Raw genomic sequence first — 55,291 nt, forward strand, 5'->3', positions numbered from 1 at the left:
GGCAGCACGCTCGGCATGGGCCGCACGCCGATCCGCGAAGCGCTGAAACGCCTCGAGTCCGAGTCCTGGCTGATCAGGTCCGCCGCCCAGCCGTTCATCGAGCCGTACCCGGTCGCGTAGACGACGAGGTCGGCCTCCAGCTCGGTGCCGTCGTCGAGCTTCACGGAGTTCTCCGTCAGCTCGACGACCTGGCCGTGGGCGAGCTTGACGTCGCCGTTCGCCACCAGGTCCGCCGCGCCGACGTCGATGTAGTAGCCCGAGCCGCGGCGCAGGTACTTCATGAAGAGGCCGGAGTCGTCGTCACCCCAGTCGTGCCGGAAACCCGCGCCTTCGAGCCGGTCGTAGAACTCCTGGTCGCGCTCCTTGATCGCCGCGTACACCGGCTGCTGGAAGGTGTGCATGATCCGGTAGGGGAGCGACGCGAACGTCAGGTCCGCCTTCTGCGTCGTCATCCCGGCGGCCAGCGCGCGTTCCGAGTAGAGGTCGCCGAGCCCGAGGTCCATCAGGGAGTCCGACCTGACGATGTGCGTCGAGCTGCGCTGGATCATCGTGACGTCGGCGCCGGCTTCCCACAGCGCGCCGCAGATGTCGAACGCCGAGTTGTTGGAGCCGATGATCACGGCTTTCTTGCCGCGGTAGGCGTCCGGGCCGGGGTGCTGCGAGCTGTGGTGCTGCTCGCCGCGGAAGAGATCCTGTCCCGGCAACGAAGGAACATTCGGCTTGCCCGACATGCCGGTCGCCAATACCAGCTGCTTCGGCTTGAGGACGACTTCTTCGCCGTCGCGGTCCAGGACGACCGTCCATTCCTTCGCTTCTTCGTCGTAGGAGGCGCTCTTGCAGGTCGTCGACGACCAGTAGTTCACCTCCATGACCTTCGTGTACATCTCGAGCCAGTCGGCGATCTTGTCCTTCGGCGCGAACACCGGCCAGGTGCGCGGGAAGTCGAGGTAGGGCAGGTGGTCGTACCAGACGGGGTCGTGCAGGCACAGTGACTTGTACCGGCCGCGCCACTGGTCGCCGGGCCGCGCGTACCGGTCGACGACGACGTGGTCCACGCCGAGCTGGCGCAGCCGGGCCCCGAGCGCGATCCCGCCCTGCCCGCCGCCGATCACGACGACGTACGGCTGGCGCGTCGTGCCCAGTTCGTCCGCTTCCGCCTGCCGTGCTTCGGACCACGTGACGCGTTCGCGGTTGACGCCGTGCTCCGCGCCCTTCGGCCGGGTCGTGCCGAGCGGCTCCTCGTGGCCCTTCAGCTCGTAGAGCGTCGTGAGGAACGTGAACGCGCCTTCGTCGTTGAGCCGCAGGTGTCCGCGGCCGCGGCCGGCCGCCGTCTCGAACCCGATCCACGCCTCGACGATCCCGTTCGCTTCGGTCGGCTCCTCGCTGGCGTGGAAGCCGTGGGCGTCGGCGGTGTCCATGGTGCCCAGGAGGAGATCCTTGACGCCGTCACGGTTTTCGACGGTCTTGAGGTTCCAGGTGAAGGCGATGAGGTCGCGCCAGAACGACGTCGTGGCGAACAGGGCCGCGGCCCGGTCGGCGTCCCGGGCCGCGAGCGCGGCCTCGAAGCCGGCGAGCCAGTCTTCGACGCGCTGCCGGGCACCGACGGCCGCGGCCGGTTCGAGGGTCTGGGTCATGAGCGGACCTCCCGTCGGGCACCGTCTTCGTCGGCGGCGCGTTCAGAGCAGCCAACCCCGGCGGGCCGGGTCCGCGAAAGGGTTGCCCTAGGGTTGCATCAGCACGACTTCGACGCCGGGCGCGATCCGGTACGGCCGGGCGAGCAGCAGGCTGCCGACCAGCTTGCGCAGCCGCGACAGCTCCGCGCGGACGGTCACCAGGTGCGTGCGGTCGCCGTAGAGCGTCTCCGACAGCTGCGCCGCCGACACCCCGGCCGGGCCGGCGGTCGCGATCAGCCGCAGCAGGTCCGCCTGCCGCCGGCCCAGCGGGTGCGTCCACCGGGCCGAGCCTTCGACGATGGCGCGCGGCGGGTCGAGTTCGAGGGTGAGCCGCAGGATTTCGCGGCGGCTCGGCCGCAGCAGCCACCCGCCGGGCACCGGCTCGGGCTCGCACGCGCCGACCCCGCGGACCGCGACGGGGACACCGTGCCGGGGTGCGGCGACGCGGTCGATGCCGGAGACGCCGCGCTGGGCGGCGACCCAGCCGTGGTCGTCGACGACGAGGCCGGTGGTGCTCAACAGGGGGCCGGACAGTCGGCGCAGCGCCTCGAGCCGGACCTCGTGCCGCTGACGCAGGACGGCCTCGGCCAGCCGCACCGACGTCCCGACCAGGGCGACGGTCATCGGGTGGACGGTCTCGGCCGGGCCGCTGACGTCGACGATCCCGAGCAGCTCGCCGGTCCGCGGGTCGTGCACCGGGTAGGCGGTGCAGGCCCACGAGTGGTGGGAGCGCACGAAGTGCTCGGCGGCGAACATCTGCACCGGGGCGGCCTCGGCCAGCGCCGTCCCGATCGCGTTGCTGCCGATGGCGGGCTCCGACCAGGTGGCGCCTTCGGTGAAGCCGAGCGAGTCGGCGCGGTGGCGCACCCCGCGCGCGCCTTCGCGCCAGAGGACGACGCCGTCGGCGTCGGTGACGACCATCAGGTGGTGCGCGTCTTCGGCGACCGACGTCAGCGCGCCCCGGAGTTCGGGGAGGACTTCGCGGAGCCGGGAGCCGGTCCGCCGCCGTTCGACCTCGGCGGCGCCGACCGGATCGGGCGCGGGCGGCCGATCGGGATCGACACCCTGCGCGGCGACCCGGCGCCACGAGCGTTCGACCAGCCGTCGCGGAGCGGTCCGAGGCGCCCGCCCGGCCAGGACGGCGTCATGGATACCGGCGAGCAGCCGGGCGTGCCCGGCGACATCGGTGCCGGGCCGGACCGCGCAGACTTCGTCGTCCACCGCCACCTCCTGGGCCGGCTTTACGGTAACCCGGGGGAGTGGGGGCAGGGCAACCTTCACGCAACCTCCGGAGGACCCGAGTACCCGGGCGGACGACTCGCGTGCCTGGATGGACGACACGCGTACCCAGGCGGACGACACGTGTGCCTGGATGGACGACACGTGCTTGGGCGGACGACACGTGTGTCTGGGCGGACGACACGTGTGCCTGGATGGACGACACGGCGGGCGATCCCGCCTGCGGGTCAGCCGGTGAGGCGGGCCGCGGAGCCCGGGAGTTCGCGGTTCGCCTCGTCCAGGCCCGTGGCCACCTTCCGGCACGAGCCGCAGCCCGCGATGTGGTCCGCCACCACGCTCGCGCGGCGCGGGGACAACGCTCCCCGGACCCACGCGCCCATGCGACGGCGTGGTTCGCGGCAGACCGGCTCCTCCGCATCGGGCACCTGGACCTGCAGGTACGCCTGGCGCAGCCCCTCCCGCGCCCGCATCGCCAGCGCCGACACGCTGTTCGGCGTCAGGCCCAGCAGCGGCGCGGCCTCCGTCGGCGTGTCGCCCTCGGCCTCGGTCCGCCAGAGCACCGTCCGCCACCGGCCCGGCAGCGTGCAGTACGCCGACCACACGAGCTTCTCGTTCGACCGGTGCAGGGCCAGCTCGTCGGCACCGCTCGACGGCGTCTCGGGGACCGTTTCGCACAGGTCGACCCGGCTGCGCTGCCGGCTCCACCGCGACACCAGGTTCCGCAGCGTCACGACGAGGTAGGGCCGCAGGTCGCCGGCCGGGCCGCCACCGGCGTGGACGACGGCGAGCACCCGCACGAACGTCTCGGCCACCAGGTCGTCGCGCTCCGCGGGCTGCTTCGCCCACGCCGCCGCGGTCCGGCGCAGCGGTTCGGCGTGCCGGCGGAACAGCGCGCCGCCGGCGTCGAGGTCACCGGCGCGGAGGGCGGCGAGCAGCACCGCGTCCGGCGGCTCCTCGTCGGCGTTGCTCATCGACACTCTCCGTGGCCGGGTGGCACCCAAAGTTAGCGGTACGGCAGTGTATGCCACACGGCCCGCCGCGACACTCCACCACTAGAATCCCGCCGATGACATCGACGGACACACCGCGACCGCCCGACGGCCGGGCCGCGCGGTGGGCCGGCCAGCGCGACCGCCGTCGCCGCGAGTTCGTCGAAGCGGGCCTGCGCGCGATCGCGCGGCACGGACCCGAGGTGTCCACCGAGCAGATCGCCGACGAAGCCGGCGTCGCCCGCACGCGGCTGTACCGCCACTTCGACGGCGCCGCCGACCTGCAGCACGCGATCGCCGTCCGGGTCGCGGAGCTGGTCACCGCGGAGTTCGCGCCGCTGCGGAACCCGAGCGGCACGCCGATGGAGCTGATCCGCGCGGCGATCGGCGCGCACACCCGCTGGCTGGCCGAGCACGGAGCCCTCTACCGCTACCTGACCAAGCACGCGCTGTCGGGCACCCGCGACGTCTTCGCCGACGGCAAGTCCGCGATCGCGCGGCAGCTGACCGTGGTGTTCGAGCACTACCTCGGACTGTTCGGAGTGGACACCCGCGTCTGTGAAGCGGTCGCCTACGGGCTGGTCGGCCTGGTGGAGTCGAGCACCTCGCGCTGGCTGGAGAACCCGCGCGGCGTCGACCGCGCCGAGCTGGCCGCGCTGCTGGCGCACTGGGTCTGGCGGATCGTCGACGACACCCTGCGCGCCGGCGGCCTCGAGCTCGACCCGCACACCGAGCTGGCGGCGGCGCACCTCGGCTGATCCGTCCACTGTGGACTTCTGGTGCGCGTTCGCGGCCCGCGCCCTACGATCGCGGCAGGCACGGGAGCGGGGGAGCGGATGGGCGTCGGCACCTGGGTGGTCACCATCGGCGTCGTGCTGGCGCTGCTCGCGGTCGACCTCGTCGTCGCCGCGCTCCGGCCGCACCGGGTCGGGTTCGGCGAGGCCGTCGCCTGGTCGGTGGGCTACATCCTGGTCGCGGTCGCCTTCGGCGTCTGGCTGACGCTGGCCCACGGCGGTGAGCTCGGCACCGAGTACTTCGCCGGCTACATCGTCGAGAAGAGCCTGTCGGTCGACAACCTGTTCGTGTTCGTGATCATCATGACGACGTTCGCCGTTCCCGAGGAGCACCAGCACAAGGTGCTCACGTTCGGGATCATCCTCGCGCTCGTGATGCGGGCGATCTTCATCCTGGTGGGCGCGACGCTCCTCTCGCTGTTCTCGTTCATGTTCCTGCTCTTCGGGCTGCTGCTGATCTACACCGGCGTGCAGCTGTTCCGGCACCGCGACGCCGACCCCGACATCGAGCACAACGTCGTGGTCCGGACGGCCCGCCGCCTGCTGCCGGTGTCCGACGCCTACGACGGCGGCCGGCTGCTCACCCGGGTCTCCGGCCGCCGGATGGTGACGCCGCTGGTGGTCGTCCTGGTCGCGATCGGCGGCGTCGACCTGCTGTTCGCCCTGGACTCGATCCCGGCGGTCTTCGGCGTCACCGACGAGCCGTACGTCGTGTTCGCCGCGAACGCGTTCGCGCTGCTCGGCCTGCGGGCCCTGTACTTCCTGGTGAAGGGCCTGCTCGACCGGCTGGTGTACCTCTCCGCCGGGCTCGCGGTCATCCTCGCGTTCATCGGGGTGAAGCTGATCCTGCACTGGGCGCACGTCGACATCGACGCGCGCGTCCCGGAGATCGCCACGCCGGTGAGCCTCGCGGTGATCATCGGCGTCCTGGCCGTCGTGACGGTCGCCAGCCTGGTCAAGACCCGGCGCGACCCGGCCGCGAAGGCGCACCCGGGATCGTTGCGGGGATCGTCAGACCGCGAAGACCTGTGAGTCGTCGGCGAAGGCCTTGAACTCCAGCGCGTTGCCGGCGGGGTCGAGCAGGAACATCGTCCACTGCTCGCCGGGCTGACCCTCGAAGCGGACGTACGGCTCGATCACGAACTCGGTCCCGGCCGCCCGCAACCGCTCGGCGAGCGCCTTGAACTCGTCGACCTCGAGGATCAGGCCGAAGTGCGGGACCGGCACGTCGTGGCCGTCGACGGGGTTGTGGACGCGCTGGGGCCGTCCGGGCGCCAGGTGCGTCACGAACTGGTGGCCGTGGAGGTTCCAGTCGACCCAGGTGTCGGCGCTGCGGCCCTGGGCGAGGCCGAGGACTTCGCCGTAGAAGCGACGGGCGGCGGCCAGGTCGTCGACCGGCATGGCGAGGTGGAAGCGGGGGATCGTCATGTCTGAATGTTAACATTAGGACATGAGTGCTCAAGTGGCTCCGGCACGCCGGCGCGGGCTCGCCGACGAGGTGGCCGACCGCATCCGCGACGCAATCTTCGACGGGACGTACGCGCCGGGAAGCCAGCTGCGCGAGGTGGAGCTGGCGGAAGCGCTGGGCGTCAGCCGCGGGCCGGTGCGGGAGGCGCTGCTCAGGCTGGAGCGCGAGGGGCTCGTGCGCGGCGAATGGCACCGGGGCACCACGGTGACGTCACTGTCCGAAGTGGACGTCGCCGAGCTGGACAGCCTGAGGGCCGCGCTGGAGCAGCTCGCCGTCGGGCTGGTGATCGACCGCGCACCGCACCTGGACGCGGTCGACGCCGCCGTGGCGCGCATGGAACGGGCGGCGGACGCGCACGAGATGGTCCGCTGCGACCTCGCGTTCCACGACGCGATCTACGCGGCCGCGGGACACCGGCGCCTGGGCGAGGCGTGGGAGGCGATCCGTTCGCAGGTCCACCTGTTCCTGCTGACCCGGATCGGCGTCGACACGGACGGCTATCTGGCGGGCATCCCGGCCGAACACCGGCAGCTCGCCGACGCCCTGCGGGCCGGCGACCGGGAAGCGGCGCTGGAACGCTTCGCGACCCACCGGCAGCACGCGTTCGACATCCTCACCAGGCGGAATCCGGGGTGACGGATGGCCAACCCCGCGCGGCTCCGGCCTGACCGGCGAGCCGCGGCGCTGCTCGCGATCCGGCGCCGCCCGGTCCGGCGGTGATGCGGCCCAGCCGGCCCGGCTGGCGGTGGTGCGGCTCAGCCGGCCCGGCTGGCGGTGGTGCGGCCTATCCCGGCCAGCCCAGCGCAGCCGGAGGTGGTGCGGCCCGGCCCAGCGGCCGCCGCTCGCGGCCGGGGCGCGGTGCGGTTGGCGGTGGGGCGTCGCGGTCACCCGGCAGGTGAAGCGGCTTGCGGGTGGTGGTGCGTCGGCCCGCGTGGAGACGGCGCGGCCGCCGGCGTTCCCGGGCCAGCGGCTGGCGGTGCTGGTCCGGCCGGACGCGTATCTGGCGTGGGCTTCGGTCGGCGAGCTGGACGAGAACGACCTTCGCGAGGCGATGACGACCCGGCTCGGCCCGGCCGGGTAAGACCACCGCGCACGGCGCGGGCGGGTGTTGACGGCACCGCCCGCCGGCGCGGATCGTGGGATCCATGGCGACACGCATGGGCGCTCGGTTCACCGGTGACCTGGCCGAACTGCGGTACGAACCGGTGGCCAAGCGCGTCCGCGCCGTCGCGGGTGGACGGACGTTCGCCGACTCGCGGCGGGCCGTGCTGGTCTGGGAACCGAAGAGGGTCGTCCCGTCCTACGCCTTCCCCCTGCCGGACCTCCGCGCGACGCCGACCCCGTCGGACGACGCGCCGGCGCCGGAACACCCGGTCCAGCTCGCCGAAGGCGGCCCGCCGGTTCTCGACCCGCGGACCGCCTTCGCCGTGCACACCTGCCCGGGCGAGCCGCTGACCCTCGACAGCGACGGCGTGACGCTGCCGGGCGCGGGCTTCCGGCCCGCCGACGACGACCTGGCGCAGCACGTCGTCCTCGACTTCGCGGCCTTCGACGAGTGGCTCGAGGAGGCCGAACCGATCGTCGGCCACCCGCGGGACCCGTTCGCGCGCATCGACGTCCGGCGCAGTGACAGCCGGGTGCGGATCGAGGTGGACGGCGTCGTCGTGGCCGACTCGGCCGCGCCCCGCCTGCTGTTCGAAACCGGCATCACCACCCGCTACTACCTGCCGCGCGAAGACGTCCGGATGGACCTGCTCACGCCGTCGGACACGCGCACCACCTGCGCCTACAAGGGCCACGCGAGCTACTGGTCGGTCGGCGCGCACCGCGATCTCGCCTGGACCTACGACGAGCCGCTGTCCGACGCGCGGGACGTCGCCGGGTACATCGCCTTCCTCACCGAACGCGTGGACGTCGTCCTGGACGGCGAGCGCCTGCCGCGTCCGGTGACGCCGTGGTCATAGCAGCAGGTCGTCGACGTCCCCGATCTCCCGCACCGGGCCGGTCGATTCCAGGCGCTCCAACGGATCGGCGTCGGTGAGCGCGCCGAACGACAGGCCGGTGAGGTCGGCGATCCGGCGCACCGGCACCTGGTACGTGCGGTAGGCGCCGTAGTCGAACTCGCCCGCGACCTCCAGGCCGTGGATGAGCTCTTCCTGGCTCAGCAGGTACGCGGTCGCCGAGAGCGTGCCGTCGGCCCTGACCATCGCGACGACCTTCCAGAACTGCCGCGGCAGCTGGACGCCGCGGTACCGGTCGTCGTCCTCGGCGAGCACCGGGCCGGTCACCACGCTGACCTTCAGATCGTGGTTGTCCGCGTTGTTCAGCACGTAGTCCTCGAGCCCGGCCCACGTGGTCTTGTTCTGGTTGAAGTCCTCGTGCTGCGGTGAGCAGTTCGTGAAGTGGAACGTGTCGTCGTTGCCGAGCTGCGCGATCGCGGCCGTCGCGCCCCACGCCGGGTCCAGGCGGCGGACCAGGTGCCCGCGGTCGAGCGGGTTGGCCCGGTAGATCTCCTCGCCGACCTGCTCGCCGGCGTCGACGCGCGGGTCGAGCGACCACCGGTCCGCCTCGCGCCGCAGCGGCTGGCTGGTGCGGCCGTCGATGTTGACGGCGGTGAAGAAGGCCAGGCGCCGCACCTTGTTCAGGACGACGCTGAAGTGGTGGTAGGGCAGGACGTACCGCGGTTCGCCCGCCGCCTGCCGGTTGGTCGCGGCCAGCGCGGCGAGCGCGTCGGACAGGCCGGGCAGCGGCACGGTGTGCCCGGGCAGGAAGTCCGGGTCGTAGCCTTCGCGGTTCGAGTAGTCGGGGTCGATCCGGATGGACTCCGGCGCCGCGGGCGGTTCGGCGCGCAGCCGGATGTCGACCGGTAGCGTCAAAGTGAGCGGCTGCGCGGCGCCGTCGGGGACCGGCCGGGCCGGTGTGCCGCGCTCGGGCCGGGTGGCGAGCCGGTCGAGCAGGGCCTGCCGGTCCGGGGTGAACCGCTGCCCGCGCAGGAACTCCAGCAGCCGGCTGACGCGGATCCCCTCGTTGAGGAAACCGCCGTACTCCGCGTGTCCTTCGGCCGGGACGCTGGCGTGGTGCAGCGCCACGACCTCCCACTGGTCGTTGAACACCGGCGAGCCCGACGACCCGGGTTCGGTGTCGGTTTCGTAGTGCAGGAACTTTTCCAGGACGTCGACGATCCGGTTTTCCCGCAGCGCCACCTGCTTCTTGCCGCCGCGCGGGTGCTGGATGATGGTGACGAAGTCGCCGACGATCGCCTTGCCCTCGCTGCCGATCAGCCGGTTGAACCCGAACGGCCGCAGCTCGTCCGCGGACGCTTTCACGGCGACGAGCGCGAAGTCGAGAGTCTCGTCGGCGACGAAGAAGCGGTCCGGGTCGAGCCCGAACGCGCGCACCGGCCGGGGCAGGCCGTCGACGCCGTCCTGGTAGTCGAACTCGATGACGCTCGACCCGGCCGTCGCGGCGTCCGGCAGCACGTGGTGGTTGGTGAGCAGCAGGTCCGGGGAGATCATCGACCCGGTGCCGTACCCGGTGAGCCGGCCGCGGCCGTCGCGGATGTTGACCCGCCCGATCGCGGCCGACGCCGTGACACCGCCTTCGAGGTAGCCCACGCCGAGGAGGTCGTCGGTGAGCACGATCCGTTCGAGGATCACGCCGGCGTCCGCCATCGCCTTCGGGTCGCCGGCCGCGATCGCCGCCGGGTTCACCGGCCGCACGTCGGGGTAGTAGCGGCCGAGCCGGTCGATCCGGGTGGCGACGCGGCTGGGCTCGTCGGCCTCGGCGATGCCGCCGGGCTTGCGCAGCAAGGCGATCTTCGCCCGCCGGGCCCCGGTGCGCTCGGCGGCGCGCGCGGCCGCGGCTCGCTCCTGTTCGGACTGTCGGTCCGTCTGCACGTCCACAATGCCTCCCCGGCGGCCGGAAACATCGCGTAAGTCGGGTTTTCCCGGAACGCGTTACAGGATTCGCGGGGTGTCGCCGTAAATTGTTTTTCAGGCCATCGTGCGTTGTTTTCGCTGTGTAACGGGAAATCGGGAAAATAACCGCCCGCGGCTCAGGAGCGCACCGGGAGCACGATCGCCGACGCGTGGGCCGGGTCGTGGTGGACCTCCTGGTCCGCGGCGCGCAGCGTCGTCGCGGTGGCGTGGGACTCGCCGGTGCCGGGATTGCGGGCGAAGCGGGGGAACGCGCCGCTCGACACCTGGACGCGGATGCGGTGCCCGCGCCGGAACCGGTGCGCTGTCGGCCACATCCGCACGGTCACCGCGGCGAGTTCGTCGGCGCCGGTCAGGCTGGTGAGGCCGTCGCAGATGTTGACCGACCGACCGGCGGGATCGACGTCGCAGAGCCGGACGAACACGTCGGCGAACGGCAGGCTGCTGCGGAACCAGATCTCCGCGGTCACTTCGCCGATGACTTCGACGTCGTCGTCGAGGACGGCCGTGGTGTGGGTGAGAACGTCGGCGCGGGCTTCCAGGGCCGCGTTGTCGACCCGGCCGGCGTCCGGGGCCATCCGCACGCCGCCGGCCGCGGGCGTCGGGTCCGCCGGGTCGTAGCGGTAGCGGCCGGGCTCCGACTCGGCGGGCGCTTCCGTCGCCAGCGCGCCGCCGGGCTGGAGGTGGAACCGTTGGGGCGCATAGCCTTCCGGCGGCCAGGAGGCGAAGTCGCGCCAGGCTTCCTCGCCCATGACGAACAGCCGGACGGGTGCGCGCTCCGGCGGCTCCTCGCCCCGGGAATGCGCGAGCCCGAACTCGACGGCCTCCCGGATGGTGAGGCTCGCGCCGGCGAGCAGGTCGGGCCGGCCGGCGTGGGTCCACGGCCCGACGGTCAGCCGGGGATGCCGTCCGGCGTCCTGCAGCGTCCGGAAGTCGCGCAGCTGGCCGGGCAGGAAGATGTCGTACCAGCCGCCGATCGAGCTCACGGGCACGGTGACGTCGGCGACGCGCGGCCGGTGGTCGATCGCCGCCCAGCGAGGGTGGTTTTCGGTGTGCGCCAGGATGTCCTGGATGTAGTCCGAGCGGTGGCCGATGGCGACGACGTCGGCCTGGGCGAGCGGGAGCGTGGTCAGTGCCCGCTCGAGCTTCTTCGCCTGGCCGCGTTGCCGGAGCAGCCCGAACCGGCGCTCCTGGACGGCGACCTGGACACCCCAGCCGAACGGCGTCTCCAGGGAAAAGCCGTCCTCTCGCAGGAACTCCAGCGTCAGGCCGGACTCGGTGACGTGCGGGATCATCGCCTTGACCTGCGGTGGCAGGCGATCGGCGACCGCCCACTGGACGAAGCCGAGGTAGCTGGGGCCGAGGAGCACCATCGCGTCGCCGAACCACGGCTGCCGCACGACCCAGTCGAGCGTCGCGAGGCCGTCTTCGCGCTCCTGCCGCAGCGGGTCGAAGACGCCGCCGGAACCGAAGCCGCCGCGGGTGCTCTGGATCAGCACCTGGAAGCCGCGTTCCGCCAGCGGCCGGGCGAAGAGCGCGCCGAACGCGCCCTTGCGGCCGTAGGGACTGCGCAGCAGCGCGGTGGGCAGGCCGTCCCCGCCCGCACGCGGCGCCCACCGGTCGGCGAGCAGCTCGGCGCTGTCGGGCATCGGGACCCGCAGGTCGCGCTGGACGACCAGGCGCCGGGTCGCCGGGGCGGGCAGCTTCAGCAGACGCTCGAAGAGACGGCTGATCACCGGCCGGCCTCCTTCGTGATCATCGAGGTGACGACCGAGCGGATCCGCGTCAGCCGGTCGGCGAAGTCGTTCGCGTCGAGGGGATCCGGCCCGTCGACGACCCAGGCGTTGACGACGGCGCCGGCCCCGCCGGTCAGGAACGTGGCCAGGTCTTCGATCCCGCGCGGGTCGAGGACGTCGCCGAACGCGCGGCCGAGGTGCCGCCGGTTGAGCGGGAGGAACACGCCGGTCATCGCCTCGGTGAACGCGAACGCGGAGGCCCCGGTCAGCAAGGCCCGGTAGAAGCGCCGGTGCGCGGCGAAGTGCCGCGCCAGCGCGAGGAGCGACGCCCGTTCGTCATCGGGGGCCGGGAGGTCGTCGATCAGCTCCCGGCGGACGAGGTCGAGCGCGGCTTCCAGCAGGAGCGAGTCGCGGTCGCCGAACTGCTGGTAGAGCACCTGCCGGCTGACGTCGGCCGCCTCGGCGATCTCCGAGACCGCGACGCCGGCGGAGTCCCGTTCGGACACGAGGTCGACGACGGCCCGCATCAACGCGGTACGCGATCGGCGCACCCGCCGGTCCTTGACGGGGGCTTCGGTCGTCCAGTCGGGCCGCATGCCCTCGATAATGGACAGATGTCAAGAAAATAGCAAGTGTTCGGTAACGGCCTTCGGCGGCTCGGTCGCGGCGGGAGTGCGAGCATGCAGCCATGTCTTCGACGATGCGGGCCTTCGTGCTCACCGGCCCCCGGCGAGGGGCCGTCCAGGAGGTCCCCGCCCCGCGCGCCGAACCGGGCGAAGTCGTCGTCGACGTCGAACGGGCCGGGGTCTGCGGCACCGACGTCGAGTTCTTCACCGGCGAGATGGCCTACCTGCACCAGGGACACTCCGCCTACCCGATGCGGCTGGGCCACGAGTGGGCGGGCACGGTTTCCGCCGTGGGGGACGGCGTCGACGCGGCCTGGCTCGGGCGGCGCGTCATGGGCGACACGATGCTCGGCGACCGGACCTGCCGCCGCTGCCGGCGGGGCCACCAGCACACCTGCGAGAACCGCCAGGAAGTCGGGATCCGCGGCGGCCGGCCCGGCGCGCTGGCCGAACGGCTCGCCGTCCCCGCGTGGTCGCTGCACGTCCTGCCCGGCGAGGTCGACGCCGTGCTCGGCGCGCTCGTCGAACCCGGCGGCAACGCGCTGCGCGCGGCGCGAGCGGCCGGCGCGGGTGCGGGCGACCGGGCGCTCGTGCTCGGCCCGGGCACGATCGGGTTGCTGACGGCGATGTTCCTGCGAGCCGCGGGCGCCGAGGTGCACGTCATGGGTGTGGGCGAGGGCGACTTCGCGCGTGGCCTCGGCTTCGAGCACGTCTGGACCCGCGCCACCCTGCCGGACCTGCCGTTCGACGCGGTCGTGGACGCGACCGGCGCCGCGGACCTGCCCGCGCTGGCCGTGGACCTCGTCGAACCGGCCGGCCGGGTCGTCTACATCGGACTGTCCGGTCGCCCGAGCACGCTCGACACCCGCGCGCTGGTGCTGAAGGACGTGACGGCGGTCGGAGTCCTGTCGGCGTCTCCGGGCTTGGCCGACACGATCGCGGCGTACGCCGGCGGAGCGGTCGACCCACGGCCGCTGGTCGCCGCCACGGTCGGGCTCGACGAGGTGGGTGCGGTGCTGGCGGGGGAGCGGGTGCCGGGACCGGGCCCGAAAGTTCACGTGGACCCGCGGCGTTAGCCGGCTGGTCGTGAGTGGGAAACAGGGTTCTAACGCTGTTTCTCACTCACGACCGTCTGGGACTCGGGAGCCGGCTCATCCCGGACCTCCTGCCGGGGCGATGCCAGAGTCGTCGGGCGGCTGCGGCCGCGCAGGGTGACGTCCTCGGTCGCCCGCCACCGGTCCGCTTCCTCCGCCGCCGCGGCCTCGACCGCCGTCCACGACGCCAGCAGGCGGCCCGGGGCGTTCTTCGCCAGCTCGGTCAGCCGGGCGGCTTCGTTGACCGGGTCGCCGATCACCGTGTACTCGAACCGGCGCGGGTCGCCGACGTTGCCCGCGACCGCGTCGCCGGTCGCGATGCCGATGCCGGCCGGGCCGTCCGGTACCTCGAGCGCCAGCCGGCGGGCGATCGCGCGGCCGGCGGCCAGCGCGCACGTCGCGTGGTCGGCGAGCGCCACCGGTGCCCCGAAGACGGCCAGCGCGGCGTCGCCGACGAACTTGTTGACCAGCCCGTGGTGCCGGTCGACCTCGTCGACCACCACCGCGAAGAACCGGTTGAGCAGGCCGACCACCTCCTCGGGCGGCCGGCTCGCGGCCAGCGCCGTCGAGCCGACCAGGTCGACGAAGAGCACCGACACCGTGCGCACCGTGCCGCCGAGCTCGGTGCTGTCCCCGGACATGCGCATGGCCTCGACGGCGACCTCGTGCCCGACGTGCCTGCCGAACAGGTCGCGCATCCGTTCCCGCTCGGCCAGCCCGGCCGTCATGTCGTTGAACCCGGCCTGCAGCAGGCCCAGCTCGGTGCCGTCGTACACCGGGATGGCCACGTCGAAGTCGCCGGCCCGGACGCGGCCCAGCGCGTCGCGGACCGACGTGATCGGGTTGACGACCGCGCGGGCGGTGAACACGGTGACCAGCAGGCCGAAACACAGCACGACCAGGCCGAGCGCGATCACCGACACCGCGAGCTTCGTCGTCGAGACGTCGCCGCGCACCCAGGCCAGCACCGCCGTGACGACCAGGCCGGCCACCGGCACCCCGGTGCCCAGGCACCAGAACAACAGCATCCGCAGGTTGACTCCGCCGCTGAGCGGGCGCGGGGGCGCGGTCCCGTCCAGGGCGCGCGCCGCGTACGGGCGCAGGGCGAACTCGCCGAAGAGGTAGGCGATCGCGCACACCACGACGCTCGCGAACGCGACGACGAGGAACACGGTCAGCGCGACGGCGGGCTGCTCGACCACGGCCAGCGCGGCGAACACCACCGTCGCCACGCCCCACAGAACGGCTTGCATGAGCGTGAGACGCAGGGGGACGCGCAGGCTGGCGACGCGTTCGGCGTCGGTCGGGTGGCGCCCTTCGGCGGCCCAGCGCAGAGTCCGCAGCGCCCCGCGGGTACCCCAGAGGGTGCCGACGACGACCGCCGCCGCGACGTAGGCGGGCACCGCGACCGCCATGACCCGCACGAGGGCGCCGGACATGCCCGGGGCGGGCATGAGCAGCGCCGCGAGCCCGACGACCACCAGCGCGCCGATGACGTTCGTGCTGATCAGGGTGGCGGTCAGCAGGCGCTGGACGCGCCGCCGCAGTACGGTGACGTCCTGGTCGAGGGGCCCGAGCAGCCCGGAGCCGAACGGCCCGGACCGGGTGGGGATGTCGCTTCGTGAATGCACCGGTTCCCGCCGTTCGACGCGATTGAGTGAACGAATGTACACCGAGCCTCGGACGGCAGGCGAGCCGGTTCACGCGGGCGAGTGGTTCAAAGCGGGACGGTGACGAGCGCCGGGCCCCGATCCTGGTCGTCGAGCCGACGGGTGTGCACTGGAACGAGTATGTGTTACGGTTGGTAACAGTGAACTCGGGTAACACCTGTCGAGGAGGTCGGCGATGACCAGCATCAGCGAACGCGAAGCGGGAACTGCGGAGCTTTCGGACCGCGAGACCACCGCGCGCCGGCTGCTGGACTCGTCGGAGCAGCTCTCCTACGACCCCGTCAAGGAGGTCGACTGGGAGACTCCGCTGGACACGGCCTTCCACGGCGCGAGTCCCGAGTGGAGCACGCTCTACGGCACGTCCTACTGGGCCGAGATGACCCCGGAGCAGCAGCGTGAGCTGACCCGCCAGGAGGCGGCGTCGGTGGCCAGCACCGGCATCTGGTTCGAGATGATCCTGCAGCAGATGATCCTGCGGGACTTCTACGCGAAGGACCCGACCGACCCGGCCTTCCAGTGGGCACTGACGGAGATCGCCGACGAATGCCGGCACTCGATCATGTTCGCCCGCGGCGCGGCGAAACTGCGCGCGCCCGCTTACCGGCCACGCCGGTTCGTCGTCGAGGCCGGCCGGATCTTCAAGGCGACCGCGACCGGCGAGGCGGCCTACGCGGCGATCCTCGTGGCCGAAGAGGTGCTCGACGTGATGCAGCGCGACTGGATGCGCGACGAGCGCGTCGTCCCGTTCGTGCGCACCATCAACAACATCCACGTCGTCGAAGAGTCGCGTCACATGAAGTTCGCGCGCGAGGAAACCCGCCAGCGGCTCGAGGGCGCCGGCTGGGTGCGGCGGCAGGTCAACGCGCTGGTCGTCGCGACCGCGTCCTACGTCATCGTCGGCAGCATGGTCAACGGCAAGGTCTACGAGAACGCCGGGCTCGACGGCAAGCGCGGCCGGCGCGAGGCGAAGGCCAACGAGCACCACAAGTCGATGCTGCGCTCGAGCTGCTCCGGGCTGATGGAGTTCCTGCACTCCGCCGGGCTGCTCACCAAGCCGGCGCTGTGGTTCTACAAGCGCGCCAACCTGATCTGACATGGCGTTCGCGATCACCCAGACCTGCTGCGCCGACGCGTCCTGCGTGACGGTGTGCCCGGTCAACTGCATCCACCCGACGCCGGACGAGCCGGATTTCGGCACGACCGACATGCTCTACGTCGACCCGGCGACCTGCATCGACTGCGGGGCGTGCGCCGACGCCTGCCCGGTCGACGCGATCTTCCCGGCCGGTGACCTGACCGGGCCGCTGAAGGTCTACGAGGAGATCAACGCGGAGTTCTACGCGGGCCGCGACGTGCTCGCCGAAGCGACCGTCGCCCCGAACTTCCACCGCTGGTCCCCGCCGGAGTTCGGCCGCGTCCTGCCGAGCGACTTCGCGGCCTTGGACGTCGCGGTCGTCGGCACCGGCCCGGCGGGCATGTACGCGGTCGAAGACCTGTTGCTGCACACGAATTCCCGGGTCACGCTGATCGACCGGCTGGCGACGCCCGGCGGGCTGATCCGCTACGGCGTCGCGCCCGACCACCCGTCGACGAAGAAGATCGCCGAGACGTTCGCCCGCTTCCACGACCACCCGCGCCTGCGGTTGCGGCTGGGCACCGAGGCCGGCCCCGAACTGGCCGGACGGCACGACGCGGTCATCTACGCGGTCGGCGCCACCGAGGCACGCCGCCTGGACGTCCCCGGTGAGGACCTGCCCGGCAGCCTGGCCGCGGCCACGGTCGTGAACTGGTACAACGGCCACCCCGACGTGCGGCCGGACGCCGTCGACCTCTCCGCCGAGCGGGTGGTCGTGGTGGGGACCGGCAACGTCGCCCTGGACATCGCCCGCATCCTCACCGCCGCGCCGGATTCGCTGAAAGGCACGTCCATCGCGCCGGCCGCGCTCGCCCGGCTGCGGTCGAGCAAGGTGCGCGAGGTCGTGCTGCTGGCCCGCCGCGGCCCCGCGGACGCCGCCTACACCCGGCCGGAGCTGCTGGCCCTCGCCGCGCGCGGCGACCTCGTCGTCGACGCGCACGATCCGCGCGTCGCGGCGGAGATCGACGCCGCGGTCCCGGGGGAGAAAGCCGCGCTGCTGCACGGGGTTCCGCGCGAAGAAGTGGACTGGTCGACGGCGCCGCCGGACGGCGCGCGCCGGATCGTCCTGCGCTTCCACTCGGCCCCGCTCGCGTTCACCGGCGACACGGAGGTCCGCGGCGTCCGCGTGACCGGCGACGTCGAGATCACCGCCGGCCGCGTGGTGCGGGCGGCCGGGTTCCGGGGCGTCCCGGTGCCGGGCCTGCCGTTCGACGAGAACACCGGGACGGTCCCGAACACGGCCGGCCGCGTCGAGCCGGGCACCTACGTGGCCGGCTGGATCAAGCGCGGCCCGTCGGGCGGCATCGGCGCGAACAAGGCGTGCGCCCGCGAGACGGTCGGCGCCCTGCTGGAGGACGCGGTCGGCGGCCGGCTGCGGACCCGGCGGCGCGGGCTGCTCCGCCGCGGCTGATCCGGCCTGATCCGGCTTGGTCAGGGCCGGTGGCTGGTGTGGGTGAACTCCACAGTGGACAGCATGGAGGCGTCCGTGGCCGAGCGGCGACGGCCGAAGGCCAGGACCTTCGCCGGCTCGACCGCGAAGACCAGCGCGTCGTGCCCGCCCTGCCGGAAACCCTCGTCCGTCGCCTCGTAGACCCAGCTGCCGTCCCACTTGGCCAACCAGGCTTCGGCGAGCCGCTCCAGCTTCGCCCGGTCGGTGACGCGCCGGGCGGCGCCTTCGACCGTCACGTCCAGGGCGTCGTCCCAGGAGTCGCGGCCCGTGGTCAGCACGACGTTCGGGTTCGCGGTCAGGTTGAGGTACTTCTGCTCGGTCTCGCCGGTCGCGAAGTGCAGGGCGCCGTCGAGCCAGATCGCGACCAGCGGGGTCACGTGCGGCCGTCCGTCGGCGCGCACCGTCGTGAGCCAGCTGATCTGGGCCGCTTCCAGGGCTTTCACCGTCTCGGCCCAGCCGGTGGCCTCGGTGCCGGGGTCGCTGAACCGTTCGTCGAGCCGGGTTTCCATGGTCACTCCGTTCGTCGGCCGGTGCCGAGGTGGGTTTCGCGCAGTTCGTCCATGAAGGCTTCCCACAGCGGGGGACCGCCCGCGGTGAGCACCTCGGCGCGCGCGGCGTACTCGTCGGTCACCGGCAGGTGCCGGACGCCCCACGCGCTGAGCTGGACGAGCACCGGGACCAGGTCGATCGCGCGCTCGGTCAGGCTGTAGGTGACCTTCTGCTTGTGCGACGGATCGCCGGCCCGGGTCAGCAGGCCGTGCTCGACGAGCACCGCCAGCCGGTCGGCGAGGACGTTCGACGAAATCCGCTCTTCGCCGCCGAGCAGCTCGCGGAAGTGCCGCGCCCCGCCGAAGACGACGTCCCGCAGCACGAGCAGCGTCCACCGGTCACCGAAGATTTCCAGCGACAGGTTGATCGGGCACCCCGACCGCGCTTCCCGCACTGCTCCCACCTCACAACTGGTTGCGTTACGAGAGCAGTACTACCCGGCGGCGGCCGGTGGTAAACCCGTCAGCCGGCGAGCCGGTGCAGGACGGCGGCGGCCAGCGCCGTCCGTTCGAGCATCCCCTCGACGCTGATGTGCTCGTGGCGGGTGTGCGCGCCGTCGCCGACCGCGCCGAAGCCGTCCAGGACCGGGTGGCCCAGTGCCGCCACGAAGTTGCCGTCGCTGGCGCCGCCGACCGAACACTCCCGCAGCGTGACGCCCAGTTCCGCCGCTTGCTCCCGGGCCAGTTCGCAGAGCCGCGCGATCGCGTCCGACCGCTCCATCACCGGCCGGTTCCAGCCGCCGGTCACCTCGACCGTCGCGCGGGAGTCGTGCGCCGTCAAAGCGGCGAGGCCCGCGTCGATGCGGGCCGCCTCGGCCGCGCTGGACACGCGGACGTCGATCTCGCCGGAGGCCGCGCCCGCAATCACGTTCTGCCGGGTGCCGCCGGAGATCACGCCGACGTTCACCGTGGTGCCGGCGTCCGGATCGGACAGGCCGTGCAGGGCGAGCACCGCCCGCGCCAGCTCGTCGACCGCGCTCGCGCCCTTGGCCGGGTCGAGCCCGGCGTGCGCCTCGACGCCCGTCGTGCGCACCCGGAACAGGCCGACGCCCTTGCGCGCGGTCTTGACCGCGCCGTCGGCGCTCGCCTCGAACACCAGCGTCGCGCGCGTCCCCAAGGCGGCTTCCTCGATCACCGGGCGGGACGCCGGGCTGCCGATCTCCTCGTCGCCGTTGAGGACCAGCCGCACGGCCGGGCGCGCCAGCCCGGCCGCGTCGAGCGCGCGCAGCGCCCACACCGCGTGCACCAGGCCGGACTTCATGTCGAAGATCCCGGGTCCGGTCGCGCGGTCACCGTCCACGGTGAACGGCCACTCGGCGAGCGTCCCGAGCGGCCACACCGTGTCGTAGTGGCATAGCAGGAGCACCGGCTCACCGGCGCCGGGGAAGTCGTAGACCTTGATGTCGCCGTACGGCCCGCCGTCGACGTCGCGGACGGTGTCCGGCGAACCCAGGCGTTCGCGCAGCCAGCCGTCCACCCAGGACAGTCCGCGGTCCAAAGCGAGTTTGTCGTCACTGGGGGTCTCGATGCCGACGTAGGTCGCGACGTCGTCCAGGAGGTCGTCGCGGTGCGTGCGCACCCACTCGTGCAGTTCGCGGATCACAGCGCTCGCTCCAGTTCGGTCAGGTGGTCTTCGGACATCGGGGTGGCGCCGGTCTCGACGTCGCGCAGCCGGGTCAGCATCGCCCGCAGCAGGGGCACCTCCGCCGCCGCGAGCACGGGCGCGTAGTGGTGGTGGACCTCGACCGGGCGGTGCCGGACGGCGATGTCGCGCCAGATGCCGCTGCGGTCCTTGGGCTGGGTCCGCAGCCACGCGACCAGGCGGTCGGTGGCCGCCTCGCGCCCGGGCGCACCCGGCAGGTACGCCGCCGGGTCGAACCGGTCGAACGGCTCCAGGACGCGGTCGCCGGCCGCGGCGAACACCTCCGCGGTGAGCGCGTGCATCAGCGGCCGGTGCCGGTCGATCAGGTCGGCCATGGGCGCGTCGGCCAGCGCGGTCGTCGTCAGCATCGCGCCGAAGCCGAGCTTCGCCCACAGGTAGCCTTCGACGTTGGCGGTCGCCTTCGCCGGACCCCAAGCCTGCAGGTCCGCGACGACCTCCTCGACGCGGTCGCTGATCCGTCCGTCGGGCTCGCCGACGACCAGCGCGCCGAGGCCGCCGTCGCGCACGACCCCGGGCTCGACGACGTCGGCGAACAGGTTCACGAACGCTCCCACCGTCCTTTCCGGACCGACGTGCGACGCGATCAGCGCTTCGTTGAGCCCGTTCTGCAGCGAGACGACGAAACCGTCCGGCGCGAGCCGCGGGGTCAGCCACGGCAGCACCGTCTCGGTGGCCTGCGCCTTGACGGCCAGCAGGACCCGGCCGAACACCGGCGGGGCCGCTTCGGGCGTGAAGGCGGGCAGCTCGACGGTTTCGTCGCCGTCGGGGCGGCGCAGCGTGAGGCCGCGGTCCGCGATCGCGGCCACGTGCGCCGGGTCGGCGTCCACGATGGACACCGGGTGCCCGGCCCGCGCGAGGTGGAACGCCAGCGTCCCGCCGATCGCGCCGCCCCCGACCACGGTGTACGAGCGCCGGTCAGACATGTGTTTCCTCTCCTTGTTGCACGGGTGTTCGCCCGGCCCAGTGCAGCGGCAACCCGGCCGCGCCCGCGGTCGACCCGCCGTCGACGCGCAGGACGGCGCCGGTGATCCAGCCGGCCTCGGGGCCGGCGAGCCAGAACACCGCGTCGGCGATCTCACGCGGTTCACCGCGCCGGCCGAGCGGGTTCACCGACACCGCCGCCGCGTAGGCCTCGGTGACCGGGTTCGCGTCGCTGTCGACGGTGACGAAGCCCGGGCTCACGGCGTTCACGCGGATGCCGTGCGGGCCCAGCTCGACCGCGCAGGCCTTGGTGACCATCTCCAGTGCGGCCTTCGACGTCGCGTAGTGCGCGGCGCCGGGACGTGCCCGGGTGGCCGCGCCCGAGGAGATGTTGACGACCGCCCCGGCGGTCCCGGCTTCGGCGTGCGCGCGTCCGAAGGCGACAGTGGTGAGCAGAGCGGCCCGCACGTTGACGTCCTGCACGCGGTCCCAGATCGCCGCGGTCAGGTCGAGCAGGGGAGTGGCGGGGTAGATCCCGGCGGCGTTGACCAGGACGTCGACCGGACCGGCCCGCTCGACCAGCCCTTCGGCGTACTCCGCGTCGGCGAGGTCCCCGGGCAGCTCGACGACCTCGGTGGGCAGCTGACCGGCCACTGTGGACAGTTCCGCCGCGCGGAGGTCGGACAGGACCAGCCGGTCGCCCGCGGCGGCGAACCGCCGCGCAATCGCGGCGCCGATGCCGCCGCCGGCCCCGGTGACGAGCACGGTCCGCACTACAGCTCCTTGCCCTTGGTCTCCGGCATGGTGAGGTAGACCGCGACGCCGATGAGCGCGGCCGCCGCGACGTACACCCACACGAGGTTGCCGAGGTGGTTCGCGTTCAGCCACGTCGTGACGTACGGCGCGGTACCGCCGAAGATCGCCACGGAGAGCGCGTACGGCAGGCCGATGCCGGTGGTGCGGACCTCCGGCGGGAACTGCTCGGCCATGATCACCGCGCAGTTCGCCGAGTACCCAACGATCAGGACCAGCCCGATCAGCTCGATGACGAACACGCTCCAGAAGCTGTTGCCCAGGAAGTGGAACGCGGGCCAGGCGAACACCACGAACCCGGCGGCGAACGCCGTCATCGTCACCTTGCGCCCGATCCGGTCGGACAGCAGCCCGCCGAACGGGAGCAGCGCGATGAACACGACCATGGCGAGGGTGTTCGCCAGCAGCGCCGTCTTGAGCGGGATGCCGGTGGACAGGTGCGCGTAGGCCGGCATGTAGGAGACCCACACGTAGTAGATCAGCGTCCCGGCGATGGTCACGCCCGCCACGCGGAGTGCGGCTTTCGGGTGGTCGCGCAGCATCGCGACCACCGGGTTGCGCCGCGGCTTCGCGGCGATCTTGGTGAACGCCTCGGTCTCCTGCACCGAGACCCGCAGCCACAGTCCGACCAGGCCGAGCAGCCCGGCGAGGCCGAAGGCGAGCCGCCAGCCCCAGCCGCGCAGGTCGGCGTCGGAGAGCGTCGAGTTGAGGATCGTGCCCATCAGCGCGGCCAGCAGCGAGCCCAGGCCGACCGAAACCTGCTGCCAGGAACCGGCGAACGCACGCCGTGCGGGTGCGGCCGATTCGATCAGGAACGCCGACGACGAACCGAACTCGCCGCCCGCGGAGAAGCCCTGGACGAGCCGGGCCAGCAGCAGCACGATCGGGGCCAGCACGCCGATCGCCGCGTACGTCGGGCACAGCGCGATGACGATCGACGCCCCGGCCATCAGCGAGATGGTGAGCGTGAGGCCCTTCTTGCGGCCCTTGCGGTCGGCGTACGCACCGAGCACCGCGCCGCCGATCGGGCGCATGACGAACCCGACGGCGAAGACGGCCAAAGTGGACAGCAGCGCCGTGGTTTGGTTGCCACCGGCGAAGAACTGGCCGGCGAAGACCGGGGCGAACGTGGCGTAGACGGCCCAGTCGACCCATTCGACGGTGTTGCCGACGGCGCCGGCGATGATCGCTTTGCGTTGCCGGGCCGTCAGGCGGTGGCTGACGACGGTGTCCACAGTGGTCATGGCTGCTCCCGCAGGACGTGGTCGACGATCTGGGCGTGCGTGGCGAACCAGACGCCGTCGTGGCCGGAGATGTGGTCGAGGAGCTCGGCCAGGATCGCGATCCGCGAGCGGTGGCCGATGATGTGCGGGTGCATGGTGAGCTGGAAGATGCCGCCGTCGGCGTAGGCGGCGTCGAACTCGTCGCGCCAGATCGAAAGCACACCGCGCGGCGGGGTGTAGGGCCGCAGCGAGGCGAACCGGTCCATCATGAAGTACGGCGCGTCGTCGCGGATCCATTCCACCGGCAGCTCGACGACGCCGGTGGGCTCGCCGTGTTCGATCAGCTCGTAGCAGTCGTCGTCGGCCATCAGCGACGAGTCGTACCGCAGGCCCAGCTCGCGCGTGATGGCGAGGGTGTGGGCGGAGAAGTCCCAGGACGGCGTCCGGATGCCGACCGGGCGGGTGCCCGCCAGGCGCTCGAGGACGTCCGCGGCGCGGAAGGCGAGGTCGCGCTCCTCGGCCTCGGTGAGCGCGGTGTTGCGTTCGTGGATCCAGCCGTGCAGGGCCACTTCGTGTCCCGCGTCCACATAGGATTTGACTTCGCCGTCGTGCAGCAGGGCCGACACGGCGGGCATGAAGAACGACGCGGGCGCGTTGTGCTGGCGCAGGAGTTTCAGGATGCGCGGCACGCCGACGCGGGCGCCGTACTCGCCCTGCGCCATCTTGCCGGGCAGGACGTCGCCGTCGCGCAGGGCGGGCGTCTCGTGGTCGGAGTCGAAGGACAGGGCCACGGCGACCTTCGCGCCGCCGGGCCACGACGCCGGGCGCAGCGCGCGTCCGGCGCGGACGTGCTCTACGTGCCCTCGCCACGTCGCTTCGTCCCACTGCCACGGTTGTTCCGTCATGCGTCCTCCAAGCTGGCGGCGGGGGTCGGGACCCACGCGCGCTTGAGCGTCGAAACCTGCAGGGTCACGTCGGCCTCCCGGAGCCCGGGCAGCGCGCCGACGACGTCGGTGGTGTGGCGGTAGAGCTCGCCGTAGTGGCGCAGCACGATCTGGCCGACGAGGTTGAACCGGCCGGTGGTCGCGCTGAGGTACTTCGTGCCGGGGTGGGCGGCGAGCTGCTGTCCCGCGCGGTCCAGCTCGCCGGGGACGACCGAGAGCCAGAGCATGAACTCCAGCGCGTAGCCGAACATCGCGGGCTCGGCCAGCGTCCGGAACCGCAGGCAGCCCCGGCGCACGAGCGAGTCGACGCGGCGGGCCACGGTGGACTCGCTGGTGGCGACCTGTTTGGACACTTCCTTGAAGGGCAGGCGGCCGTCTTCGCCGAGTGCGGCGCAGATCGCGAGGTCGAGTTCGTCGAGCTGTTCGGGCGGACGCTCCCAGTGCTGCTCCTCGAACGGCCGGACGTCGCCGCCGCGCAGCTCTTTCGCGGCCTCGGGGCTCAGCTCGCCGGAGTTCCAGTCGTGGTTGGAGGTGAAGGTCCGCATGACGGCGAAGGTCTCGGCGTCCCGGATGGCCTCGGCGGCGGGGAAGCCGTTTTCCTGCAGGCCGGCGATGTCGGCGTAGGAGGGGAGGACGAATTCGGCGGAGCAGTCGGCGCTGCCGGCGAGCACGGTGGCGTACCGGACGTCGGGCCGGGCGGCGAGGGCTTCGGCGACGGTGCCGGCCGCGCCGGGGCGGCACTTCAGCCGGGCGATGACGGGCACGCCGAGACCGCACCGGAGCACGTCGACGACACCGATGACCCGGAGCCGGCCGCTTTCGGTGAGCTTTTCGGCGCGCCGGAGGACGGTGGACTCGCTGGCCCCGACGTGGCGCGCGACGGCGCCCCAGGACGCCCGGCCGTTGAGCTGGAGGGCGGCGACGATCCGCCGGTCCAGCTCGGCCGCTTTGCCTTCGTTCTGCACAAGAGGCATCTTGAATGCGGGAAAACGTCAAGTCAAGGGGTGGCGATGCGCGAAAACTGCAGTCGTCGCGCTATGGGCGCGGGTCAGGGCGTCGGGAGGACCGGCGTCGAAGCCGCGAAGGCGTCGGCCGCCGCCAGGTCGAAGTCGCCGTGGTCGCTGCCCAGTCCTTGGGCGACCAGGCCCGCCGCCGCGCAACCCAGCACGGCCGCCTCACGCAGCGATCGGCCCAGACCGACACCTCGCAGGAACCCCGCCGAAAACGCGTCGCCGCAGCCCGTCGTGTCGACGACCGGGACCGCGAAGGCCGGCACCGCGATCGTCTCCTCCGCGGTGACGACCAACGCCCCGCGCGCGCCCCGCGTGACCGCGACGCACCCGACCCCGCGCTCCAGCAGCGCGCGGGCGCCGTCCTCCGGCGAGACCGCGCTCGTCAACCCCAGCAGCTGCTCTTCGTTCGGCAGCAGGTAGTCCAAAGAGGACAGAGCGGGATCGAGCCAGGCGAGCACCCCCGGGTCCCCGGGGGCCAGCAGGTCGGCCGACGTCACGACGCCGGACAGTCGCGCCGGCACCAGGATCGCCGCGGCCGCGGCACCGCCCATCAGCTCCGGCCCGCCCAGGTGCAGGTGCGTCGCGCGGGCGATTTCGGCGACGGGAGCCTCCGACGGCTCGTACCCCAGGTTCGCGCCCGGCACGTGGAACGCGGGCCGGCTGCCGTCCGCGCGGATCGGGAGCACCGACGCCGACGTCTGCACGCCCGATCGGCGAAGCACCAGCGACGTGTCGATGCCGTACTGCGCCAGCAGCGAAAGCAGCAGGTCACCGATGGGATCGTCGCCGACCGCGCCGGCCGACCGGACCCAGGCACCGAGCTTCGCCAGCGTCACCGCCGTGCCCGCGGCCGTCCCCGCCGGGCCGAACCGGATCTGCTCCACCAGCGCCGCGCCCTGGCCCTCCGGGATGGCCTCGACCGGCCGGACCTGCACGTCGAACACGTGCGCGCCCAGCGTCACGACGGTCTGCGTCATCGGTCCTCGATTCGCCGGGGCCGGCCGTACCCGCTTCGCACGGCCGCGGTCACGACGGCTTCCTGTTGCCACTCGTCCAGTGCCCGCGGCGCGCCGAGCGCCGCCGCCCGGACGTACAGGCCGCACGCCCACTCCAGCAGCAGTGCGTTGTCCATCGCCGCGTCGAGCGTCGGCCCGTGGGCGATCGCTCCGTGGTTGGCCAGCAGCGCCGCCGCCTTGCCCTCGAGCGCCGCGAGCGTGCCGGCGGCCAGCTCCGCGGACCCGAACACGGCGAACGGCGCGACCCGGACCGAGCCGCCCAGCGCGAGCTGCTGGTAGTGCACGCAGGGCAGCTCGTCGAGCACCAGCGACACCGCCGTGGCCTGCGGCGAGTGCGTGTGCACGACCGCGCCCACGTCGTAGCGCCGGTAGATCCCCAGGTGCAGCTCGAGTTCCGACGTCGGCGCGAGCTCTCCGGCGACGACCGTGCCGTCGAGGTCGACGCCCGTCACGTCGTCCGGCGTGGCCGCACCCAGCACGATTCCCGTCGCGGTCACCGCCACGTGCTCGCCGGCCCGGACGCTGACGTTGCCCGCCGTGCCGATCAGCAGGCCCTCGCCGGCCAGGCCGTTGCTGGCGCGGGCGACCGCCCGCCGCGCGTCGTCGAGCTCGGAACTTCCCACTGCCATCGCCCGAGGCTAGAATAAATGCGAAACAAAGTCACGTTCAGGTTTGGAGCGAGCGATGCTGCGGCGCGTACCGCGTCAGGCCCGGGCCCGCGAAAAGCTGGCGCGGGTGCTCGAGGCCGCCGACCGGCTGCTCGCCGAGGAGGGCGTCGAGGCCCTGACGACGACCCGGGTCGCCGCCGCGGCCGGCGTCTCCGTCGGGACGCTGTACCAGTACCTGCCGGACCGCGACGCCATCACCGAGGCACTGGCCGACGGCTACCTCACCCGGCTGGAAGACCTCATGGCGGCGTTCGCGGACCAGGCGGCGAAGGAGACCTGGGACGACCCCGTCGGCCTGCTCGTCGACGCGTTCGCCGCGCTCTACCGCGCCGAGCCCGGGTTCCGTGCCCTCTGGCTGGGCCGTGGGCTCACCGAGGCGACGCGGGAAGCCGACGTCGCCCACAAGCGCGTGATGGCCACCGGAGTGCACCGCGTGCTCGTCGCCCAGGGCGTCCTCCGCGACGACGAGGAAGCCGCGACGGCGTGCCGCACCGCCTTCCTCGCCGCCGACGCCGTCATCCAGGAGGCGTTCCGCGCCGACCCCGAGGGCGCCGCCGGACTTCTCGACCAGCTCAAGGCGATGCTCCGGGCCTACCTGGAGCGGCTCGTCTAGGCTCCCGGGCATGCCCGACACGCAGTACGAAGACCTCCTCCGTCATGTTCTCGACTCCGGCGCCCGCAAGGCGGACCGGACCGGCACGGGCACGCGGTCGATCTTCGGGCACCAGCTGCGCTACCGCCTGGCCGACGGGTTCCCGCTGGTCACGACCAAGAAGGTGCACTTCCGCTCGGTCGCGTACGAGCTGTTGTGGTTCCTGCGCGGCGACGGCAACGTCGAGTGGCTCCAGGAGAACGGCGTCACGATCTGGGACGAGTGGGCGGCACCGGACGGCGACCTCGGCCCGGTCTACGGCGTCCAGTGGCGGTCGTGGCCGACCCCGGACGGCGGGCACGTCGACCAGATCGCCGAGGTGCTGCGCACGCTGCGCGAGAACCCGGACTCGCGGCGGATCATCGTCTCGGCGTGGAACGTCGCCGACATCCCGCGGATGGCGCTGCCGCCGTGCCACGCGTTCTTCCAGTTCTACGTCGCCGACGGCGAGCTGTCCTGTCAGCTGTACCAGCGCAGCGCGGACCTGTTCCTCGGCGTGCCGTTCAACATCGCGAGTTACGCGCTGCTGACGCACATGATCGCCGAGCAGGTCGGCCTGCGCCCCGGCGACTTCGTGTGGACCGGCGGCGACTGTCACATCTACGACAACCACGAAGAGCAGGTCCGCAAGCAGCTCGCCCGGGACGCGCGGCCGTTCCCCACGCTGAGCCTCAAGCAGGCGGACAGCCTCTTCGACTACACCTACGACGACATCGCGCTCGACGGCTACGACCCGCACCCCGGCATCAAGGCGCCGGTGGCGGTGTGATCGGGCTGGTCTGGGCGCAGTCGGCGAACGGCGTCATCGGCCGCGACGGCGCGCTGCCGTGGCACCTCCCGGAGGACCTGAAACACTTCCGCGCGCTGACGTCGGGCGCGACCGTCCTCATGGGACGACGTACGTGGGAGTCGCTGCCGCCGCGGTTCCGCCCGCTGCCGGGCCGGCGCAACCTCGTGCTGTCGACGGCGCCGCAGGAGGGTGCCGAGACGTTCGCCGACCTGGCACCGGCACTGGCCGCGGTGTCCGGCGACGGCTGGGTGATCGGCGGGGCGGCGGTGTACCGGGCGGCGCTGCCGTTCGCGGACCGGATCGTGGTGACGGAGATCCGGGAGACCTTCGAGGGCGACACCCGGGCGCCGGAGGTCGGGCGGGCGCCGGACTCCGCGGGGGAGTGGCAGGAGTCGTCGACCGGACTGCACTACCGGTTCCTGACTTGGGGCTAGTTCGCGACTTTCCGCCGGTTGAAGCGGAAAGCGCCGAAGGTCAACTGGGAGCCGGGACCGCGAGCGCCGCCGAAACCGCGGTTCCCCCACCCGTCATGGGCTTGGGCGTCGTGGAACTCCTTGATTTCGTCCCGGTCAGGGTCGGCGTCGCCGCGTCAGGGCGAAGAAGACCGCGGACGCGGCCGCCAGTACCGCCGACAGGCAGATCAGGAAGATCGTGGCCCCGGCGAACTCCGGCGGGTCGCGGACGTCCCACAGCGTGACGTCCGGCCGGTCGGGGTCGTAGCGGATGGTGAGCCGGTCGCCGATTCCCGGCTGCGGATCCCGGGGGAAGTCGTCGAGTTCGGTGCTGACTTCGCGGCCGGTCGCGGTGGTGAAGCCGACGCTCAGCTTGTAGCCGCCGCGGATCGCCAGGACCTCCTGGACGGTCGCGACCGTCTCCACCCCGGAAGCACGCATGTGGGCCTGGTAGCGCTGCACGGCGAAGGCCCCGCACCCGACGGCCAGCGCCAGCACGAGCCCGGCGGCGGTGACCCAGAGCCGGGCCCGCCCGCGCAGTCCGCGCTCGCGCGGCCGGCGTCTGCGCGGTTTCCGGACCCAGGCGACCCGCACCGGCTCGTTCACGCCCCCATTATGGGCGACGCGAAGCGGCCCCGGGGAAAGATCGTCCCCGGGGCCGCAGCCAGCTTCGGATCAGTAGCCGTAGATCGTCTCGTAGATCTGCTGGCCGGCCTGGTTCGTCGCCGCGAGGCCGTTGGCCCACAGCGAGTTGACCCGGCTGCGCTCGGCGGAGTTCGGCACCGCGTTGGTGCAGGACGGGCCGGGGCCGCCGCCGGACATCAGTTCCGAGCACGGGCCCGAGTAGTGGTCGGGCAGCCCGAGGGCGTGCCCGGTCTCGTGTGCCGCGATGCGGGTCGGGTTGTACTGGCGGGCCTGGGTGTAGTCGATGAAGATGGTGCCGCTGCCGTGCCCGTTGGTCGAGGCGTAGGACCCGCGGGGGTCGTTGCCCTCGGTGTAGCGCAGGCTCGCGCCGGAGTTGCGCTCGACCAGTCTGACGTTGGTCACGCTGCGGTTCCAGTTGGCGGCACCGGCGTTGATCACCGAGCGGAACGACGGTGCGCTGGCGGTGCTGTAGTAGACCGTGGTGACGGCCGCTTCCTGCTGGGTGCCGGCCGGAGCGGCGGACGCGGTGCCCGCGGCGATCGGCGTCACGGCCAGGGCCAGCGCGACAGCGCCGGCCAGGGCGAACTTCCTCGACATCGGAAGACTCCTCGTAGGGGACGGGGATTTGCCGGATTTGCGCGCGCTGTCGAAAATTTACCTGGTGTTAGCGTCCACGGGAGCCGACTTCCGTAGGGCGGTGCGAGTGGTGATTTCCCAACACTAATTGCGGGTTGACAGGCCGTCCGTGGTGTCGGACGTCAGGTCGAGCAGCTGCTGTTCCAGCCTCCGCGCCGCGGCCACCGCGAGGCCGACCCCCCAGAGCGGGGCCGTGCTCGCTCCGTCCGCCGCCGCGACCACCAGGGTGACCACGTGGTCGGGGAGGCCGTCGTCGTGGAGGTCGCGGTCCCAGCGTTCGGCGTCCGCGCGGGCGAGTGCCGCGATTTCGGGGATCGAAATCAACTGGGCGATCAGCGCGATGTTCTCGCGCACGGCGACCTCGTCGTACGACGTGTCCAGCGATGCCCGGATGTAGGCGCGGGTCAGCCGGCCCGCGCGGGTGTCTTCCGGGTCGAGCGCCGCCAGCACCTCGGCGCGGAAGGTGTCCAGGATGTCCTGGGCGAGTGCGCGCACCAGGGCGTCCTTCGCGGGGAAGTGGTACAGGAGCCCGCCTTTCGACACCCCGGCCGCCTTGGCGATGTCGTCGAGCGACGCCGGGACACCCCGCGTGCGGATGACCGTCCCGGCCGCGTCGAGCAGCGCCCGGCGCGTCTCTTCCGGGCTGCGTCCGGCTTTTCGGGGCATGCTCAGTCCTTTCCGGACGGAATCGTACGCCAGGCGATCACCGCGGCGATGGCGGTGACGCCCGCGGCCGCGAGCGACGTCACCTGCATCGCGCCGGTGAAAGCCTCCCGGGCGGCGTCCGCGAGGTCCGACTCCGGGGCGAGCACCCTCGCCGCGGACGCCAGGGAGTCGCGTGCCTCGGCCGGGATCGGGCCGGCGGGCAGGAAACCGCGGTAGGCCACGGTGACCAGGGAGCCCAGGATCGCGATGCCCAGCGCCGCACCGAGTTCGTACGCCGTCTCGGAGATCGCCGACGCCGAACCGGCCTTGTCCGGCGGGACGGCCGACAACACCGAGTCGACGGTCAGCGTCAGCGCGAGTCCCACCCCGAGCCCGACCGGGACGAGCGTCAGGCCCAGCCACCAGTACTGCGGGAGCGGCTCGGCGACGGCGACCAGGGCCAGACCGAGTGCGGCGACAGCGAGGGCGGCGGCGACCGCGCGTCCCTGGCCGAGCCGCCGGACGACCACGCCGACGGCGGCCACGACGACGATCGACGCGAGCGTCGCCGGCATTTCCGCGAACCCGGCCCGCAACGGCGAGAAGCCGCGGACGAGCTGCAGGTACTGCGAGAAGAAGAACAGCAGGCCCATCAACGCGAAGACCGCGATGAAGCTCGCCAGGACCGCGCCGGTGAACGCGCCGTTGCGGAACAGGGTGACGTCGATCAGCGGATCGGCCGTCCGTCGCTGCCGGCGGACGAACAGGACACCCGAGACGACGCCGACGGCGGCCGCGACGGCCACCTGCGCGTCGATCCCCGAGCCGACGGCGTGCTTGACCGCGTAGACGAGCGGGACGATCGCGGCCATCGACAGGCCGGCCGAGAGCACGTCGAAGCGGCCCGGGTTCGGGTCGCGGGACTCCGGCAGCAGGAACGCGCCCGCGATGAGGAAGACGACGACGATCGGCACGTTGATCAGGAACACCGAGCCCCACCAGTAGTGCTCGAGGAGCGCGCCGCCGACGAGCGGGCCCAGCGCGATGCCGCCGCCGGACCCGGCCGACCAGACCGCGATGGCGCGGGTGCGCTCGCGCGGGTCGGGGAAAAGGGTGCGGATGAGTGACAGCGTGGACGGCATGATCGTCGCGCCGGCGATCCCGAGCAGCAGCCGGGCGAGGACGAGCACTCCGGCGGTGGGGGAGAACGCGGCCAGCGCGGACGCCAGCCCGAACGCCGCGGTGCCGATGAGCAGTACTCGCTTGCGGCCGAAGCGGTCGGCGAGGTTCCCGGCCGTGACGAGCAGACCGGCCAGGGCGAGGGAGTAGATGTCGCCGATCCAGAGGATTTCGATCGCGGTCGGCGCGAGCTCACGGGTGAGCGAGGGGACGGCGAGGTAGAGCACCGTGCCGTCGACCGCGAGCAGGAGCACGGCGCCGACCAGCACGCTCAACGCGGCCCACCGGTGGCGGTGGCTGAGGGGCCCGGCCGTTTCCCGGGTCGGCTGACTGGTGGTCATGCGGTTTACTATACCGTCTGGACGGTACAGTAAGCGGGCCGGAGTGAGTCATCGCACGGAGAGGGGTGGCCTCAGCTGTCCGGCTGGACGACCGGCCCGCGTCCGGACAGCGCCAGTTCCTCGGCGAGGATGAGGTTGACGTGCACGGAGGCGTGGCCCAGCACGCGCCGGGCCGCGGCGACCGCGGTCAGGGCCACGAGGATGCCGGTGCCCGCGAGCAGGCCCCCGACGGTGTCCCCGGGGATCACGGCGGCGACGGTGGCGGCCACGAGAACGGGCGGCCACCAGCGGGCGGGGTGGGCGTGCCGGGGCCGCCGGAGTCCGGCTCGCGTGGGTTGCCGGTGCAGGGCCATGTCGCCTCCGATCCGCCGCCGGGTGGTCCTGCATCATGACTGACCGGCTCGTCCGGGTTACCGGGTATCCGCGTTCCGTACACGATCGCCCGAAATCTCCGTCGAACGGCGCAATCGGCGCCTGCTGTGGGTGGCCCGGGCCGGCGTGGAGATCACCACATCGGGGCTCGAAGTCTGTTCGATCAAGTGTTAACCCGAGGTGCTTAGGATGGAGGGAGGAGGTGGACATGACGTCGGAGGAGCTGATGATCGAGTTCGCCTTGACGCGCCTCGACCACCCGGACCTGGACCTCGAGGACCTGGCGGCGCTCGTGGTGCGGCGGGGCGGGCCCGAGCGGGTGCTGGAGTTCGCTTCGGCGAACTTGGCGGAGCGAGGGGAGTTGAGGGCGGCACTGTTCCCGGCGGCGGTCGAGCACGTGCTGCGGGTGGTCCTCACGCTGCGGGGGCCTTCGGACTAGCTCGCGGGTCGGCTTTGCCGGGTGTCGCGGCTGGCTCTTGGCGGCGGCGGGGGACTGATCGGGGCGACCGGTCGTTCTCCTGGTGCCGACCCGGCCGCGCGGCGGATCCAAGTCCATCAGCGGGAGGGGCGACCGGTCGTTTGGTCGCTGTGCGGGCCGGATGCGCTGGGCTCCGGAGTGACCGCTCCTAAGCCCCACCTGCTGCCCGCCGCAGGCCGCGGCGGTCGAACACCAGCTCCCGAGCCGTCCCCAGCGCCGTGGCGATCGCCCCCGCCAGTACCGCGTCCTCACCCAGCTGCCCGGCGACGATCTCCGGCACCACCGGCACCGTCGCCGCCAACGCCCGCCGCATCGGGGGCACCAGCAAGTCCGCGTTGCCCCCGATCCCGCCGCCCAGCACGATCAACCGCGGGTCGAGCACCGCGGTGACCGCCGCGACCACGTAAGCCAGCTTCTCCGCTTCCTCCGCAACCACCCGAAGCGCCCGCGAATCCCCGTCCCGGGCCAACCGGAACACGTCCTTCGCCGACCGCGCCGGCAAGCCCGACGATCGAGCCGCCTCGACCACCGCCTGGCCCGCGGCCGCCGTCTCCATCGGGCCCGGCCGTCGCGTGCCCGCCTCCGCCGGCGGGACGGGCCCGAACGGCAAGTCCGCGATCTCGCCCGCCGCGCCGTGGGCTCCGCGGAACAGGCGGCCTTCCACCAGCAGCCCCATGCCGATCCCCGTGCCGACCGTCAGGCACACCAGCACGTCCACGCCCAGCGCCGCCCCGAGGGCGTGCTCGCCCACCGCGCACAGGTTCGCGTCGTTCTCCACCACGACGTCCGAACCCGCCGTCGCCAACGCCGCGACCAGCTCGTGCAGCAGCCCGCGCCGCTCCCAGCCCGGCAGGTTCGGCGCGCGGTGGACCGTCCCGGTCGCCGGGTCGGGGACGCCGGGTGTGCCGACCACCGTCGAGACGACGTCGCCGGGGGTGAGCCCGGCCGAAGTCACCGCCCGTTCGACGGATTCGCTGACGGTGCGCACCAAAGCGCTCGCGGAGCGGCACCGGTTGGGCTCGTCGAGCCGCGCGACGATGCTGCCCTCCAGGTCGGCCACGGCGATCCGGATCGCCCGCCGCCCGATGTCGACGCCGACGACGTGCCCCGCGTCCGGCGCGGCCCGGTAGACGACCGCCGCGCGGCCCGGGCCGGCCAGGCTGTGGCCAGTGGTCCGGACCAGTCCGTGCTGCTCGAGATCGAGGAGCGCCTGTCCCACGGTCGGTTTCGACAGCCCCGTCGCGGCCGCGATCTGCGGTCGGGTCGCTTCGCCCTGTCCGCGCAGCCGCTCCAGCACCACGCGCTGGTTCAGCGCCCGCATGGTCGCCGGGGTTCCCACCTGCGGCCCGATTCGCCCCACGACGTCCCCATCTCCGATCCGCGTTGCCGCAAGTTTATCCACGGAACTCTTTCGACTCCGCACGTTCTATGTTAAGAAACTTTACTAACTACTAGACGGAGGCACGCCGTGAGTTCACCCACTCGCTCAGGGGAGCCGCAACCCGCCCTTGAGCGCAAGATCGGCCCGCTGCAGGCCACCGCGATCAACATGACCCAGATGTGCGGTATCGGCCCGTTCGTCACGATCCCCGCGATGGTCGCCACCATGGGCGGCCCGCAGGCGATGTTCGGCTGGATCATCGGGGCGATCGTCGCGCTGGCCGACGGGCTCATCTGGGCCGAGCTCGGCGCCGCGATGCCGGGCGCCGGCGGCACCTACCTGTACCTGCGCGAAGCCTTCCAGTACCGCACCGGACGGCTGATGCCGTTCCTGTTCGTCTGGAGCGCGGTGCTGTTCATCCCGCTGATCATGTCCACCGGCATCATCGGCCTCGTCCAGTACCTCGGCTACCTGATCCCCGGCGTCACCGACGACGCGGGCACGACGGCCCTGGGCAAGATCATCGGCGTCGGCATCACGCTCGTCATCGTCGCCGCGCTGTTCCGCAAGATCGGCCAGATCGGCAAGCTCACGACGGTCCTGTTCGTGGTCATGCTCATCGCCGTGCTGACCACGATCGTCGCGGCGTTCTCGCACTTCAGCGGCGCGCAGGCGTTCGCGTTCACGCCGGGCGCGTTCAGCTCGGCCGGTGAAGGCACGTTCTGGGGCGGCCTCGGTGCCGGCCTGATCATCGCCATCTACGACTACCTCGGCTACAACACGACGGCCTACCTCGGCGGCGAGGTCCGCTCGCCCGGCCGGACGATCCCGCGGTCGATCCTCTTCTCGATCGTCGGCATCATGAGTCTCTACTTCCTGCTGCAGGTCGGCGTGCTCGGCTCGGTTCCGCTGGAGGAGCTGAAGACCGCCACCTCGGTCGCCTCGACCGTGCTGGAGCAGGCGTGGGGCTCCGTGACGGCGAAGATCGTCACCGTCTTCATCATCGTCGCGGCCATCGGCTCGGTGTTCGCCGGCCTGCTCGGCGGCTCGCGTGTGCCCTTCGAAGCCGCGCGGGACAAGGTGTTCCTGTCGATGTTCGGCAAGCTGCACCCGAAGCTGAACCTGCCGACGGCCGGCGTGCTCACCATGGGCGCGATCACCATCATCGGCTCGCTGTTCACGCTGACCGACGTCATCAACGCGGCCGTCGCCACCCTGGTCGTCATCCAGTCGCTGGCCCAGGTCGCGGCCATCGTGACGCTGCGCCGCCGCCAGCCGAACCTCAGGCGGCCCTACCGGCAGTGGCTCTACCCGGTGCCGACGATCGTCGCGCTGGTCGGCTGGGTCTACATCTACGTCTCCGCGACCTGGCTCTCGATCGGGCTGTCGCTGGGCTGGATCGCCGTCGGCGCGCTCGCTTACCTCGTCTACGCCAAGACCGAGAAGACGTGGCCGTTCGGACCCAAGGAGATCAAGGAGGCCTTCGCCTCCACCGAACCCGAAGGGGCTCAGGCATGACGAAGAAGCTCGCGGCGCTGGCCGCGCTGCTCCTGGTGCCGGGGGTGCTCAGCGTGGCCCCGCCGGCCTCGGCGCAGGACGTCCACGCCGAAGCGGCGAAACCGCACGGCCTCAGCACGATCGGCCTGCAAGGCTGGCAGGTGCTCACCACCGCCGACGTCAAGGACGGCGGCGACAAGGTCTCCACGCCCGGGTACGCCACCCGCGGCTGGCTGCCGGTCAAGCCGGACGACGCGGGCGCGCCGGGCACCGAGATCAACGCCCTGGTGCAGAACGGCAAGTGCCCGGACGTCTTCTACTCCGACAACATGCGCAAGTGCTTCGGGTACGTCGACAAGCTCGGCCCCGTCGTCACGAAGCCGTTCTCCGACCCGTGGTGGTACCGCGCCGACTTCACCCCGGACTTCAAGAACGGCCAGCACGCGAAGCTGACCATCCCGGGCATCGTCGGCGAGGGCGACGTCTGGGTGAACGGCAAGCTCGTCGCGTCGAAGGACGTCGTGAGCGGCGCGTTCGCCGGGCACACCTTCGACGTCTCGAAGCTGGTGAAGCCGGGCAAGAACACCCTGGCGATCAAGGTCTACCCGAACAACCCGCTGAAGATGTACACGCTCGACCAGGTCGACTGGGGCCAGATCCCGCCGGACAACAACACCGGCATCCAGTTCCCGCCGACGCTGCAGGTCGGCGACGCGCTCACCGGCGACAACGCGCACGTCGTGCAGGACAACGCGCCCGACCTGTCCAGCTCGAAGCTGACGGTGAAGGTCGACGTCACCAACGACGCGGCGAACCCGCAGACCGGCGATGTCGCCGCGACGGTCACCGCGCCGTCGGGCGCGCCGGTCGTCGTCCACCAGCGGGTGACGATCCCGGCGAACACCAAGCGGACGGTGACGTTCGCGCCCGTGAAGATCAACCACCCGCAGGTCTGGTGGCCGTACTCGATGGGCGACCAGCCGCTGTACACGCTGACCACCGCGGTGTCGCAGGACGGCGTGCTGTCGACGTCGTCCAAGAGCACGTTCGGCATCCGCACGGTGACCTCGCGCCTGGTCGGCAAGTCCGCGCCGCTGCCCGAGGGCGCCCGCCAGTTCACGATCAACGGCAAGGACTTCGTCTTCCGCGGCGGCGGATTCGCACCGGACCTGTTCCTGCGCTACGACTCGGCCGACACCGCCCACCAGATCGCGCTGATCAAGAACATGGGCCTCTCCGGCGTCCGCCTCGAGGGCCACGACATGCCGCAGGACTTCTACGACCAGGCCGACCGCGCCGGGCTGCTCGTCATCGGCGGGTTCCTGTGCTGTGACGCCTGGCAGCCCGAGGACGCCTCGACGCTGACCGAGCGCGACTACCGGATCATGCACGATTCGGCGTACACCATCGCGCAGGGCGAGCGGAACCACCCGAGCGTCTTCAACTACGGCTGGAGCGACAACGAGCCGGTGCCGCGCCAGGAGTCCGAGACGCTGAAGGCGTTCAAGGAGGCCGATTTCCAGGTGCCGGTGATCGCGTCGGCGGAGTACAAGAGCACGCCGACCCTGGGCAACTCGGGGGAGAAGGAAGGCCCGTACGACTGGGTCCCGCCGTCCTACTGGTACGACACTTCGCACTTCGACGCTACCGATGACAGCCGCACCAACGCCGGTGGCTCCTGGGGCTTCGCGAGCGAGCAGAGCGCCGGGCACACCGTGCCGACGCTCGACTCGATCAAGCGGTTCCTCTCGCCGACCGAGCAGGCGAAGCTGTGGCAGGACCCGGCGTACAACCAGTACCACGCGAACTTCGAGCCGGACCACGGCGGCTACGCGTTCGGCACGCTGTACACGCTGGACCAGTCGATCACCCAGCGGTACGGGAAGTGGAACTCGCTGAAGTCCTATGTGGACCTGGCGAACATCGCGAACTACGAGAACACCCGCTCGCAGTTCGAGGCGTTCCTGCACCACTCGACGGACAAGAACAACCCGTCGACCGGTGTCGTCTACTGGCAGCTGAACAAGGGCTGGCCGACGCTGCTGTGGTCGCTCTACAACGACGACGGCGACCAGGCGGGCGCGTTCTTCGGCGCCAAGAAGGCGAACAAGCCGCTGCACGCGATCTACGGCTACGACAACGGCTCCGTGACCCTGGACAACCTCGGGGCGACGACGCAGGCGGGGCTTTCGGTACAGGCTCGCGTCCTCGACACCGCGGGCAAGGTCCTCGACGACCAGACGGCTTCCGGGCTCGCGCTCGCTTCGCAGGGTGTCAAGACCGGCGTCCTGAAGCCGAAGGTGCCGGCCGAGACGAAGGCGCCGGCGCCCGCGCAGGTCTACTTCGTCGAGCTGCAGGTGAAGCAGGGCGGGAAGGTCGTCGACCGGAACGTCTACTGGCTCTCGACGCAGAAGGACGTCGTCGACTGGGGCAAGACGCTGGGCAACCCGCAGGCGACGCTGTCGCAGTACAGCAACCTGCAGGCCCTGCAGAACCTGCCCAAGTCGCAGGTCAGCGCCGTCGCCTCGACCCGCGCGAACGGTGGCGACCTCGTCTCCACGGTGACCGTGACGAACACGTCGAAGACGCCGGGGGCGGCGTTCTTCCTGCGGGCCGACGTCCGCCGCGGCACGCCGGACGGGCACGAGGGACCGGGTGACAACCAGCTCGCGAACGCGACCTGGGACGACAACGACATCACGCTGTGGCCGGGCCAGTCGCAGACGCTGACCGTCACCTACAAGGCGGCCGACCTGCGGGGCGCGGTGCCGGTGATCAGCGTCGACGGCTTCAACACCGGCCGGATCGTGGTGCGGGCGGCCGGCGGGTACGGCCACCACGGGGACGCGGCCGTCGCGCCGCAGATCGAGGGGTTCAGGGAGTGACTGAGGAACGGATTCTCGGGATCGACTTCGGCGGCACGAAGGTGGCGCTGGGGCTCGCCGACCACGACGGGAACCTGCTGGCCACCCGCCGGCTGGACACCGACGCGCAGGCGGGGGCCGAGCAGGTGGTGGTGCGGGCACTCGCCGGGGCGCGTGCGCTCCTGGCCGAGTCGGGCGCAGTACCGGCCGCGATCGGTGTCGTCAGCCCGGGAATCGTGCTGCCGGACCGGATCCTGCTGGCACCGAACGTGCCGGGCTGGGAAGAGCTGCACCTGGCCGAGCTGGTGGCCGCCGAGTTCCCGGCCGTGCCGATCTCGGTCGGGACGGACGCGAAGGCGGCGGCACTGGCGGAGTGGCGCTGGGGAGCGCTGGCCGGGGCCGACCCGGCGGTGTTCCTGTCCCTGGGCACCGGCATCGCGGCGGCGGTGCTGGTCGGCGGCCGGTTGCTGACCGGCGCCAACGGAGCTGCGGGCGAGATCGGGTACAACCTGCTCTCGCCGCAGGACACCGAGGGTTTCGCAAGCGGAGCGGCGCCGCTTGAGGAAGCCGTCGGTGGGCGTGGGCTGGGCGGCCGGGCGAGCGAGTTGCTCGGCCGCCCGGTCACCGCGGGCGAGCTGTTCGCGCTGGCCAAGGAGAACGTCGAGGCGAAGGAACTGGTGACGGCGGCGCTCGACGAGCTGTCGATGCACGTGGCGAACCTGGCGATTTCCCTGGACCCGCAACGCATCGCGGTCGGCGGGGGGTTGGTGCGCTCGGCGGATGTGCTGTTGCCGGCTCTGGCGGACCGGTTGGCGCACGCGGTGCCGTTCCCGCCGGAGCTGGTGTCGGCACGCTTCGACCAGGACGCGGCGTTGCTGGGAGCGGTGGCGCTGGCCCTGGGCGGTTAGGCGTCCGGGTGGCGAGCCGGTGCCCCGACCCGGTTCGCCACCCGGTTTCAGTCCGGGAGGCCGGAGGGCGTTCGCGCTCTCCGGCCTTCTCTGCGTCGACCGATGCAGGCGGCTCTCGTCAGTGGATAACTGTGCGGTCTCGACCGGCTAACAGGATCGATACGGCGGTTGCGGCCGACCACAAGATGGCGATTCCCAGGAGCGTTGTGAAAAGGAATGGGAGTCGTCGTGGATGCGGATCTGATCATCTCGCTCGTTACCGCGGCTGCGGCGTCCGGCCTCGTCAAGGCGGTGGCGTCGATAGGGCTCGAATGGCAAAGGCGAAGGAAGCGGAAAAAGATCAAGATATCCCGGGACGGTGAACCCGCGGAAATCGACTTGGACGAACCCGAGCAAGCAAGGATCTACGCCGCCGAATACCTCTCTCGCCACGGCAAGAAGGAATCCGGAGGTGGCGAGTGACGCAGCCATCTCGTCGGCAGGGCAAGCAGCCCGCCGAGCCGTTCGTGGGTCCGACCGGCAAGCCCCTGCAAGCCGGTATCGGCGGAGCGGGCGGTGGAACGATCATGGTCACGATCGCGCAGGCCTTCGGCACGCACACCGTCCACGGCCAAATCATCTTGTACGCCGCGCCGACGGTGTCGGTGATCGCCGGGGCTGTCTTCTTCGAGCTGAAGTTCAGGGCCGAGCGCATGACCGAGAAGTCACGGATCAAGGCGGCCAGGAAAACCTTGGTTAAGCAGAAGGAGGATCCCAACACCACGGCCAGCTACAAGCAGGAACTCGACAAGATGATCGAGGAAATCGATCGCACCGTAGCGAATGCCGAGGTGGCGCGAGTCAAAACCAAACACAGCTCGATCCGCTAACGCGCGGCCTCGGCCGTCGCCAGTTCGGTGCGGTGGAAGGCCGCCGGGGAGAGCTGGAACCACACCAGCACCGCGCTCACCGCCTGGATCGCCGCCACCACCAGCCAAACGCCCCGCAAGCTCCAGTGCGCCGCCACCAAACCGCCGGTCAGCGCACCCAGCGGCGTCAACCCCCAGGCCAGCGCCCGATGGCTGGTCAGCACTCTCCCCAGCAGCGGGGCCGGCGTGAAGCGCTGGCGGCTGGACTGCGAGCAGACGTTCCAGACCAGCACCGTCGACGTCAGGAAGACCAGCACCACGCCGATCAGCGGCGGCCACGGCGGCAGCACCGCCAGCAGGAGCGGCGCCACCGCGCCGAGGCTCTGCGCTCCCCGCATCGACCACGAGTACCCGAACCGGTCGACGATCTTCTGCACCACGAACGACGACGCCACCCAGCCGACCGCCAGGCAGGCGAGCAGCAGGCCGTAGCCGACCGAACCGACGTGCAGCACCTGCGTCGCGTACAGCACGAACATGGAGTTGCCGGCACTGGCGGCGAACGAGCCGAGCGCGACGTTGATCGTGATCGACCGCAGCAGCGGCGTCCGGACCAGGTGCGTGAGCCCGGCGGAGAGGTCGCGCAGCGGGTGGGTCCGCGCGATGGTCCTCGCCTCGGACGGGATGCGCCGCGCCAGGAGGAGGGCGGCCAGCGCGCAGCCGGCGGCCAGCCACGCGGGCGCCCCGGCGCCGACGGCGATCAGGAACCCGGTCAGCGGCGGCACGACGAACTGCACGACACCCCGGTCGATCACGGTCAGGCGCGCGTTCGCGTGGGCGAGCCGGTCCGGCTCGACGAGCTCGGGAACGAGCGCCCCGCTGGCGCCGTCGCCGAGCACCTGCGCGGAGGTGACGACGAAGGCGACGATCAGCAGCACGGGCAGGCTGAGCAGCCCGGCCGTCGCGACGACGGCGAGCACCAGCGCGGCCCCGACCTGGACGGCGTAGGCCCAGGCGAGCACGGCGGTGCGCCGCACGCGATCGATCAGCACGCCGGCGAAGAGAGAAAGCAGCAGCCACGGCGCCTGCCCGGCGATGCCGACGAGCGAGATCTCCCGCGGATCGGTGGTGAGGGAAACGGCGAGCAAGGGGAGCGCGGCGAGCATCAGCCCTTCGGCGGAGGAACCGGACACCGCGACGGCCTGCAGCCGCACCCACCTGTTCGTCACGCGTGCCGCCCCATGATCGGCAGTGTGCCGAAAAGTCGTGAGCAAGCCAAACGATTTACCGCCCCGGGGTGACCGATGTCGCCGGCTCGCGGCGTCGTAACGCCGGGCCGCGAATCCGAGACTCACCCCGGTGAGCTTCCCGGTCGCCAGGCGCGGCCGGTCCGGATCCGAAGGGAACAAGTTGCGCAGGCGAAGTGAAACCGAGCGGGTCGATCCGACGGTCCAGGCAGCGCGCATCACCCGTCGTGGCACGCTGATCACCGCCATGGCCACGGTCATCGCGGCGTTGATCGGCGGCCTTTTCGCGGCCTACAAGGTCGGCAACGACCAGGGAGTGGCCGACGCGCCGCCCCGGACGGTGACCGTCACGGCCACGAAGCCCGGGACCGCGCCGCCGCCCACGTCCACCGGCGCGGCGCAGGCGAGCGAGGTGTCCACCCAGGTGCGGCTCGAATCCGGCACCGGGGTCGACATCGACGCGCCGGACGCGCGCGCCGTGGAAACCAGCGGCCCGAACGGGGACTTCGACCTGTACTTCTCCGACCCGGGGCTCATGGTCAGCCGATCGGCGATGTACTACTACAACGGCGGCGAGAACACGGCGGGCGTCGCGTGTCCCAAGGCGGTGGCCAACGACAAGCCCGCCCCGGGCGGGCCGGTCGTGCTGTCGGCCGGGAGCGAGTTCTGCGTGCGGACCTCGGCGGGCAAGGTGGGCTGGGTCAGCTGCAACGACGTCAAGCCGTCCAGCGACCACACCGGCTACATCGTCCTGAACTACCGGCTGTTCGCCACGACCTGACCCGCCGGGGTCAGCGCCGCACGCGGGTCGACTCGCGGACGACCAGCTCCGGGGTGAACACGACCGCCTGGTGCTCGACCGTCGTGTCCGCCGTCTCGTTCAGCAGCAGCTCGGCCGCCGTGCGGCCGAGCCGCTGGGCCGGCTGGCGGACCGAGGTCAGCGGGACCGCCGCCGCGCCCGCGAACTCGATGTCGTCGTAGCCCACGATCGCCATCTCCTCCGGGATGCGGACGCCCGCGCCGACCATGGCCTGCAGGACTCCCAGTGCCAGCAGGTCGTTCGCGCAGAACACCGCCGTCGGCCGGGGGCTCGTGCCCAGCAGGCGGGCACCCGCGTCGCGGCCGGAAGAGACGTCGAGGCCGATCGCCTCCAGGACCGTCAGCTCCGCTCCCGAATCCGTCAGCGCCGTGCGGACGCCCTGCTCGCGGTCGCGGCACTGGGCGAGGATCGCGGGGCCGTTGACGAACGCGATGCGCCGGTGGCCGGTCTCCAGGAGGTGGCGGGCCGCGAGCGCGCCGCCCGCGATGTCGTCCACCGCGACCGAGCTCGCCTCCGACGTCGGCGCCTTGCGGTCGACGAACACGTACGGCGTGCCGCTGCGGCGGAACGCGCGCAGGGCCTCGCCGGACGTCCCGACCGGGCTCAGCAGCACGCCGCGGACCCGCTGCTCGGCGAACATCGCCAGGTAGGACGCTTCGAGGTCGGACCGCTGGCCGCTGTTGCAGGTGATGATGTTGAGGCCCTCGGCGTGGGCGGCCTGCTCGGCGCCGCGGGCGACGTCGACGAAGAACGGGTTGCCGAGGTCGAGCACGAGCAGCCCCATGATCCGGCTGCGGCCGGCGCGCAGCTGCCGCGCCGACTCGTCGCGGACGTAGCCGAGCTCTTCGATCACCGACAGGACCCGGTTCCGGGTGGCCACCGCGACCACGTGCGGCCGGTTGACCACATTGGACACCGTGCCGATCGAGACGCCGGCCCGCTTCGCGACGTCCTTGATGCCGACCAAAGCACCCCCTCGCAGAGAAAGCGCGAGCCTACCACGCGTATGAAACGTTTCAGCCAGATCTGATCTGGCATCGCGTCTCGCGCCTTCCGGTCGGCAGGCGAAAGGAGGCCGGAATGGACGGTGGACCGCTGCGGGTGGTGGTGCTGATCGGCAGCACCCGCGAAGGCCGCGCCGGCGCGCGTGTCGGCCGGTGGTTCACGGCCGCGGCGGGCCGGCGGACGGGGCTCGACCTCGACCCCGTCGACCTCGCCGAGGCGGACCTCCCGGCGGCCTACCCGGCGGAGCCGACGCCGGGGCTGACCCGGTTCCGGGAGCGCATCGGCCGGGCGGAGGCGTACGTCGTCGTCACGCCCGAGTACAACCGCAGCTTTCCCGGGCCGCTCAAGCAGGCGATCGACTTCGCCTACGACGAGTGGCACGCGAAGCCGGTCGGCTTCGTCTCCTACGGCTACCGGGCCGGCGGCCGTCACGCCGTCGCGCAGCTTCGGGACGTCTTCCTGGAGCTGCACACCGTGACGATGCGCGACGCGGTCGCCCTCGACCTGCTCGCGCCGTCGTTCGACGACGAGCGCGTGCCGGCCCTGCTCGACGAACTCACCTGGTGGGGGCTCGCGCTGCGCGACGCCCGCCGGACCCACCCCTACTGCGCGTGAAAGGACCGCAGATGACCTCACCCGCGATCGAAACCTCCGGGCTCGTCAAGGTTTTCGGTGACACCCGGGCCGTCGACGGCGTCGACCTCGTGGTGCCCGCCGGGACCGTCTACGGCGTACTCGGCCCCAACGGTGCCGGCAAGACCACGACCGTCCGGATGCTCGCCACCCTGCTCCGCCCGGACGGCGGCGAGGCCCGCGTGTTCGGCCGTGACGTCGTCCGCGAGGCCGACGCCGTCCGCGGCCGGGTCAGCCTCACCGGCCAGTACGCGTCGGTGGACGAAGACCTGACCGGCGCCGAAAACCTGGTGCTGCTGGGCCGGTTGCTCGGCCACAGCCGCCCGGCGGCGCGTGACCGGGCCGCGCAGCTGCTGGCGGCGTTCGGCCTCACCGAAGCCGCCGGCAAGCAGGTCAAGCAGTACTCCGGCGGCATGCGGCGGCGGCTCGACATCACCGCGAGCATCCTCAACACACCGGACCTGCTGTTCCTCGACGAGCCCACGACCGGGCTGGATCCCCGCAGCCGCAACCAGGTCTGGGACATCGTGCGCGCGATCGTCGCGCAGGGAACGACCGTGCTGCTGACCACGCAGTACCTCGACGAAGCCGACCAGCTGGCGTCGCGGATCGCGGTGATCGACCACGGCCGCGTGATCGCCGAAGGCACGCAGGGGGAGCTGAAGGCGTCGGTCGGCGCCGGCGCGATCCACCTGCGGCTGCGCGACGCGGCGCAGCGCGAGGCCGCCGAGGGCGTGCTGTCCCGGGTGGTCGACGCCGCCGTCCAGCGCGAACCCGACCCGGTGGCGCTGACCGCGCGGCTCACCGCCGCGGCCGGCGACACGGCGGCCGCGGAACAGTCCGCCCGCGCGCTGGCCGAGCTGGCGGCCGCGGGGATCACCGTCGACACGTTCTCACTCGGCCAGCCCAGCCTCGACGAGGTGTTCCTGGCCCTGACCGACCACACCGCGAGTGGAGAGGAAGCAGCGTGAGCGTCACCGCAGTCAAGGAAACCGAACTCGCCGCGCCCAAGGCCGAAGACCTGGCGGCGGTGCTCGTCGCGACCCGGCGGCCCCCGCGGCCGGGGGCGCTGTCGACGTCGTTCACCTTCGGCTGGCGGGCCGTGCTGAAGATCAAGCACGTGCCCGAGCAGCTGTTCGACGTGACCGCGTTCCCGATCATGATGACGCTGATGTTCACGTACCTCTTCGGCGGCGCGCTGGCCGGTTCGCCGGGGGAGTACCTGCAGTTCTTCCTGCCCGGCATCCTCGCGAGCAGCGTCGTGATGATCACGATGTACACGGGGATCGCGGTCAACACGGATATCGAGAAGGGCGTGTTCGACCGCTTCCGGACGTTGCCGATCTGGCGCCCGTCGGCGATGGTCGGCTACCTGCTGGGGGACGTGCTCCGGTACTTGATCGCCTCGGTGGTGATCATGCTGGTGGGCCTGGTGCTGGGCTTCCGCCCGGGCGGCGGGTTCCCGGGCGTCGCGGCGGGGGTGGCGCTGCTGCTGGTGTTCTCGTTCGCGTTCTCGTGGGTGTGGACGATGTTCGGGCTGCTGCTGCGCAGCGAGAAGTCGGTGATGGGGGTCAGCATGATGGTGATCTTCCCACTGACGTTCCTGTCGAACATCTACGTGAGCCCGGAGACGATGCCGGGGTGGCTGCGGGTGTTCGTGGACATCAACCCGATCTCGCACCTGGTGACGGGCGTGCGGTCGATGATGGCGGGCATGTGGGACGTGCCCGCCGTGCTGATCACGCTGGGCGCGTCGGTGTTGCTGGTGGCGGTGTTCGGGACGTTGACGATGCGGCTCTACAACCGCAAGTGACCGCGGGTGAAGAGGGTGAACTCGATTTCGTCGGCGGCGTGGCCGCCGGTGCGCGCCCAGCGGGCGAGCAGGCTGCAGTATCGCTCGTAGGTCACCGCCGGCCAGGGCCCGATGCGGTGGAGCGATTCCCACCCGCAGTGCTCGCGCAGCGCGGTCGCGACCACCCGGTCGAGGATGAGGCACGGGTGGTCCGGCTCGCCACCCCCGGCGAAGTACAGGAACTTCGTGAAGAACGACGGACCGAAGAACCGGAACGTGTTCAGCCGTCCGGGGCGCATCAGGGCGAAGGCGCGCGCCGGGTCGACCCGCGAGACCGCCGCGGCCTCGGTCAGGAGCGCCCTGGCGGCATCGACGTCCTCGGCGATGCTGTCCAGCCGGCGGGCGCTCTGCCGCAAGTGGGAGCCACAGCCCCAGGCCAGGGTGCGCCACAGCAGCGTGAACACGTCGTCGGCCGGCGCCCACACCTCGGCGCGCGTCAGGGACGGCCCGGCCGGACGCTCGCCCGGCAGCTCTCGCCGGTCGAGCTCTTCACGCCACCACGCGGCGCGGATGGAGACGCAGTGCTCCTCGACCGCCTGCCGGCGGGGAGCCGTGGGAACCGCCCACGCCGGGAGGGCCAGGGGAGTCAGGTCGGTCATCGTCACGGCAAGGGGGTCGCTCGCCGGGCGTGGGCGTTACGGCCGGCTTCCAGCGCGAGCCGAACGGCGCACGCGGTCTCAGCTCGCGGCGGGTGGCCGGGGAGATCACAGGCGCCAGCGGACCTCCCGGTCCGGGGCGTAGCGGCACGACGAACCGGTCGTCACCGTCGCGTTGAGGTGGCCGGCCAGTTCCGGGTGCGAGTCCGCGAGCTTGCGCAGCGTGTCGCGGATGCGGGCCGTCACCGCCTTGCGGGCTCGCTCCGCCTCGTCACCGAGGCGGCGGGTCCGGCCGCCCAGGCCGGCGGCCGTGCGCAACTCGGCCAGCAGTGCCTCGCGTTCGCGGTCCAGGTCCGCCGCCAGGCGGTCTTTGCCGAGGGTCGTCGCTTCGTCGATCTCCGCGTCGAGGTGGTCGAGGCGAAGGCGGTAGGCCGACTTCGCCGCCTCGTCGAGGACCGGGTCGCCGCCCAAGCGCCGCGCGGCGACCACGGTCTCTCCGCCTTCCGGTGCGAGCAGGCGGACCGCGGGGATCTCGGCGCCGGGGGAGCCGAGCAGGATGTGCAGGTCTCGCAAGCCTTTCGCGTCCGGCACCCGGACCTCGCGTCCGGCGAACCGCAGCGTCCACACCTCGCCGGTCCGGCGGAACTCGTCGGACGGGACCGGTGCGGGAGCCGACGGCGAGGCGGCCAGGTGGGCCATGCCCAGCTCCGACGCCTCCGCTCGGACCGCCGCCGTCACCGCGGCCGACCGTTGCGCGTCGCCGGGGGCGCCCCGGGCCGCCAGCGCGGACGCGAGGCGGGCGCGAGCCTCCGCCGCCCACGGGCGCAGGCGCATCCGGTCCGCCGAGGCCGCCGCGGCCGTCAAACGCGAGACGGCGGCATCGTGGCGGCCGAGGGCGGCTTCGAGGAGGCCGGCCCAGAGGTCCACCGGCCCGCTGATCTCGCAGCCGTACAACGCCACCAGCCACTCGCCGGAGTACGGCGTCAGCTCGCCCAGAAGCCGTTCGCACGCCTCACGGTCGCCGGTCAGCGCGGCCGCCTGAGCCTGGTAGCGCAGCCACATCGGGGCGAACTCGCGGGAGAACGGCCCGGTCACCTGGCGGGTCGCGTCCCCTCGCTGGACCGCCGCCAGCGCCGCCAGCAGGTCCGGGTGCGGGTGGTCGCCGGCGGCCACCCGCGCGGTGTGCGCGGCCAGGTCGTCGAACCGGCCCTGCAGCAGCAGGTAGCTCCAGCGCACGTGGTCCACCATGTACCCGAACTCGCGGCCGTACAGCTCCTCGACGCGGTCCAGGTCCGCGTGCGCCTCGGCGAAGCGGCCGCGCAGCGCGCCGACGATGCTGCCGTCGAGCAGCGCCGCGAACTCGGCGCCGGGAAGGCCGCTGCCGACCGTCAGCCCCCGGAGCACCCGGTACTGGTCGAGGTAGCGCGGGTCGCCCTGCTCCAGCAACGCGACCCACTTCAGCGACGCCGCGAAGAACTCGTTCTCCCGATCGCCCGTCCGCCGCGCCAGCACGGCCAGCTCGTCGGTCAGCCGCTCCCGCTCCCGCGCGCTGCCCGGGCCCCAGATCAGGTCGTGACGCGCCCAGAGCGTGAACGACAGCTCCTGGTCGTCTTCGCCGTCGCGAGCCAGCACCGCCGCTCGCGCGGTCAGCTCGAGCGTGACGCGGTCGAGCGACAGCGGCTCCGCCGGCTTCCCCGCCAGTCGTTCGTGCGCCGCCACCAGCAAGTCCGACGTCAATGCGAGGCGCGATCCGGTCGGTGCGGTGCGGGACAGCGTGAGCGCGGCCCGCGCGAGCAGCGCGTCGTCGTCGAGCTCACGCACCAGCGCGACCGCCTCTTCGAAGACGCGCCACGCCTCTTCGTCTTCGCCGCGGCGGCACAGCGTGATGCCGAGGTCGAGCGCGATCACGACCCGCCGCCGCGGCTCGGCCGCCCTCTCGAGCGCCCGCCGGTAGTGGCCGGCGGACTCGTCGTTCGCCAGCCGCGCGCTCGCGTCCCGCGCCGCCGCCACCAGCAGCTCGGCCGCGCGCTCGGCCTCGACCTCGTCGCCGGCGAGGTAGGCGTGGCGGGCGCGATCGGCCGCGAACACCAGCGGCACCAGGTCGGGTTCCGCGTCGAGCGCGCGGACGACCGCGGCGTGTCTTCGCCGGACCTCGGCCGGCTCCAGCTCGGCGTACCGCGACTCCCGCACGAGGTCGTGGGCGAAGGCGAACCGGCCGTCGCCGACGGCCGTCACCAGCCGCGCCGTGGCCGCGCGGGCGAGCAGCTGGTCGATCTCCGGCACCGGCACCCCGGTCAGCGCCGCGAGGATCCGGCGGTGGAACTCCCGGCCCAGCACCGCGGCGTCGGTCAGCAACCGCGTGACCGGCGCCGGCAGCAGGGAAAGCCGCCGCTGCAAGGCATCCCGGACGCCGGGCGCGACGGCCGACACCGGGCTGCCGCTGTGCCACAGGCGCGCGGTCTGCTCGACGAAGAACGGGTTTCCGCCGGTCCGCAGGTGCACCTCGGCGGCCAGCGCGGGGTCCGGCTCGGTGCCGGCGGTGCGGCTCATCAGCTCGGCCACCTCGTCCGGCGCGAGCCCGGTGAGCGTCACCGTGGTCGCCTTCGCCACCAGCGGCAGGACGAGCTCGCGCAGCGGGTGGCCGGGTGCCTCGACCTCGACGTCGCGGTACGCGCCGACGAGCAGCAGCCGCTCGAACCACGTGTGCCGGGCGGCGAACTCCAGCAGCCGCAGCGACGCCGCGTCGGCCCAGTGCAGGTCGTCGAGCACCACGACGACCGGGCGGTCGTGCGCCGCCGCGGCCAGCGCGGTCGTGACCGCGTCGTGCAGCCGGAAGCCGTCCGAGCCCGCCGTTTCGCCGAGCAGTGCCGACAGCGTCGCCGTGTCCAGCCGCGCCCACTCCTCTTCCGGCAGCTCACGGCGCAGCGCGCGCACCACCTGGACCCACGGCCAGTACCCGGGCGCGCTGTCGGAGTCCCAGCAGGCGCCGGCGAGCACCAGGGCGCCGCGGCGGCGGGCGTCGTCGGCCAGCCCGGTGACGAGCGTGGTCTTCCCGATCCCGGCCTCGCCGGTGACCAGGACCAGGCCGCCGTGGCTCGCCACGGCCCGGTCGAGCTCGGCCCGCAGCGCGGCGGCGGGGTGCGCCCGCCCGATGAGCGCGGCTGTCATGTCCGGTTCCTCCCGATTCCGGTGCCGAGCCTCTCACGCTTTCCCACCGTTCGTCGCACGATTACCGCACTAGGCTCCGCAGCGGTGTGCCTGCCGCAGGGAGGAGTCCGGGTGCGGATCTTCACGATCGTCCTGTCCGTAGTGCTGACGTGGGTGCTTTCCGGGGCGGTCGCCTCGGCCGATCCGGTGCTCGAACACGACACCGACAATCCCGTGACGGCGGCGCCCGCGGTGACGAGGCCCGATACCCCGCACTGCACGGTCACGCTGGCCGATGCCTTCCGCTCCAACGCCGCCGACGGCACCCCGCAGTTCTACGAGGGCACGCTCACGCCGCCGAAGGCGTGCGCCGGGCCGTGGGCGAAGGTCGTGATGGACCAGACGGTCACCGTCGGCGGCCGCCAGTACGACCGCATCGGCGACCTGCGGATCGGCGCGACCGAGGTCTGGTGGGGGACCACGGAGGAGCCCAGCGGTGAGGGCAACCGGCCGATCACCTACCACTTCGACAAGGACCTGACGCCGTACGCCGCGCTGCTGCGCACGCCGCAGCCGTTCCACGGCGGCATCGAGAACTACAACTCGCCGATCTACACCGGCGTCTACGCCCAGACCGTGACGCTCACCTACTACCAGGCCGACCGGAAGCATCCCGCGCCCGACGTCGCCGACCACGTCGCCGGCTTCGGCCACGTCGACGCGACGCCTTCGGCGCCCACCGTGCACTTCACCGCGAAGGACCTGCCGCGCAACATCACCCGCGCCTACCTCGAGGTGACGCTCGAAGGCCACGCGTGTGACGAGCAGTGGTTCGACGACGTCCCGGACGCCGTCTCGGCGAAGTACCCGGCGGCCGGGCTCTGCGGCAAGGGCCCGTACCGCGAAGCGAACTTCGCGCTCGACGGGACGCCCGCCGGCAGCGCGTTCACCTTCCCGCACATCTACTCCGGCGGGATCGTGCCGCAGCTGTGGCGGCCGATCGTCGCGATCGACACCTTCAGCCTGCGGGCCGAGACCTACGACATCACGCCGTTCGCGGGCCGGCTCGTGGATGGCGGGACGCATGACCTCTCCTTCTCCTTCCCGGACATCGGCGGCGAATTCACCGTCGTCCCGACGCTACTGCTCTACACCGACAAAAACGCCGCGCGGACGTCCGGCGCCCTCACCCAGCACGATGTCGCGGCGGCCCCGGCGCGGCAGGAAACGGTGAAGGACATCCAAGACGGCGTGAACGTGACGGTCACGGCGAAACGCCACGACGTCACCGCGGGCTACGTCGACACTTCCGCGGGCCGCGTGTACACCCGCGTCGAGCGCACCCGCGACTACCGCAACAGCGACGACGTCACCGGCGGCGGTTTCACCCAGCACGTCGTGCAGGGCGATGCGGGGCAGCAGACGTCGACGTCCACTGTGGACGGTCGGGTGCGCTCGGCCGCCCGGCACACGTGGTCCTACCCGCTGACGACCGACGCGACCGCGAACATCACCGACGACCAGAACCTGCGGATCGCCGGCTCGGCCGAGATGACGCAGACCCTGGCCGACCTCACCGGCGACGGCCGGGGCTGGCGCCCGGTCCGGGCGTCGAGCGAGTGGCTGAGCTCGTCCGGCGTGCTGGCCCGCACCAACGGCGTCAACACCGAGGCCGACGGCCGTTCGCGCACGTCGTTCGCCGGTTCAGACGACCTCGGCCGGCCGTACTTCCACTATGTCGCGAGCGAGCACGGGCTGATCACCGAGAACCGGGAGCTCCCGCCGCGGAGGTGAAACAGCTCTCGCGGTGCCTCACCCGATCGGGCTAGTGCGGTAGTGTCGGCTCCATGGGGAGTCTCCGCTCACGGGTCCTGGGCTGGGTCGGGCGACGGTATCTCGCGCGTCAGTCGAAAAAGGGCTTCGACCTCGAGAAGATGTCGTCCTTCCTGCCCGACGCGGCGCTGCTGCCGCTCCGGCGCGACGGCCTCGACCCGGTCGCCGAGATCGGCGCCATCCGGGCCGAGGCGCCGATCAGCAAGCTCGACCTGCCGTTCGGGATGAACGCCTGGCTGGTCACGGGTTACGACGAAGCGAAGGCCGTGCTCGGCAAGGTGACGGAGTTCTCGACCGACTTCACCAACCTGGTGGGCAACGCCGGGGTCACCGAGGACCAGAATCCGGGCGGGCTCGGCTTCGCGGACCCGCCGGTGCACACCCGGCTGCGCAAGCTGCTCACGCCGGAGTTCACGATGCGCCGGCTCAACCGGCTGACCCCGCGGATCGACGAGATCGTCACCGAGCAGCTCGACGCGATGGCCAAGACCGAGGGCCCGGTCGACCTGTGGCGGGCGTTCGCGCTGCCGATCCCGTCGCTGACCATCTGCGAGCTGCTCGGCGTGTCCTACGAGGACCGCGAGGACTTCCAGCGGCTGGGCACCGCGCGGTTCGACCTGTTCGGCGGGGCGAGCGCGTCGCTCGGTGCGATGTCGGAGTCGCTGGCCTACCTGCTCGACATCGTCAAGAAGCAGCGCGAAGAGCCCGGCGACGGCCTGCTCGGCATGCTGATCAAGGAGCACGGCGACGAGATTTCCGACCGCGAGCTGGCCGGCCTCGCCGACGGCGTGCTGACCGGCGGCCTGGAGACGACGGCCAGCATGCTCGCGCTCGGGGCGCTGGTGCTGCTGCGCGACGAGAAGGCGTTCGAAGCGGTCCGCGGAGACGACGAGTCCGTGCACCGGTTCGTCGAGGAGCTGCTGCGCTACCTGACGGTGGTGCAGATGGCGTTCCCGCGGTTCGCCAAGGAGGACATGGAGATCGGTGGCGAGCGGATCGCCGAGGGCGACATCGTGCTGGTGTCCCTGTCGGCCGCGGACCGCGACGCGAAGCTGGGCGCGGACATGGAGAAGTTCGACGCCACCCGCGAGCCGACGTCGCACCTGGCGTTCAGCTACGGGATCCACCGCTGCATCGGCGCGGAGCTGGCCCGGATGGAGCTGCGCACGGCGTACCCGGCGCTGGTCCGCCGGTTCCCGAACCTGCGGCTCGCGGTGCCGGCGGAGGAGCTTTCGTTCCGCAAGGTGTCCATTGTGTACGGTCTGGACGAGCTGCCGGTCCTGGTGGACTGAGGTTTCAGTGCGGGATGACCCGCCGCGGCCGTCGTTCGACGCGGTCGCGGTGGGCTTCGATGGCGAGGGCGACGTCGACGGCGGTGTCCGTATCGGCCAGTTCGGCGAGGTAGCCGACGTTCGCGGCCAGGATGGCCAAGTCGGCGCTGAAGTAGACACCCATCAGCGGGTTCACGAACAGTTCGCTGCCGGCGGTGCGCGCGGTGAACTGGGCGTTCCCGAACTCGCCCCGCAGCGCGGCGGCGATCTGGCCCTGCACGATGCTCGGCCGATCCGGAGTGGCGAGCTGCGCGTGGGCGACGGCGTCCAGGTAGGCCCGTGCTTCGGCGGAGGCCGACGGGATCGACAGCGCACCGAGGTAACCGCCTTCCCGTTCGAGGGCGGCGAGGTTCTCGAGGACGTGCGCGTGGCAGACGCCGTGGAAGGCATCGATGCCGAAGCCGAGACTGACGACAAGCCGGTCGACGTCGGGGAGTGCGGCGACGGCGGCGAGACTGGCCATGTCTTCTTCGGGCGTACCGAGCCCGGCTTCATCGCCGCGCAGGAGGATGTCGGTGCCACCATCGACGAGCACGACGGCGTCGACGGCCAGGTGCGCCACGAGGAATTCGTAGGCGGCGCGCAGCGGCCGGGCCCCGGTGCGGGGGAAGGCATGGACCACGGGCGGCCAGCCTTGGGTTTCGAGCCACCGAGCGAGAGTCCGTTCGGGGAAGTAGGCATCATCGCCGGCGCTGCCGGGGCGCACGGTGGCGACGTCGGGGGAGAGCCAGTCGTCGAGGTCGAGCCGGTTCAGGTCACTGAAGGCGAGGTTGGCCAGGTGGACTTCTTTGCCCTGAGCTTTGAGCGCCACGGCGAGAGGGAGTCCGGCGTAGACATCGAAGCCGCCGCCCGCACCGGCGACGAGGACCCGGCGGGCGGACTGAAGCCGGGTGAAGAGCGGCGGTTCGGCGAGAGTGTGCACCCGGCCATGGTACGGGGGTTCGGAAAGTCCTTTATGGACCGATCGCGCCGTTCGGTTTCGCGAGGCCGAACCGGAATCGGGACTGGCGTGACCGCCGGAACTGGCGTGACCAGGCCTGGAACTCGCGTGACTGGGGCCGGAACTCACCAACCCGGTGAGTTCCGCCTCTGATCACGCGAGTTCCGCGCCCCATCACGCCACATCCGGAGTTAACCTCCCCCGGCCCCCGGCCCCCGGCCCCCGGCCCCCGGCCCCCGGCCCCCGGCCCCCGGCCGGCTCAGTTCACCCCGCGCGGCCGGAACTGCACGCTGATCCGCGGCCCGACCGGCTTGGCCGTCTTCGGAACCGAATGCTCCCAAGTCCGCTGGCAACTCCCACCCATCACGAGCAGGTCACCGTGCCCCAGCGGCCGAGCCAGCGTCTTGCCGCCGCCTCCGCGCGGACGCAACGCCAGGGTGCGCGCCGCGCCGACCGACAGGATCGCGATCATCGTGTCCTCGCGGGCTCCGCGGCCGATCCGGTCGCCGTGCCAGGCCACGCTGTCGCGTCCGTCGCGGTAGTAGCACAACCCCGCCGTGCGGAACGGCTCGCGCAGCTCCCGCAGGTAGTGCTTGCTCAGCGCGTCCCGCGCCGCGACCAGCGCGGGGTGGGGGAGCGGCACGTTCTCGCGGTAGTAGCTCAGCAGCCGCGGCACGGCGACGACGCGGTCGTACATCTTCCGCTTCTCCGCCTGCCACGGCACACCCTCGACCAACGCCGCGAACAGCTCGTCGGCACCCTCGAGCCAGCCCGGCTGGATGTCGACCCACGCACCCGAGCCGAGATCGGTCCGCTCGGGCGCGAGCGGGCGCAGCGAAATCGAGCCCTGGGTGGCGAACAGTGATGACTGGAGACCCGGGTTCATGGTCCGCAGTCTACACCAAGGTCGAACACCTGTTCTAGTGAACGACGTCGTAGACGAGCTTCTGGATCCCGTTGCCGTAGGACTCGCTCTCGACGAGCTTCAGGGCCTGCTTGTCCTTGTCGGTCTCGCCGAACAGCCGCTTGCCCGCGCCGAGCAGGACCGGGAAGACCAGCAGGTGGTAGCGGTCGACCAGGCCGGCGTCGGCGAGCGCGCGGTTCAGCGCGGCACTGCCGTGGACGATGATCGGCCCGCCCTCGGTCTCCTTCAGCGCGGCGACGTCGTCCAGCGAGCGGAGGATGGTCGTCTCGCCCCAGTTCGTGACCAGGTCGGACTCCTGCAACGTGGTCGACACGACGTACTTCGGCATCGCGTTGTAGCCCGGGAACTCGGCCGTCATGCCCGGCCACACCGGCGAGAACACCTCGTAGCTGACCCGGCCCATGAGCATGGCCGTCGCCTCTTCCTGCTCGCTGCCCTTGATGGCGTAGGCGGCGGGGTCGAACTCGATGTCCTTGAACGTCCAGCCGGAGTTGCGGTAGCCCGGCTCTCCGCCGGGCGCTTCGACGACGCCGTCGAGCGAGACGAACGAGGTGGAGATCAGGGTGCGCATGAGGTGCTCCTAGGTCGATCTTGCGTGCTTTCACCAGTGTGTCGAACGGCGGAACCCGGATTCGACAGCGCCGCGCGGAAAACTT

The 55,291-nt window shown here is 72.0% G+C and carries 53 protein-coding genes and 1 pseudogene; 23 read left to right on the plus strand and 31 right to left on the minus strand.

All coding sequences use genetic code 11. The annotated features are described in order from the left end of the window. Window positions 1-59 precede the first annotated feature (59 nt). From ABZ342_RS30825 to ABZ342_RS30835, 3 genes and pseudogenes are all read right to left on the minus strand, one after another. Window positions 60-1,634: pseudogene (locus tag ABZ342_RS30825) on the minus strand (NAD(P)/FAD-dependent oxidoreductase); the annotation flags it as partial. An 87-nt stretch (window positions 1,635-1,721) separates the two neighbouring features. Next, on the minus strand, window positions 1,722-2,894 hold the full coding sequence (locus ABZ342_RS30830) for a GAF domain-containing protein (RefSeq protein ID WP_360480279.1): 1,173 nt from the start codon (window positions 2,892-2,894) through the stop codon (window positions 1,722-1,724). Between the two features lie 245 nt (window positions 2,895-3,139). Then, complete coding sequence (locus ABZ342_RS30835) at window positions 3,140-3,883, minus strand: sigma-70 family RNA polymerase sigma factor (protein WP_360480282.1); 744 nt, start codon at window positions 3,881-3,883, stop codon at window positions 3,140-3,142. Between the two features lie 95 nt (window positions 3,884-3,978). On the opposite strand from ABZ342_RS30835, the gene ABZ342_RS30840 reads away from it, so the two are divergent. Together ABZ342_RS30840 and ABZ342_RS30845 are read left to right on the plus strand one after the other, a co-directional pair. Next, on the plus strand, window positions 3,979-4,659 hold the full coding sequence (locus tag ABZ342_RS30840) for a TetR/AcrR family transcriptional regulator (protein WP_360480285.1): 681 nt from the start codon (window positions 3,979-3,981) through the stop codon (window positions 4,657-4,659). A 78-nt stretch (window positions 4,660-4,737) separates the two neighbouring features. Beyond that, entirely contained in the window at window positions 4,738-5,727 is a 990-nt protein-coding gene (locus ABZ342_RS30845; RefSeq protein WP_155543314.1) for a TerC family protein, read from the plus strand. Here the strand turns inward: ABZ342_RS30845 and ABZ342_RS30850 are convergent. Continuing rightward, window positions 5,707-6,123, minus strand: a complete 417-nt coding sequence (locus ABZ342_RS30850; RefSeq protein WP_360480288.1) for a VOC family protein — start codon at window positions 6,121-6,123, stop codon at window positions 5,707-5,709. The genes ABZ342_RS30845 and ABZ342_RS30850 overlap by 21 nt on opposite strands. 22 nt (window positions 6,124-6,145) lie before the next feature. Here ABZ342_RS30850 and ABZ342_RS30855 point away from each other — a divergent pair, with 22 nt between their 5' ends. The 3 genes from ABZ342_RS30855 to ABZ342_RS30865 all read left to right on the plus strand — a co-directional run bounded on the left by ABZ342_RS30855 (window position 6,146) and on the right by ABZ342_RS30865 (window position 8,127). Next, window positions 6,146-6,799, plus strand: coding sequence for a GntR family transcriptional regulator (locus tag ABZ342_RS30855; RefSeq protein WP_360480291.1), 654 nt, complete (start codon window positions 6,146-6,148; stop codon window positions 6,797-6,799). 295 nt (window positions 6,800-7,094) lie between these two features. Then, window positions 7,095-7,244, plus strand: a complete 150-nt coding sequence (locus tag ABZ342_RS30860) for a hypothetical protein (RefSeq protein WP_360480294.1) — start codon at window positions 7,095-7,097, stop codon at window positions 7,242-7,244. Window positions 7,245-7,308: 64 nt separating this feature from the next. Further along, entirely contained in the window at window positions 7,309-8,127 is an 819-nt protein-coding gene (locus tag ABZ342_RS30865) for a DUF427 domain-containing protein (RefSeq protein WP_360480297.1), read from the plus strand. Here ABZ342_RS30865 and ABZ342_RS30870 read toward each other — a convergent pair. From ABZ342_RS30870 to ABZ342_RS30880, 3 genes are all read right to left on the minus strand, one after another. Further along, window positions 8,122-10,059: a DNA/RNA non-specific endonuclease gene (locus tag ABZ342_RS30870; protein WP_360480300.1), complete on the minus strand. Its 1,938-nt coding sequence runs from the start codon at window positions 10,057-10,059 to the stop codon at window positions 8,122-8,124. The two genes, ABZ342_RS30865 and ABZ342_RS30870, sit on opposite strands and share 6 nt — an antisense overlap. A gap of 158 nt (window positions 10,060-10,217) precedes the next feature. Then, complete coding sequence (locus ABZ342_RS30875; protein ID WP_360480303.1) at window positions 10,218-11,834, minus strand: CocE/NonD family hydrolase; 1,617 nt, start codon at window positions 11,832-11,834, stop codon at window positions 10,218-10,220. Beyond that, window positions 11,831-12,430: a TetR/AcrR family transcriptional regulator gene (locus ABZ342_RS30880; RefSeq protein WP_360480306.1), complete on the minus strand. Its 600-nt coding sequence runs from the start codon at window positions 12,428-12,430 to the stop codon at window positions 11,831-11,833. Before ABZ342_RS30880 ends, ABZ342_RS30875 begins: the two co-directional genes overlap by 4 nt. Before the next feature lie 92 nt (window positions 12,431-12,522). Between ABZ342_RS30880 and ABZ342_RS30885 the strand changes: the two genes are divergently transcribed. Then, a complete protein-coding gene (locus ABZ342_RS30885; protein ID WP_360480309.1) occupies window positions 12,523-13,536 on the plus strand; it encodes an alcohol dehydrogenase catalytic domain-containing protein in 1,014 nt (337 codons plus the stop codon). Between the two features lie 29 nt (window positions 13,537-13,565). Here ABZ342_RS30885 and ABZ342_RS30890 read toward each other — a convergent pair whose 3' ends face one another. Beyond that, window positions 13,566-15,185: an adenylate/guanylate cyclase domain-containing protein gene (locus tag ABZ342_RS30890; protein ID WP_360480312.1), complete on the minus strand. Its 1,620-nt coding sequence runs from the start codon at window positions 15,183-15,185 to the stop codon at window positions 13,566-13,568. A gap of 214 nt (window positions 15,186-15,399) precedes the next feature. Here ABZ342_RS30890 and ABZ342_RS30895 point away from each other — a divergent pair, with 214 nt between their 5' ends. Then, a complete protein-coding gene (locus ABZ342_RS30895) occupies window positions 15,400-16,317 on the plus strand; it encodes a diiron oxygenase (protein ID WP_360480315.1) in 918 nt (305 codons plus the stop codon). 1 nt (window position 16,318) lies between these two features. After that, the gene (locus ABZ342_RS30900) at window positions 16,319-17,770 is read left to right on the plus strand and encodes an FAD-dependent oxidoreductase (RefSeq protein WP_360480318.1); all 1,452 of its coding nucleotides are present in this window, start codon (window positions 16,319-16,321) and stop codon (window positions 17,768-17,770) included. A 20-nt stretch (window positions 17,771-17,790) separates the two neighbouring features. Here ABZ342_RS30900 and ABZ342_RS30905 read toward each other — a convergent pair whose 3' ends face one another. The 10 genes from ABZ342_RS30905 to ABZ342_RS30950 form a co-directional block, all read right to left on the minus strand. Beyond that, on the minus strand, window positions 17,791-18,318 hold the full coding sequence (locus ABZ342_RS30905; RefSeq protein WP_360480321.1) for a pyridoxamine 5'-phosphate oxidase family protein: 528 nt from the start codon (window positions 18,316-18,318) through the stop codon (window positions 17,791-17,793). Between the two features lie 2 nt (window positions 18,319-18,320). After that, window positions 18,321-18,752 (minus strand): helix-turn-helix domain-containing protein, encoded by a 432-nt coding sequence (locus ABZ342_RS30910; RefSeq protein ID WP_360480324.1) that lies wholly within the window; start codon window positions 18,750-18,752, stop codon window positions 18,321-18,323. 68 nt (window positions 18,753-18,820) lie between these two features. Next, on the minus strand, window positions 18,821-19,960 hold the full coding sequence (locus tag ABZ342_RS30915; RefSeq protein WP_360480327.1) for a M20 family metallopeptidase: 1,140 nt from the start codon (window positions 19,958-19,960) through the stop codon (window positions 18,821-18,823). Next, window positions 19,957-20,943 carry a 2-dehydropantoate 2-reductase N-terminal domain-containing protein gene (locus tag ABZ342_RS30920; protein ID WP_360480330.1) on the minus strand — a complete coding sequence of 329 codons (987 nt, stop codon included), beginning with the start codon at window positions 20,941-20,943 and terminating at the stop codon, window positions 19,957-19,959. The genes ABZ342_RS30915 and ABZ342_RS30920 overlap by 4 nt, the downstream gene beginning before the upstream one ends. After that, the gene (locus ABZ342_RS30925; RefSeq protein WP_360480333.1) at window positions 20,936-21,715 is read right to left on the minus strand and encodes an SDR family oxidoreductase; all 780 of its coding nucleotides are present in this window, start codon (window positions 21,713-21,715) and stop codon (window positions 20,936-20,938) included. Before ABZ342_RS30925 ends, ABZ342_RS30920 begins: the two co-directional genes overlap by 8 nt. After that, window positions 21,715-22,998 carry an MFS transporter gene (locus ABZ342_RS30930; protein ID WP_360480336.1) on the minus strand — a complete coding sequence of 428 codons (1,284 nt, stop codon included), beginning with the start codon at window positions 22,996-22,998 and terminating at the stop codon, window positions 21,715-21,717. Before ABZ342_RS30930 ends, ABZ342_RS30925 begins: the two co-directional genes overlap by 1 nt. Continuing rightward, window positions 22,995-23,882 carry a polysaccharide deacetylase gene (locus ABZ342_RS30935; protein ID WP_360480338.1) on the minus strand — a complete coding sequence of 296 codons (888 nt, stop codon included), beginning with the start codon at window positions 23,880-23,882 and terminating at the stop codon, window positions 22,995-22,997. The genes ABZ342_RS30930 and ABZ342_RS30935 overlap by 4 nt, the downstream gene beginning before the upstream one ends. Continuing rightward, on the minus strand, window positions 23,879-24,886 hold the full coding sequence (locus ABZ342_RS30940) for an Lrp/AsnC family transcriptional regulator (RefSeq protein WP_360480341.1): 1,008 nt from the start codon (window positions 24,884-24,886) through the stop codon (window positions 23,879-23,881). The genes ABZ342_RS30935 and ABZ342_RS30940 overlap by 4 nt, the downstream gene beginning before the upstream one ends. Before the next feature lie 83 nt (window positions 24,887-24,969). Further along, window positions 24,970-25,911 (minus strand): sugar kinase, encoded by a 942-nt coding sequence (locus tag ABZ342_RS30945; RefSeq protein WP_360480344.1) that lies wholly within the window; start codon window positions 25,909-25,911, stop codon window positions 24,970-24,972. Further along, window positions 25,908-26,579: a class II aldolase/adducin family protein gene (locus tag ABZ342_RS30950; RefSeq protein ID WP_360480347.1), complete on the minus strand. Its 672-nt coding sequence runs from the start codon at window positions 26,577-26,579 to the stop codon at window positions 25,908-25,910. Before ABZ342_RS30950 ends, ABZ342_RS30945 begins: the two co-directional genes overlap by 4 nt. 55 nt (window positions 26,580-26,634) lie before the next feature. On the opposite strand from ABZ342_RS30950, the gene ABZ342_RS30955 reads away from it, so the two are divergent. Genes ABZ342_RS30955 through ABZ342_RS30965 form a run of 3 tightly spaced genes read left to right on the plus strand, consistent with a single transcriptional unit; the run spans window position 26,635 to window position 28,494 of the window. Then, window positions 26,635-27,231, plus strand: a complete 597-nt coding sequence (locus ABZ342_RS30955; RefSeq protein ID WP_360480350.1) for a TetR/AcrR family transcriptional regulator — start codon at window positions 26,635-26,637, stop codon at window positions 27,229-27,231. Window positions 27,232-27,241: 10 nt separating this feature from the next. Next, complete coding sequence (locus ABZ342_RS30960) at window positions 27,242-28,039, plus strand: thymidylate synthase (RefSeq protein WP_155543333.1); 798 nt, start codon at window positions 27,242-27,244, stop codon at window positions 28,037-28,039. Continuing rightward, entirely contained in the window at window positions 28,036-28,494 is a 459-nt protein-coding gene (locus ABZ342_RS30965) for a dihydrofolate reductase (protein ID WP_360480353.1), read from the plus strand. Before ABZ342_RS30960 ends, ABZ342_RS30965 begins: the two co-directional genes overlap by 4 nt. Before the next feature lie 135 nt (window positions 28,495-28,629). Here ABZ342_RS30965 and ABZ342_RS30970 read toward each other — a convergent pair whose 3' ends face one another. From ABZ342_RS30970 to ABZ342_RS30990, 5 genes are all read right to left on the minus strand, one after another. Then, the gene (locus tag ABZ342_RS30970) at window positions 28,630-29,118 is read right to left on the minus strand and encodes a DUF3592 domain-containing protein (RefSeq protein WP_360480356.1); all 489 of its coding nucleotides are present in this window, start codon (window positions 29,116-29,118) and stop codon (window positions 28,630-28,632) included. 69 nt (window positions 29,119-29,187) lie between these two features. After that, on the minus strand, window positions 29,188-29,754 hold the full coding sequence (locus ABZ342_RS30975) for a snapalysin family zinc-dependent metalloprotease (RefSeq protein ID WP_155543336.1): 567 nt from the start codon (window positions 29,752-29,754) through the stop codon (window positions 29,188-29,190). Window positions 29,755-29,877: 123 nt separating this feature from the next. Then, on the minus strand, window positions 29,878-30,459 hold the full coding sequence (locus ABZ342_RS30980; protein WP_360480359.1) for a TetR/AcrR family transcriptional regulator: 582 nt from the start codon (window positions 30,457-30,459) through the stop codon (window positions 29,878-29,880). 2 nt (window positions 30,460-30,461) lie between these two features. Further along, complete coding sequence (locus ABZ342_RS30985) at window positions 30,462-31,958, minus strand: MFS transporter (protein WP_360480362.1); 1,497 nt, start codon at window positions 31,956-31,958, stop codon at window positions 30,462-30,464. Window positions 31,959-32,029: 71 nt separating this feature from the next. After that, window positions 32,030-32,311, minus strand: a complete 282-nt coding sequence (locus tag ABZ342_RS30990) for a hypothetical protein (protein ID WP_155543339.1) — start codon at window positions 32,309-32,311, stop codon at window positions 32,030-32,032. A 227-nt stretch (window positions 32,312-32,538) separates the two neighbouring features. Between ABZ342_RS30990 and ABZ342_RS30995 the strand changes: the two genes are divergently transcribed. After that, window positions 32,539-32,769, plus strand: a complete 231-nt coding sequence (locus ABZ342_RS30995) for a hypothetical protein (RefSeq protein WP_155543340.1) — start codon at window positions 32,539-32,541, stop codon at window positions 32,767-32,769. Between the two features lie 187 nt (window positions 32,770-32,956). Here the strand turns inward: ABZ342_RS30995 and ABZ342_RS31000 are convergent, their stop codons facing one another. Further along, the gene (locus ABZ342_RS31000; protein ID WP_360480481.1) at window positions 32,957-34,129 is read right to left on the minus strand and encodes an ROK family protein; all 1,173 of its coding nucleotides are present in this window, start codon (window positions 34,127-34,129) and stop codon (window positions 32,957-32,959) included. A gap of 147 nt (window positions 34,130-34,276) precedes the next feature. On the opposite strand from ABZ342_RS31000, the gene ABZ342_RS31005 reads away from it, so the two are divergent. The 5 genes from ABZ342_RS31005 to ABZ342_RS31025 all read left to right on the plus strand — a co-directional run bounded on the left by ABZ342_RS31005 (window position 34,277) and on the right by ABZ342_RS31025 (window position 40,327). Continuing rightward, on the plus strand, window positions 34,277-35,707 hold the full coding sequence (locus tag ABZ342_RS31005) for an APC family permease (RefSeq protein ID WP_360480367.1): 1,431 nt from the start codon (window positions 34,277-34,279) through the stop codon (window positions 35,705-35,707). After that, entirely contained in the window at window positions 35,704-38,571 is a 2,868-nt protein-coding gene (locus ABZ342_RS31010; protein WP_360480370.1) for a beta-mannosidase, read from the plus strand. Before ABZ342_RS31005 ends, ABZ342_RS31010 begins: the two co-directional genes overlap by 4 nt. Continuing rightward, complete coding sequence (locus ABZ342_RS31015; protein WP_360480373.1) at window positions 38,568-39,458, plus strand: ROK family protein; 891 nt, start codon at window positions 38,568-38,570, stop codon at window positions 39,456-39,458. Before ABZ342_RS31010 ends, ABZ342_RS31015 begins: the two co-directional genes overlap by 4 nt. 228 nt (window positions 39,459-39,686) lie before the next feature. After that, window positions 39,687-39,920 (plus strand): hypothetical protein, encoded by a 234-nt coding sequence (locus ABZ342_RS31020; protein ID WP_155543344.1) that lies wholly within the window; start codon window positions 39,687-39,689, stop codon window positions 39,918-39,920. After that, a complete protein-coding gene (locus tag ABZ342_RS31025) occupies window positions 39,917-40,327 on the plus strand; it encodes a hypothetical protein (protein WP_155543345.1) in 411 nt (136 codons plus the stop codon). The genes ABZ342_RS31020 and ABZ342_RS31025 overlap by 4 nt, the downstream gene beginning before the upstream one ends. Here the strand turns inward: ABZ342_RS31025 and ABZ342_RS31030 are convergent. Beyond that, entirely contained in the window at window positions 40,324-41,535 is a 1,212-nt protein-coding gene (locus ABZ342_RS31030) for an MFS transporter (RefSeq protein WP_360480377.1), read from the minus strand. The two genes, ABZ342_RS31025 and ABZ342_RS31030, sit on opposite strands and share 4 nt — an antisense overlap. 181 nt (window positions 41,536-41,716) lie before the next feature. On the opposite strand from ABZ342_RS31030, the gene ABZ342_RS31035 reads away from it, so the two are divergent. Then, window positions 41,717-42,334 (plus strand): hypothetical protein, encoded by a 618-nt coding sequence (locus ABZ342_RS31035; protein ID WP_360480380.1) that lies wholly within the window; start codon window positions 41,717-41,719, stop codon window positions 42,332-42,334. A 10-nt stretch (window positions 42,335-42,344) separates the two neighbouring features. Here ABZ342_RS31035 and ABZ342_RS31040 read toward each other — a convergent pair whose 3' ends face one another. After that, complete coding sequence (locus ABZ342_RS31040) at window positions 42,345-43,340, minus strand: LacI family DNA-binding transcriptional regulator (RefSeq protein WP_360480383.1); 996 nt, start codon at window positions 43,338-43,340, stop codon at window positions 42,345-42,347. Between the two features lie 113 nt (window positions 43,341-43,453). Between ABZ342_RS31040 and ABZ342_RS31045 the strand changes: the two genes are divergently transcribed. From ABZ342_RS31045 to ABZ342_RS31055, 3 genes are read left to right on the plus strand one after another with little or no spacing between them, the layout of a single operon-like run. Then, window positions 43,454-43,993, plus strand: coding sequence for an NAD(P)H-dependent oxidoreductase (locus ABZ342_RS31045; RefSeq protein WP_360480386.1), 540 nt, complete (start codon window positions 43,454-43,456; stop codon window positions 43,991-43,993). Between the two features lie 11 nt (window positions 43,994-44,004). Further along, window positions 44,005-44,982 (plus strand): ATP-binding cassette domain-containing protein, encoded by a 978-nt coding sequence (locus ABZ342_RS31050; RefSeq protein WP_155543350.1) that lies wholly within the window; start codon window positions 44,005-44,007, stop codon window positions 44,980-44,982. Next, a complete protein-coding gene (locus ABZ342_RS31055) occupies window positions 44,979-45,824 on the plus strand; it encodes an ABC transporter permease (RefSeq protein WP_360480389.1) in 846 nt (281 codons plus the stop codon). The genes ABZ342_RS31050 and ABZ342_RS31055 overlap by 4 nt, the downstream gene beginning before the upstream one ends. Here ABZ342_RS31055 and ABZ342_RS31060 read toward each other — a convergent pair. Together ABZ342_RS31060 and ABZ342_RS31065 are read right to left on the minus strand one after the other, a co-directional pair. After that, window positions 45,809-46,462, minus strand: a complete 654-nt coding sequence (locus ABZ342_RS31060) for a hypothetical protein (protein WP_360480484.1) — start codon at window positions 46,460-46,462, stop codon at window positions 45,809-45,811. The two genes, ABZ342_RS31055 and ABZ342_RS31060, sit on opposite strands and share 16 nt — an antisense overlap. A 105-nt stretch (window positions 46,463-46,567) precedes the next feature. Beyond that, entirely contained in the window at window positions 46,568-49,627 is a 3,060-nt protein-coding gene (locus ABZ342_RS31065) for an AAA family ATPase (protein ID WP_360480392.1), read from the minus strand. Between the two features lie 111 nt (window positions 49,628-49,738). Here ABZ342_RS31065 and ABZ342_RS31070 point away from each other — a divergent pair, with 111 nt between their 5' ends. Continuing rightward, window positions 49,739-51,400 carry a peptide-N4-asparagine amidase gene (locus tag ABZ342_RS31070; protein ID WP_360480395.1) on the plus strand — a complete coding sequence of 554 codons (1,662 nt, stop codon included), beginning with the start codon at window positions 49,739-49,741 and terminating at the stop codon, window positions 51,398-51,400. Between the two features lie 53 nt (window positions 51,401-51,453). After that, window positions 51,454-52,731, plus strand: a complete 1,278-nt coding sequence (locus tag ABZ342_RS31075; protein ID WP_360480398.1) for a cytochrome P450 — start codon at window positions 51,454-51,456, stop codon at window positions 52,729-52,731. A 4-nt stretch (window positions 52,732-52,735) separates the two neighbouring features. Here the strand turns inward: ABZ342_RS31075 and ABZ342_RS31080 are convergent, their stop codons facing one another. The 3 genes from ABZ342_RS31080 to ABZ342_RS31090 form a co-directional block, all read right to left on the minus strand. Further along, entirely contained in the window at window positions 52,736-53,692 is a 957-nt protein-coding gene (locus tag ABZ342_RS31080; RefSeq protein WP_360480401.1) for a DUF1152 domain-containing protein, read from the minus strand. A gap of 277 nt (window positions 53,693-53,969) precedes the next feature. Beyond that, a complete protein-coding gene (locus ABZ342_RS31085) occupies window positions 53,970-54,596 on the minus strand; it encodes an alpha-ketoglutarate-dependent dioxygenase AlkB (RefSeq protein WP_360480403.1) in 627 nt (208 codons plus the stop codon). Window positions 54,597-54,630: 34 nt separating this feature from the next. After that, window positions 54,631-55,206, minus strand: a complete 576-nt coding sequence (locus ABZ342_RS31090) for a dihydrofolate reductase family protein (RefSeq protein WP_360480405.1) — start codon at window positions 55,204-55,206, stop codon at window positions 54,631-54,633. Window positions 55,207-55,291 lie beyond the last annotated feature (85 nt).

It is taken from the genome of Amycolatopsis sp. NPDC005961 (assembly GCF_040629235.1).
Taxonomy (GTDB): domain Bacteria; phylum Actinomycetota; class Actinomycetes; order Mycobacteriales; family Pseudonocardiaceae; genus Amycolatopsis; species Amycolatopsis camponoti.

Excerpts from the sequence above, each read along its gene's own strand:
- ABZ342_RS30835 (WP_360480282.1), bottom strand. The coding sequence starts at position 3,883 with ATGAGCAACGCCGACGAGGAGCCGCCGGACGCGGTGCTGCTCGCCGCC.
- ABZ342_RS30840 (WP_360480285.1), top strand. The coding sequence starts at position 3,979 with ATGACATCGACGGACACACCGCGACCGCCCGACGGCCGGGCCGCGCGG.
- ABZ342_RS30845 (WP_155543314.1), top strand. The coding sequence starts at position 4,738 with ATGGGCGTCGGCACCTGGGTGGTCACCATCGGCGTCGTGCTGGCGCTG.
- ABZ342_RS30850 (WP_360480288.1), bottom strand. The coding sequence starts at position 6,123 with ATGACGATCCCCCGCTTCCACCTCGCCATGCCGGTCGACGACCTGGCC.
- ABZ342_RS30855 (WP_360480291.1), top strand. The coding sequence starts at position 6,146 with ATGAGTGCTCAAGTGGCTCCGGCACGCCGGCGCGGGCTCGCCGACGAG.
- ABZ342_RS30865 (WP_360480297.1), top strand. The coding sequence starts at position 7,309 with ATGGCGACACGCATGGGCGCTCGGTTCACCGGTGACCTGGCCGAACTG.
- ABZ342_RS30880 (WP_360480306.1), bottom strand. The coding sequence starts at position 12,430 with ATGCGGCCCGACTGGACGACCGAAGCCCCCGTCAAGGACCGGCGGGTG.
- ABZ342_RS30885 (WP_360480309.1), top strand. The coding sequence starts at position 12,523 with ATGTCTTCGACGATGCGGGCCTTCGTGCTCACCGGCCCCCGGCGAGGG.
- ABZ342_RS30895 (WP_360480315.1), top strand. The coding sequence starts at position 15,400 with ATGACCAGCATCAGCGAACGCGAAGCGGGAACTGCGGAGCTTTCGGAC.
- ABZ342_RS30900 (WP_360480318.1), top strand. The coding sequence starts at position 16,319 with ATGGCGTTCGCGATCACCCAGACCTGCTGCGCCGACGCGTCCTGCGTG.
- ABZ342_RS30905 (WP_360480321.1), bottom strand. The coding sequence starts at position 18,318 with ATGGAAACCCGGCTCGACGAACGGTTCAGCGACCCCGGCACCGAGGCC.
- ABZ342_RS30920 (WP_360480330.1), bottom strand. The coding sequence starts at position 20,943 with ATGTCTGACCGGCGCTCGTACACCGTGGTCGGGGGCGGCGCGATCGGC.
- ABZ342_RS30930 (WP_360480336.1), bottom strand. The coding sequence starts at position 22,998 with ATGACCACTGTGGACACCGTCGTCAGCCACCGCCTGACGGCCCGGCAA.
- ABZ342_RS30935 (WP_360480338.1), bottom strand. The coding sequence starts at position 23,882 with ATGACGGAACAACCGTGGCAGTGGGACGAAGCGACGTGGCGAGGGCAC.
- ABZ342_RS30945 (WP_360480344.1), bottom strand. The coding sequence starts at position 25,911 with ATGACGCAGACCGTCGTGACGCTGGGCGCGCACGTGTTCGACGTGCAG.
- ABZ342_RS30950 (WP_360480347.1), bottom strand. The coding sequence starts at position 26,579 with ATGGCAGTGGGAAGTTCCGAGCTCGACGACGCGCGGCGGGCGGTCGCC.
- ABZ342_RS30955 (WP_360480350.1), top strand. The coding sequence starts at position 26,635 with ATGCTGCGGCGCGTACCGCGTCAGGCCCGGGCCCGCGAAAAGCTGGCG.
- ABZ342_RS30960 (WP_155543333.1), top strand. The coding sequence starts at position 27,242 with ATGCCCGACACGCAGTACGAAGACCTCCTCCGTCATGTTCTCGACTCC.
- ABZ342_RS30975 (WP_155543336.1), bottom strand. The coding sequence starts at position 29,754 with ATGTCGAGGAAGTTCGCCCTGGCCGGCGCTGTCGCGCTGGCCCTGGCC.
- ABZ342_RS30980 (WP_360480359.1), bottom strand. The coding sequence starts at position 30,459 with ATGCCCCGAAAAGCCGGACGCAGCCCGGAAGAGACGCGCCGGGCGCTG.
- ABZ342_RS30985 (WP_360480362.1), bottom strand. The coding sequence starts at position 31,958 with ATGACCACCAGTCAGCCGACCCGGGAAACGGCCGGGCCCCTCAGCCAC.
- ABZ342_RS30990 (WP_155543339.1), bottom strand. The coding sequence starts at position 32,311 with ATGGCCCTGCACCGGCAACCCACGCGAGCCGGACTCCGGCGGCCCCGG.
- ABZ342_RS30995 (WP_155543340.1), top strand. The coding sequence starts at position 32,539 with ATGACGTCGGAGGAGCTGATGATCGAGTTCGCCTTGACGCGCCTCGAC.
- ABZ342_RS31000 (WP_360480481.1), bottom strand. The coding sequence starts at position 34,129 with ATGCGGGCGCTGAACCAGCGCGTGGTGCTGGAGCGGCTGCGCGGACAG.
- ABZ342_RS31010 (WP_360480370.1), top strand. The coding sequence starts at position 35,704 with ATGACGAAGAAGCTCGCGGCGCTGGCCGCGCTGCTCCTGGTGCCGGGG.
- ABZ342_RS31045 (WP_360480386.1), top strand. The coding sequence starts at position 43,454 with ATGGACGGTGGACCGCTGCGGGTGGTGGTGCTGATCGGCAGCACCCGC.
- ABZ342_RS31050 (WP_155543350.1), top strand. The coding sequence starts at position 44,005 with ATGACCTCACCCGCGATCGAAACCTCCGGGCTCGTCAAGGTTTTCGGT.
- ABZ342_RS31060 (WP_360480484.1), bottom strand. The coding sequence starts at position 46,462 with ATGACCGACCTGACTCCCCTGGCCCTCCCGGCGTGGGCGGTTCCCACG.
- ABZ342_RS31065 (WP_360480392.1), bottom strand. The coding sequence starts at position 49,627 with ATGACAGCCGCGCTCATCGGGCGGGCGCACCCCGCCGCCGCGCTGCGG.
- ABZ342_RS31075 (WP_360480398.1), top strand. The coding sequence starts at position 51,454 with ATGGGGAGTCTCCGCTCACGGGTCCTGGGCTGGGTCGGGCGACGGTAT.
- ABZ342_RS31085 (WP_360480403.1), bottom strand. The coding sequence starts at position 54,596 with ATGAACCCGGGTCTCCAGTCATCACTGTTCGCCACCCAGGGCTCGATT.
- ABZ342_RS31090 (WP_360480405.1), bottom strand. The coding sequence starts at position 55,206 with ATGCGCACCCTGATCTCCACCTCGTTCGTCTCGCTCGACGGCGTCGTC.